The organism is Aestuariivirga sp., from assembly GCF_020252405.1.
Taxonomy (GTDB): domain Bacteria; phylum Pseudomonadota; class Alphaproteobacteria; order Rhizobiales; family Aestuariivirgaceae; genus Aestuariivirga.
The window spans coordinates 1-44,128 of sequence record NZ_JADCDA010000004.1; the positions used below are offsets into that span (position 1 = coordinate 1).

At 65.2% G+C, this 44,128-nt stretch carries 43 protein-coding genes; 15 read left to right on the forward strand and 28 right to left on the reverse strand.

Annotated elements, in window-relative coordinates:
• Positions 1 to 430: 430 nt before the first annotated feature.
• Both acnA and IOC69_RS00775 read left to right on the forward strand, forming a co-directional pair.
• Positions 431 to 3,130: an aconitate hydratase AcnA gene (gene acnA, locus IOC69_RS00770; protein WP_290541616.1), complete on the forward strand. Its 2,700-nt coding sequence runs from the start codon at positions 431 to 433 to the stop codon at positions 3,128 to 3,130.
• Between the two features lie 75 nt (positions 3,131 to 3,205).
• Positions 3,206 to 3,949 (forward strand): thioredoxin family protein, encoded by a 744-nt coding sequence (locus tag IOC69_RS00775; RefSeq protein WP_290541617.1) that lies wholly within the window; start codon positions 3,206 to 3,208, stop codon positions 3,947 to 3,949.
• A 66-nt stretch (positions 3,950 to 4,015) separates the two neighbouring features.
• Here IOC69_RS00775 and IOC69_RS00780 read toward each other — a convergent pair whose 3' ends face one another.
• The 6 genes from IOC69_RS00780 to IOC69_RS00805 form a co-directional block, all read right to left on the reverse strand.
• Positions 4,016 to 5,053, reverse strand: a complete 1,038-nt coding sequence (locus tag IOC69_RS00780; protein ID WP_290541618.1) for an aspartate-semialdehyde dehydrogenase — start codon at positions 5,051 to 5,053, stop codon at positions 4,016 to 4,018.
• Positions 5,054 to 5,652: 599 nt separating this feature from the next.
• Positions 5,653 to 7,107 (reverse strand): dihydropyrimidinase, encoded by a 1,455-nt coding sequence (gene hydA / locus IOC69_RS00785; RefSeq protein ID WP_290541619.1) that lies wholly within the window; start codon positions 7,105 to 7,107, stop codon positions 5,653 to 5,655.
• A gap of 67 nt (positions 7,108 to 7,174) precedes the next feature.
• The gene (locus IOC69_RS00790) at positions 7,175 to 8,170 is read right to left on the reverse strand and encodes an ABC transporter substrate-binding protein (protein ID WP_290541655.1); all 996 of its coding nucleotides are present in this window, start codon (positions 8,168 to 8,170) and stop codon (positions 7,175 to 7,177) included.
• 32 nt (positions 8,171 to 8,202) lie between these two features.
• Positions 8,203 to 8,973: an ABC transporter permease gene (locus IOC69_RS00795; protein WP_290541620.1), complete on the reverse strand. Its 771-nt coding sequence runs from the start codon at positions 8,971 to 8,973 to the stop codon at positions 8,203 to 8,205.
• Positions 8,970 to 9,872, reverse strand: a complete 903-nt coding sequence (locus IOC69_RS00800) for an ABC transporter permease (protein ID WP_290541621.1) — start codon at positions 9,870 to 9,872, stop codon at positions 8,970 to 8,972. Before IOC69_RS00800 ends, IOC69_RS00795 begins: the two co-directional genes overlap by 4 nt.
• Positions 9,873 to 10,649: an ABC transporter ATP-binding protein gene (locus IOC69_RS00805; protein ID WP_290541622.1), complete on the reverse strand. Its 777-nt coding sequence runs from the start codon at positions 10,647 to 10,649 to the stop codon at positions 9,873 to 9,875.
• Positions 10,650 to 10,734: 85 nt separating this feature from the next.
• On the opposite strand from IOC69_RS00805, the gene IOC69_RS00810 reads away from it, so the two are divergent.
• The 6 genes from IOC69_RS00810 to gmk all read left to right on the forward strand — a co-directional run bounded on the left by IOC69_RS00810 (position 10,735) and on the right by gmk (position 16,213).
• Entirely contained in the window at positions 10,735 to 11,358 is a 624-nt protein-coding gene (locus tag IOC69_RS00810) for a TetR family transcriptional regulator C-terminal domain-containing protein (RefSeq protein ID WP_290541623.1), read from the forward strand.
• Positions 11,359 to 11,545: 187 nt separating this feature from the next.
• Complete coding sequence (locus IOC69_RS00815) at positions 11,546 to 11,782, forward strand: acyl carrier protein (RefSeq protein ID WP_290541624.1); 237 nt, start codon at positions 11,546 to 11,548, stop codon at positions 11,780 to 11,782.
• Positions 11,783 to 11,888: 106 nt separating this feature from the next.
• Positions 11,889 to 13,154: a beta-ketoacyl-ACP synthase II gene (fabF, locus tag IOC69_RS00820; protein ID WP_290541625.1), complete on the forward strand. Its 1,266-nt coding sequence runs from the start codon at positions 11,889 to 11,891 to the stop codon at positions 13,152 to 13,154.
• Positions 13,155 to 13,192: 38 nt separating this feature from the next.
• Entirely contained in the window at positions 13,193 to 14,617 is a 1,425-nt protein-coding gene (mltG, locus tag IOC69_RS00825; RefSeq protein ID WP_290541626.1) for an endolytic transglycosylase MltG, read from the forward strand.
• A 65-nt stretch (positions 14,618 to 14,682) separates the two neighbouring features.
• Complete coding sequence (locus IOC69_RS00830; protein WP_290541627.1) at positions 14,683 to 15,570, forward strand: YicC/YloC family endoribonuclease; 888 nt, start codon at positions 14,683 to 14,685, stop codon at positions 15,568 to 15,570.
• Between the two features lie 10 nt (positions 15,571 to 15,580).
• Positions 15,581 to 16,213: a guanylate kinase gene (gene gmk, locus IOC69_RS00835; RefSeq protein WP_290541628.1), complete on the forward strand. Its 633-nt coding sequence runs from the start codon at positions 15,581 to 15,583 to the stop codon at positions 16,211 to 16,213.
• Between the two features lie 46 nt (positions 16,214 to 16,259).
• Here gmk and rsmA read toward each other — a convergent pair whose 3' ends face one another.
• Genes rsmA through lptD form a run of 4 tightly spaced genes read right to left on the reverse strand, consistent with a single transcriptional unit; the run spans position 16,260 to position 21,326 of the window.
• Positions 16,260 to 17,096, reverse strand: coding sequence for a 16S rRNA (adenine(1518)-N(6)/adenine(1519)-N(6))-dimethyltransferase RsmA (rsmA, locus tag IOC69_RS00840; RefSeq protein ID WP_290541629.1), 837 nt, complete (start codon positions 17,094 to 17,096; stop codon positions 16,260 to 16,262).
• Positions 17,093 to 18,085 carry a 4-hydroxythreonine-4-phosphate dehydrogenase PdxA gene (gene pdxA, locus IOC69_RS00845; protein WP_290541630.1) on the reverse strand — a complete coding sequence of 331 codons (993 nt, stop codon included), beginning with the start codon at positions 18,083 to 18,085 and terminating at the stop codon, positions 17,093 to 17,095. Before pdxA ends, rsmA begins: the two co-directional genes overlap by 4 nt.
• 8 nt (positions 18,086 to 18,093) lie before the next feature.
• Entirely contained in the window at positions 18,094 to 19,089 is a 996-nt protein-coding gene (locus IOC69_RS00850; protein WP_290541631.1) for a SurA N-terminal domain-containing protein, read from the reverse strand.
• Positions 19,089 to 21,326, reverse strand: coding sequence for an LPS assembly protein LptD (lptD, locus tag IOC69_RS00855; RefSeq protein WP_290541632.1), 2,238 nt, complete (start codon positions 21,324 to 21,326; stop codon positions 19,089 to 19,091). Before lptD ends, IOC69_RS00850 begins: the two co-directional genes overlap by 1 nt.
• Before the next feature lie 377 nt (positions 21,327 to 21,703).
• Between lptD and IOC69_RS00860 the strand changes: the two genes are divergently transcribed.
• Positions 21,704 to 23,182, forward strand: a complete 1,479-nt coding sequence (locus IOC69_RS00860; RefSeq protein ID WP_290541633.1) for a leucyl aminopeptidase — start codon at positions 21,704 to 21,706, stop codon at positions 23,180 to 23,182.
• Between the two features lie 114 nt (positions 23,183 to 23,296).
• Here IOC69_RS00860 and IOC69_RS00865 read toward each other — a convergent pair whose 3' ends face one another.
• The 15 genes from IOC69_RS00865 to dhaL all read right to left on the reverse strand — a co-directional run bounded on the left by IOC69_RS00865 (position 23,297) and on the right by dhaL (position 36,034).
• On the reverse strand, positions 23,297 to 24,310 hold the full coding sequence (locus tag IOC69_RS00865; RefSeq protein WP_290541634.1) for a LacI family DNA-binding transcriptional regulator: 1,014 nt from the start codon (positions 24,308 to 24,310) through the stop codon (positions 23,297 to 23,299).
• 431 nt (positions 24,311 to 24,741) lie between these two features.
• Positions 24,742 to 24,915, reverse strand: a complete 174-nt coding sequence (yacG, locus tag IOC69_RS00870) for a DNA gyrase inhibitor YacG (protein WP_290541635.1) — start codon at positions 24,913 to 24,915, stop codon at positions 24,742 to 24,744.
• 1 nt (position 24,916) lies between these two features.
• Positions 24,917 to 25,531, reverse strand: coding sequence for a Maf family nucleotide pyrophosphatase (locus tag IOC69_RS00875; RefSeq protein WP_290541636.1), 615 nt, complete (start codon positions 25,529 to 25,531; stop codon positions 24,917 to 24,919).
• A gap of 43 nt (positions 25,532 to 25,574) precedes the next feature.
• The gene (gene infA, locus IOC69_RS00880) at positions 25,575 to 25,793 is read right to left on the reverse strand and encodes a translation initiation factor IF-1 (RefSeq protein WP_111197504.1); all 219 of its coding nucleotides are present in this window, start codon (positions 25,791 to 25,793) and stop codon (positions 25,575 to 25,577) included.
• Between the two features lie 75 nt (positions 25,794 to 25,868).
• Complete coding sequence (locus IOC69_RS00885; RefSeq protein ID WP_290541637.1) at positions 25,869 to 26,816, reverse strand: AEC family transporter; 948 nt, start codon at positions 26,814 to 26,816, stop codon at positions 25,869 to 25,871.
• Between the two features lie 76 nt (positions 26,817 to 26,892).
• Positions 26,893 to 27,498, reverse strand: a complete 606-nt coding sequence (leuD, locus tag IOC69_RS00890) for a 3-isopropylmalate dehydratase small subunit (RefSeq protein ID WP_290541638.1) — start codon at positions 27,496 to 27,498, stop codon at positions 26,893 to 26,895.
• Between the two features lie 10 nt (positions 27,499 to 27,508).
• Positions 27,509 to 28,465, reverse strand: coding sequence for an N-acetyl-gamma-glutamyl-phosphate reductase (gene argC / locus IOC69_RS00895; protein ID WP_290541639.1), 957 nt, complete (start codon positions 28,463 to 28,465; stop codon positions 27,509 to 27,511).
• A gap of 123 nt (positions 28,466 to 28,588) precedes the next feature.
• Positions 28,589 to 28,999 carry a metallopeptidase family protein gene (locus IOC69_RS00900; protein ID WP_290541640.1) on the reverse strand — a complete coding sequence of 137 codons (411 nt, stop codon included), beginning with the start codon at positions 28,997 to 28,999 and terminating at the stop codon, positions 28,589 to 28,591.
• A gap of 619 nt (positions 29,000 to 29,618) precedes the next feature.
• The gene (locus IOC69_RS00905) at positions 29,619 to 31,592 is read right to left on the reverse strand and encodes a protein meaA (RefSeq protein WP_290541641.1); all 1,974 of its coding nucleotides are present in this window, start codon (positions 31,590 to 31,592) and stop codon (positions 29,619 to 29,621) included.
• A 179-nt stretch (positions 31,593 to 31,771) separates the two neighbouring features.
• The gene (gene dhaK, locus IOC69_RS00910) at positions 31,772 to 32,755 is read right to left on the reverse strand and encodes a dihydroxyacetone kinase subunit DhaK (RefSeq protein WP_290541642.1); all 984 of its coding nucleotides are present in this window, start codon (positions 32,753 to 32,755) and stop codon (positions 31,772 to 31,774) included.
• Positions 32,752 to 33,186: a hypothetical protein gene (locus tag IOC69_RS00915; RefSeq protein ID WP_290541643.1), complete on the reverse strand. Its 435-nt coding sequence runs from the start codon at positions 33,184 to 33,186 to the stop codon at positions 32,752 to 32,754. Before IOC69_RS00915 ends, dhaK begins: the two co-directional genes overlap by 4 nt.
• 2 nt (positions 33,187 to 33,188) lie before the next feature.
• On the reverse strand, positions 33,189 to 34,769 hold the full coding sequence (locus IOC69_RS00920) for a putative PEP-binding protein (protein WP_290541644.1): 1,581 nt from the start codon (positions 34,767 to 34,769) through the stop codon (positions 33,189 to 33,191).
• Entirely contained in the window at positions 34,759 to 35,052 is a 294-nt protein-coding gene (locus IOC69_RS00925) for an HPr family phosphocarrier protein (protein WP_290541645.1), read from the reverse strand. The genes IOC69_RS00920 and IOC69_RS00925 overlap by 11 nt, the downstream gene beginning before the upstream one ends.
• Complete coding sequence (dhaM, locus tag IOC69_RS00930; protein ID WP_290541646.1) at positions 35,049 to 35,435, reverse strand: dihydroxyacetone kinase phosphoryl donor subunit DhaM; 387 nt, start codon at positions 35,433 to 35,435, stop codon at positions 35,049 to 35,051. The genes IOC69_RS00925 and dhaM overlap by 4 nt, the downstream gene beginning before the upstream one ends.
• Entirely contained in the window at positions 35,432 to 36,034 is a 603-nt protein-coding gene (dhaL, locus tag IOC69_RS00935; protein ID WP_290541647.1) for a dihydroxyacetone kinase subunit DhaL, read from the reverse strand. Before dhaL ends, dhaM begins: the two co-directional genes overlap by 4 nt.
• A gap of 172 nt (positions 36,035 to 36,206) precedes the next feature.
• Between dhaL and IOC69_RS00940 the strand changes: the two genes are divergently transcribed.
• Entirely contained in the window at positions 36,207 to 36,779 is a 573-nt protein-coding gene (locus IOC69_RS00940) for a tetratricopeptide repeat protein (RefSeq protein WP_290541648.1), read from the forward strand.
• 120 nt (positions 36,780 to 36,899) lie between these two features.
• Here IOC69_RS00940 and IOC69_RS00945 read toward each other — a convergent pair whose 3' ends face one another.
• Positions 36,900 to 38,297: an aspartate ammonia-lyase gene (locus tag IOC69_RS00945; protein ID WP_290541656.1), complete on the reverse strand. Its 1,398-nt coding sequence runs from the start codon at positions 38,295 to 38,297 to the stop codon at positions 36,900 to 36,902.
• A gap of 126 nt (positions 38,298 to 38,423) precedes the next feature.
• Here IOC69_RS00945 and IOC69_RS00950 point away from each other — a divergent pair, with 126 nt between their 5' ends.
• Positions 38,424 to 38,894 carry an MmcB family DNA repair protein gene (locus tag IOC69_RS00950; protein WP_290541649.1) on the forward strand — a complete coding sequence of 157 codons (471 nt, stop codon included), beginning with the start codon at positions 38,424 to 38,426 and terminating at the stop codon, positions 38,892 to 38,894.
• On the opposite strand, the gene IOC69_RS00955 is transcribed toward IOC69_RS00950, so the two are convergent.
• Positions 38,895 to 39,440: an ActR/PrrA/RegA family redox response regulator transcription factor gene (locus IOC69_RS00955; protein ID WP_290541650.1), complete on the reverse strand. Its 546-nt coding sequence runs from the start codon at positions 39,438 to 39,440 to the stop codon at positions 38,895 to 38,897.
• Between the two features lie 83 nt (positions 39,441 to 39,523).
• Positions 39,524 to 40,888 carry an ActS/PrrB/RegB family redox-sensitive histidine kinase gene (locus tag IOC69_RS00960; RefSeq protein ID WP_290541651.1) on the reverse strand — a complete coding sequence of 455 codons (1,365 nt, stop codon included), beginning with the start codon at positions 40,886 to 40,888 and terminating at the stop codon, positions 39,524 to 39,526.
• Between the two features lie 172 nt (positions 40,889 to 41,060).
• Here IOC69_RS00960 and IOC69_RS00965 point away from each other — a divergent pair, with 172 nt between their 5' ends.
• The 4 genes from IOC69_RS00965 to IOC69_RS00980 all read left to right on the forward strand — a co-directional run.
• The gene (locus IOC69_RS00965; RefSeq protein ID WP_290541652.1) at positions 41,061 to 41,669 is read left to right on the forward strand and encodes an SCO family protein; all 609 of its coding nucleotides are present in this window, start codon (positions 41,061 to 41,063) and stop codon (positions 41,667 to 41,669) included.
• 73 nt (positions 41,670 to 41,742) lie between these two features.
• A complete protein-coding gene (gene phaZ / locus IOC69_RS00970) occupies positions 41,743 to 43,017 on the forward strand; it encodes a polyhydroxyalkanoate depolymerase (RefSeq protein WP_290541653.1) in 1,275 nt (424 codons plus the stop codon).
• Positions 42,965 to 43,714, forward strand: a complete 750-nt coding sequence (locus IOC69_RS00975; protein ID WP_290541654.1) for a SprT family zinc-dependent metalloprotease — start codon at positions 42,965 to 42,967, stop codon at positions 43,712 to 43,714. The genes phaZ and IOC69_RS00975 overlap by 53 nt, the downstream gene beginning before the upstream one ends.
• 263 nt (positions 43,715 to 43,977) lie before the next feature.
• The coding region (locus IOC69_RS00980) for a transposase (protein ID WP_290541657.1) at positions 43,978 to 44,128 on the forward strand (151 nt) is incomplete at its 3' end.

Genomic DNA, 44,128 nt, shown 5'->3' on the forward strand with positions numbered 1-44,128 from the left:
CCCTTGTGGGGAGGGATTAAGGGTGGGGGTCCCCGGGCTCAGGTCTTTGAGAATTGGACTCGTGGGCCCCCCACCCCTACCCCTCCCCACGAGGGGGAGGGAAATCCTAATGGAGTCAATTGACCGCCCGCCGCTCTAATTATATGATGTAATGTATGTTTTTCTGATCAGGCGATCCTATGTGATCGGAACATTCGCAATGGGTGAAGCCGCCACACAATCCTGGCAAATGCCATTGAACCAATTTATGGCTTCTGCCCCTGGTTCAACTGGCGCTGCGGCGTCAAAGCGATTTAAGCAGTTTCAGGTCAATTGAACACCGGTTGACCGTCGAAAATGCGACCGGGCAAAGAGATAGAGCAGGTTTCGATTCCACTGAACCGAAACCTGCTCTAGAAGGGCGGCATCCCATTCCCGATGGAGGCCTCCCATGTCGCTCGACAGCTTCAATTGCCGCAAGACCCTCAAGGCCGGCGGCAAGACCTTCACCTATTTCAGCCTCAAGGCCGCCGAGAAGAACGGCCTCGCCGGCATTTCGCGGCTGCCCTACTCGCTGAAGGTGCTGCTCGAGAACCTGCTGCGCTTCGAGGACGGCCGGTCGGTGACGAAGGAGGACATCGAGGCGATCGCCAGCTGGGTGAAGAACCGGGGCAAGGACGAGAAGGAAATCGCCTTCCGCCCGGCCCGCGTGCTGATGCAGGACTTCACCGGCGTGCCCGCCGTCGTCGATCTGGCCGCCATGCGCGACGCGATGAAGGGGCTGGGCAAGTCGCCTGAAAAGATCAACCCGCTCGCCCCCGTTGACCTCGTCATCGACCACTCGGTGATGGTCGACTTCTTCGCCAGCTCCAAGGCGTTCAGGAACAACGTCAACCTTGAGTATGACCGCAATGGCGAGCGCTACACCTTCCTGAAATGGGGGCAGGAGGCGTTTGACAATTTCCGCGTGGTGCCGCCCGGCACCGGCATCTGCCACCAGGTGAATCTCGAATATCTCGCCAGGACGGTGTGGACCAAGACCGGAAAGGTGAAGGGCAAGACCGTCACTTATGCCTACCCTGACACGCTGGTCGGCACCGACTCGCACACCACCATGGTGAACGGCCTTGCGGTTCTGGGCTGGGGTGTCGGCGGCATCGAGGCCGAGGCCGCGATGCTGGGCCAGCCCATTTCCATGCTGATCCCCGAAGTGATCGGCTTCCGCCTCGACGGCAGGCTGCCCGAGGGCACGACGGCCACCGACCTTGTCCTCACCGTTACCCAGATGCTGCGCAAGAAGGGCGTGGTCGGCAAGTTCGTGGAATTCCATGGCACCGGCCTTGCTCACCTCTCGCTTGAGGACATGGCGACGATCGCCAACATGGCGCCGGAATATGGCGCGACCTGCGGCTTCTTCCCCGTCAATGCCGAGACCATCAGCTATCTCAAGGGCACGGCGCGCGCCTCCGCGCAAGTTGCCCTCGTCGAGAAATATGCCAGGGCGCAGGACATGTTCTGGACGCCGAAGGCGGCCGAGCCGGTGTTCTCCGACACGCTCGAACTGAACCTCGCCACGGTCGTTCCCTCCTTGGCCGGCCCCAAGCGCCCGCAGGACCGCGTGGAGCTGGGCGACGCCGCGGCGGGTTTCGCCAGGGCGATGGCCGAGGAGTTCAAGAAGGCGGAGGAACTGGGCAAGCGCTTCAAGGTCGAGAATGCCAACCATGACCTGGGCCACGGCGACGTGGTGATCGCCGCCATCACCTCCTGCACCAACACCTCGAATCCCTCCGTGATGATCGGCGCAGGGCTCCTGGCGCGCAATGCCGTGAAGGCGGGGATCACGGTGAAGCCCTGGGTGAAGACGTCTCTGGCGCCCGGCAGCCAGGTCGTCACCGAATATCTCGACAGCTCGGGGCTCCAGAAGGACCTCGACAAGATCGGCTTCAACCTGGTGGGCTATGGCTGCACCACCTGCATCGGCAATTCCGGCCCGCTTCCCGAAAACATCTCGGACTCGATCAGGAAGAATGACCTGGTGGCCGCCGCGGTGCTGTCCGGCAACCGCAACTTCGAAGGCCGCGTGAACCCGGACGTGCGCGCCAACTACCTGGCCTCGCCGCCGCTGGTGGTGGCTTACGCTCTGGCGGGCTCCCTGAACGTGGACCTGACGAAGGACGCGCTCGGCCACAACAAGAAGGGCAAGCCTGTCTACCTGAAGGATATCTGGCCCAGCGCCAGGGACATTGCAGCCGTGGTGCGCAAGAACGTGACGCGCAAGGCCTATGCCTCGCGCTACAAGGACGTGTTCAAGGGCGACAAGCACTGGCGCGCCATCAAGGTGACCAAGGGCATGAACTATGCCTGGGACCAGAAGAGCACCTATGTGGCCAACCCGCCCTATTTCGAGGGGCTGTCGATGACGCCGGCGCCGGTGAAGGATGTCGGGAACGCCCGCATCCTCGGGCTGTTCCTCGACTCGATCACGACCGACCACATCTCGCCCGCCGGTGACATCAAGGCGGCATCGCCCGCCGGCCAGTACCTCAACTCGCGCGGCGTGGAGAAGGCGGACTTCAACTCTTATGGCGCGCGCCGCGGCCACCATGAGGTGATGATGCGCGGCACCTTCGCCAACATCCGCATCAAGAACCAGATGGTTCCGGGTGTGGAAGGCGGCGTCACCAAGTTCTATCCGGGCGGCGAGACCATGCCGATCTATGACGCCGCGATGAAATATGCCGCGGCCGGCACGCCGCTTGTGATCTTCGCCGGCAAGGAATACGGCACCGGCTCATCGCGCGACTGGGCGGCCAAGGGCACCAGGCTTCTCGGCGTGCGTGCCGTGATCGCCCAGAGCTTCGAGCGCATTCACCGCTCGAACCTGATCGGCATGGGCGTGGTCCCGCTGCAGTTCAGCGAGGGCGAAAGCTGGCAGACCCTCGGCCTCAAGGGTGACGAGACCGTCACCATCAAGGGCCTTGCTGAAGGCCTGAAGCCGCGCGCCGCGATCACGGTCGAGATCACCCGTGCGGATGGCTCCAGGGCCTCGGCCGAAGCGCTCTGCCGAATCGATACGCTGGACGAACTCGACTACTACAAGAACGGCGGCATCATGCCCTATGTGCTGCGCAACCTTGCCAGGGCGGGCTGAACACCCGCACGCATTCGTGAACGGCCCGAACGGCTCGTGAGTGGCGCCCGCGGGCCTCCCGCGGCATAAGGGGGCATGAAAAAAGTGCCTCACATCAACCGCCGCCGCTGCCTTGCCCTTGGGGCCGGCGTTGGCGTTTCGCTGATGGCGGGGCGGGCCGCGGCGGCTTGGCCCATCGATGTGGTGGTGGAGCTGTTCTCGAGCCAGGGCTGCAATTCCTGTCCGCCGGCCGACAAGCTGCTCGCCGAGCTGCACGGCAAGCCGGGCGTGCTGGCGCTGACCTTTCATGTCGACTACTGGGACTATCTCGGCTGGAAGGACACGCTGGCCGGGCCTGACTTCTCGCGGCGCCAGTATGACTATGCCAAGGCGCGCGGCGACATGGATGTCTATACCCCGCAGATGATCGTCAATGGCCAGAAGCAGATGGTGGGCAGCCAGCGCTCCGAGGTCTTCGCGGTGCTGGAGCAGTCGCGCATCAGGCCGTGGCCGGTGGCGCTGAGCATCGCCGACAAGGGCAAAGAGCTGGTTTTCGAGGCGGGAGCAGGCCAGGGCGAGGCAACACTCTGGGTGATGCCCATTCTCGACCGGATCTCGGTGAAGATCGAGAAGGGCGAAATGGCGGGGCGCGAGGTGAGCTACACCAATGTGGTGCGCAAGCTGGCGCCCGCCGCGATGTGGTCGGGTTCCGCCACGCGGCTGTCACTGCCCAAGGACGGGTTGCTGACGCCCGATGCCACGGGATGCGTGGCGCTGCTGCAGACGGGCAAGGTGGGCCCGGTGCTGGGTGCGGCCGCCTGGGGCCGCGTGGTCAGCTGATCGCCGCGGAAAGGCGCTGCGGCGTCAACCCATCCGCAACGTCACGCCGCGCCCGTGCGCAACGGCTCAGGCGGCTTTCTTGATCAGCCCGCGGTTGATCAGGCTCTCCGCGATCTGCACCGCGTTGAGCGCCGCGCCCTTGCGCAGATTGTCGGAAACCACCCACAGGTTAAGGCCGTTCTCGACCGTCGCATCCTCGCGGATGCGCGAGATGAAGGTGGCGAAATCGCCCACGCATTCGACCGGCGTGATGTAGCCGCCGTTTTCGCGCTTGTCGATCACCATGCAGCCCGGCGCCTCGCGCAGGATGTCGCGCGCCTCATCGGCCGAGATCGGCGTTTCGAACTCAATGTTGACGGCTTCCGAATGGCCCACGAAGACGGGCACGCGCACGCAGGTTGCGGTGAGCCTGATCTTGGGGTCGACAATTTTCTTGGTCTCGGCCACCATCTTCCACTCTTCCTTGGTGTCGCCCGAATCCATGAAGACGTCGATATGCGGAATGACGTTGAAGGCGATCTGCTTGGTGAACTTCCTCGGCGTGGGCTGATCAGTGACGAAGATGCCCTTGGTCTGGTTCCACAGCTCGTCCAGGCCCTCCTTGCCGGCGCCCGACACCGACTGGTAGGTGGCCACCACCACGCGCCTGATCCTCGCCACGTCATGCAACGGCTTCAGCACCACGACGAGCTGGGCGGTGGAGCAGTTGGGATTGGCGATGATGTTGCGGCGGTTGGGGCGGGCCATGTAGTCGGCCAGCACATGGGCGTTCACTTCCGGAACGACGAGCGGCACGTCCGGCTCGTAACGCCAGCAGGAGGAGTTGTCGATCACAATGCAGCCAGTGGCGCCGATCCTTGGCGACCAGTCCTTCGACACGGCGGAGCCCGCCGACATGAGGCAGAAATCGGCCCTGGAGAAATCGAACTGCTCAAGGTCCTGGCACTTCAGCGTCCTGTCGCCGAAGGAGACCTCCACCCCCATCGACTTGCGCGAGGCGATGGCGTGCACCTCATCCACCGGAAACTGTCGCTCCTCGAGGATCGACAGCATTTCCCGGCCCACATTGCCCGTGGCGCCGACGACCGCAACCTTGTAACCCATTTTCTGTCTCCTGATAGCCGTCCAGCCCGCCCCCCGCGAGCGCGCCCGCTCCGCTTTCGGGCAAAAAGGGGGTTACACCTTCCTCCCCCTCAGGGCGGAAGGCCGGGGGAGAAGGCTCACGCCGTTTTTATCGTTTTCGTGCGTTTCACGGCCAAGGCAAAGCGCTGATGCCCCGCGGAAGCGGCGCAGCTGAAACCAGCGATGGCGGCAAAAAGGGCCATGGCCCGCCTGATGTCCTGCCTGTTTGTATCCAAACGGGCTTTAGCCGCCGGGGGAGCGATAGTCAACCTGGAGCATGATCCGCAAAAGTGGAACCACTTTTGCAATAAGATCATGCTCAATCTTTTGATCTGGGGCATGTTCTTACCGATCAGGTGATTCCACCTGATCGGACCATGCGCTAACAACTTCCGCGGCAGCGGGTAGCTTCAGTCGCAGGTCAAATTGCAAGCAAACCACAGCCGCCGCCCCGCTTTCCTGCAAAAGCGAAGACTTCACACGACGTGGTCGGAGCCCGAAATCAATGGCTGGAAAATTGTTCACGGGGTGCGGCTTATCCAATCAATGAGGGCGCCCACGCCGGCCTCCCTTGAGATTTCTTACGGCACGATATCGGGGCGCGGCACCGGCTTTGGCTGCGTCAGGCCCTTCCAGATGGCGTTGGCGACGTTCACCGGCGCATTGGGTTCGCGGCGGACGAATTCGCCGTCGCCGGGCCTGGCGCGCATGTCGCCCTCGGTCCAGGCGATCCGCCCGCGCGAGAACACGGTGCGCGGCACGCCGGTGCAGGTGTAGCCTTCGAAGACGTTATACTCGATGCGCGACACCTGATTCCCGGCGCGGATGGTCTTGGTGGCTTTGGGGTCCCAGATCACGAGGTCGGCATCGGAGCCCACGCGCACCGCACCCTTCCTCGGATACATGTTGAGGATGCGCGCGATGTTGGTGGAGGTCGCGGCGACAAACTCCTCCCTGGTGAGGCGGCCGGTGTTGACGCCGGCATTCCACAAGACCGGCAGCCGGTCCTCGAGGCCGCCCGTGCCGTTGGGAATCTTGGTGAAGTCGCCCAGCCCATTGCGCTTCTGTTCGATGGTGAAGGAGCAGTGATCGGTGGCCACCACCGACAGCGTGCCGGACTGGAGCCCCGCCCACAGCGAATCCTGGTGCTTCTTGTTGCGGAAGGGCGGGCTCATCACGCGGCCCGCGGCATAATCCCAGTCCTTGTTCTGATATTCGGAATCGTCGAGCACAAGATACTGAACCAGCGGCTCGCCGAACACGCGCTGGCCGGCCTGTTTGGCGCGGCGGATGGCATCATGCGTCTGCTCGCAGGAAACATGCACGATATAGAGCGGGCAGCCCGCCATGTCGGCGATCATGATGGCGCGGTTCGCCGCCTCGCCCTCGACTTCCGGCGGGCGCGAATAGCTGTGGCCCTCGGGCCCCGTCACACCGCGCGCCAGAAGGTCGGCCTGCATGCGCGCCACCACATCGCCGTTCTCGGCATGGACCAGCGGCAGGGCGCCCAGCTGCGCGCAGCGGCGGAAGGAATTATAGAGCTCGTCGTCATTCACCATCAGCGCACCCTTGTAGGCCATGAAGTGCTTGAAGGTGTTGATGCCATAGGTCCTGACCACGGTTTCCATCTCGTCGTGGATCTGGGCCGACCACTGCGTCACCGCCATGTGGAAGGAATAATCCGCGCAGGCCTTCTCGGCCTTGTGGCGCCAGGCCTGATAGGCGGCGAGCATCGATTCGCCCGGAGCCGGAATGCAGAAGTCGACGATCATCGTGGTGCCGCCGGAGAGGCCTGCCTTGGTGCCCCACTCGAAATCATCGGCGGAGACCTTGCCCATGAACATCAGTTCCATGTGGGTGTGCGGGTCGATGCCGCCCGGCATGACATAGCAGCCGCCGGCATCCACGATCCCGGCCCCCGTGGGCGCGTCCAGTTTCTCTCCGATGGCGGCGATCTTGCCGCCGTCGATCAGCACGTCGGCGCGCTGCGAGAGGTCATGGTTCACGACGGTGCCGCCGCGGATCAACGTGCTCATGGCTGCTGTCTCCTTGAACGAAGGGAAAGAAAAGGGCCCCCTCCACGGTGGAGGAGGCCCCCGCCGATTACTGCAGGGTCTTGGCCTTGTCGGTCACGGCCGAGGTCCACGCGCCTTCCGGCTTCTTGGTGATGACCGGGTCGGAGCCGCCCTTCATCAGGGTCTCGACCGTGCGCCCGGCGGCGGCCGCGTCCAGCGTGCCGTCGGAGCCTTCGGTGAGCTTGTTCACCTCTCCCATCATGCGCTTTTGGTGATCGATGGTCTGGGCGCCGGACGCGTCGTTGTCGAGAACGATCTGGGCTGCCTCGTCGCCATTGGCGCAGGCATAGTCCCAGCCCTTCATCGAGGCCTTGACGAACTTGGCCATGGTCTCGACGAAGGCCGCGTCCTTCAGCTTGTCCTCGAGCACGTAGAGGCCGTCCTCCAGTGTCGCCACACCCTGGTCCTCATACTTGAAGGTGATGAGCTCCTCGGGCTTCATGCCCGCCTCGATGAGCTGCCAGTATTCGTTATAGGTCATGGTCGAGATGCAGTCCGCCTGCTTCTGCAGGAGCGGGTCGACGTTGAAGCCCTGCTTGATGACGGTGACGCCATCCGGCCCGCCATTGGTGGAGAGGCCGAGCTGGCTCATCCACGACAGGAAGGGATATTCGTTGCCGAAGAACCACACGCCCAGCGTCTTGCCCTTGAAGTCAGCAGGCGTCTTGATGCCGGTGTCGACGCGGCAGGTGAGCATCATGCCTGAGCGCTTGAAGGGCTGGGCGATGTTGACCACGGGCGAGCCCCTTTCGCGGGTGGCGAGCGCGGAGGGCATCCAGTCGACGACGACATCAGCGCCGCCGCCCGCCAGCACCTGCTGGGGGTTGATGTCCGGGCCGCCCGGCAGGATGGTCACCTCAAGGCCTGCGTCCTTGTAATAGCCCTTGGCGGCGGCCACGTAGTAGCCGGCGAACTGCGCCTGCGTCACCCACTTCAGCTGCAGCTTCACGGCTTCGGCCATGGCGGCCGGGCCGCTCGCCAGCAGCACGCCCGCGGCGGCTGCGGCCATCAGAAGTTTCCTCATCATCCCTGTCTCCTCCAGTTTTGAGTTGCCGCCTACTGTCTGTAGGACGGATGCCAGAAGGTCACCCGGCGTTCGAGGAACACCAGAAGACCGTAGAAGGCCGAACCCGTGATGGCAGCCACCGCGATCCCGGCCCAGACCATGTCCAGCCCCAGTCTGCCAACTTCCGTCGAGATGCGAAAGCCCATGCCGACAATGGGCGTGCCGAAGAATTCGGCAACGATGGCGCCGATCATGGCCAGGGTGGAATTGATTTTGAGCGCATTGAAGATGAAGGGCATGGCGGCGGGAAGCCTGAGCTTCACCAGCGTCCGCCACCACGAAGCGCCATAGCTGCGCATGAGGTCGCGCTCCAGATGGCCCGAGGCCTGAAGCCCCGCCACGGCGTTGATGAGCATGGGGAAGAATGTCATGACCACGACCATCGCCGCCTTGGAGGGCCAGTCAAAGCCGAACCACATGACGAGAATGGGCGCCACGCCCACGATGGGAAGGGCCGCCACCAAATTGCCGAGCGGCAGCAGCCCGCGCTTGAGGAAGGGAATGCGGTCGCACAGCAGCGCCACGAGGAAGCCCGCCGCCGAGCCGATGATCCAGCCGGGGATCACCGCGCGAACCACCGTCTGCCAGAAGTCGATCCACAGGATGGGGAGCGAGGTGATGAATTTGGCCCAGATCGCCGAAGGTGCGGGCAGCAGCACGGCGGGCACGCCGAAGCCCCTCACCACCGCCTCCCACAGGATCAGCACGCCGATGCCGAACAGCACGGGGTAGAGAATGTCGGAGATCCGCCACGTGCTCACGGACGCACCCCCATGCGCTTCAGCGTGACGCGCTCAAGCACGCCGACGAGCCAGACCAGCGCCGCGGCAAGGAAGGACCCCATGAACAGCGCGGCCCAGATCTGCACCGTCTGCCCATAGTAGGAGCCCTGCAGCAGGCGCGCGCCGATGCCGGCAATGGCGCCCGTCGGCAATTCGCCCACAATGGCGCCGGTGAGCGCAATGGCCACCGCCACCTTGAGAGACGCGAACAGGAACGGCACGGAGGCCGGGAAGCGCAGCTTCCACAGCACCTGGGATGTGGATGCATGATAGGTGCGCATCAGGTCAAGCTGCATCGCCTCCGGCGAGGTGAGGCCCTTCACCATGCCGATGGTGACGGGAAAGAAGCACAGATACATCGAGATCAGCGATTTCGGCACCAGCCCGGTGAAGCCGACCGATCCCAGCACCACGATCACCATGGGCGCGATGGCGAGGATGGGGATGGTCTGTGACGCGATGATCCACGGCATCAGGCTCTTCGACAGGAACTTCGAATGCACGATGGCAATGGCCAGAGCGATGCCCAGCAGCGAGCCCAGCACGAAACCCAGCAGCGTGGAGGAGAGCGTCACCCAGCCGTGATAGATCAGCGATTTCGGCATCCACGGCGCCACGGTGAAGATGCTCTTCCACAGCTCCCGCGCGATCTGGTGCGGGGCGGGGATGACTGGCCGCGCCTCGTTCCAGGAGAAGGCGAGGACATTGGCGAGCCCGCCACCCGCCGCTTCGATCTTCGGCCCGGCGATCACCCAGTTCATGGGGATGGCGGCGATGTACCAGGCAAGCAGGATGCACAGGCACACGACCGTCACGGGGAAGGCATTTCCCTTCTCGCGGTCCACGGGCTTCGCCGCGATGGCGGGTGCGGCGCTCACTCAGTCCTCATAGCTGTGCCCGGCTTTCAGCCCCTCGCGCACGCGGTGAGCGAGGCTCAGGAACTCAGGCGTCTCGCGAATGTCGAGGGTGCGGTTCTTCGGCAGGTTGGTCTCGATCACGTCGATGATGCGGCCGGGCCGCGGGCTCATCACCACGATCCTGGTGGAGAGGAACACCGCTTCCGGAATCGAATGGGTGACGAACACCACCGTTTTCCCGGTGCGGTCCCACAGTTCCAGCAATTGCTGGTTCAGCTTGTCGCGCACGATCTCGTCCAGCGCGCCAAAGGGCTCGTCCATCAGCAGGAGCTTGGGGTCGAAGGCCAAGGCGCGGGCGATCGACACGCGCTGCTGCATGCCGCCCGACAGTTGCCAGGGATATTTCTTCTCGAAGCCGTTGAGGTTCACGAGCTCGAGGTTCTTGGCGATCCGCTCAGCCGCATGATCGAGGCCCATGATTTCGAGCGGCAGCCCCACGTTGCGCTCCACCGTGCGCCACGGATAAAGTGCCGGCGCCTGGAAAACATAGCCATAGGCGCGCTTGAGGCGGGCCTCCCGCGGGGTCATGCCATTGACGGTGATCGAACCGGAGGTGGCCTGCTCGAGATCCGCGATGACGCGCAGCAGCGTGGTCTTGCCGCAGCCAGAGGGGCCGATGAAGGACACGAAGCCGCCGTCCTCGACCTCCAGATTGACCTTGGACAGCGCATAAACGGGCGCATCCGCCGTCTGGAATACAAGGCTCAGCTCGCGCGCCGAAATGACCGGGCCCGCCAACTCCGCTCCTCCCTCAGGTCCGTTGTTGCTTATGCGAAGGCTATCCGCTCTTGACCAGACGATCAAGAATTAACAAGGTGGCCACATGGTGGAGGCCACGACAATCCCCCGGAAAACCCGCATCCAGGCCCAGAACGAGGAGCTGATCCTCAAGGCCGCGCTGGAGGTGTTTTCGGCCTATGGCTTCCGCGGCGCCACGGTGGACCAGATCGCCACACGCTGCGGCCTGTCCAAGCCCAACCTGCTCTATTATTTCCGCCGCAAGGAGGACATCTACGTCGCGGTGCTGGAGCACACGCTGCATGACTGGCTGGAGCCCCTGCGGAACCTCGATCCCGGGGGCGAGCCGATCGAGGAGATCACCCGCTACATCCGCACCAAGATACGCCTGTCGCGCGACAACCCCAAGGCCTCGCGCCTCTTCGCCAACGAGATCCTGCACGGGGCGACCGCCATCGGCGCCTATCTCAAGGGCCCGCTGAAGGCGCTGGTGGACGAAAAGGCCGCCATTATCCGCGGCTGGACCGCGGAGGGGCGTCTGAACGCGCTGGATCCCCACCACCTGATCTTCGCCATCTGGGCCACGACCCAGCACTACGCCGATTTCGAACCCCAGGTGCAGGCCGTGGCGGGGCATGCGCCGGACGTGATGCGCAGGGCCGAGGAGACGCTGACGAAACTGTTCGTGGAAGGTCTGCGGCCGCGGTGACGGCGCTGTTCCGTGTTTTCTCCTGCCGCGGCGGGCGCAACCCTTGGCTGGGCCGCTGACGCGCGGTTTCGCGAACCCCCCTTTTGACGTGCCCGCGAATTGTGCTAGGGAAACCGACGGCGCGGGGGGCTGCAGGGGGTTCTGCTGTCCTGCCGGACAGGACAAATCAACCAAGGACGAAATGACAATGAGTGATGTTGCTGAGCGGGTGAAGAAGATCGTCGTCGAGCATCTTGGCGTTGACGCCGACAAGGTGAAGGCGGAAGCGAGCTTCATCGACGACCTCGGCGCCGACAGCCTCGACAACGTCGAGCTGGTCATGGCCTTCGAGGAAGAGTTCGGCATCGAGATTCCCGATGACGCCGCCGAGTCGATCCAGACCGTGGGCGATGCCGTCAAGTTCATCGAAAAAAGCGCCGCCTGATCGCTGCGCCGGGCCGCGCCACAGGGCGCGGCCAACTGAAGTTTCCGCGCGGAGGCAGGCTGAGAGACAGGCCTGCCGCCGCGCTTTCGTCTAGAAAGGGCATTGCATGAGGCGTGTCGTCGTCACCGGACTCGGTATGGTTTCCCCCCTCGCCTGCGGCGTCGATGAGACCTGGACCCGGCTCCTCGCGGGCCACTCGGCCGGCGGCATGATCACCCGTTTCGACGCCTCCGGCATGGCCTGCCAGATCGCCTGCGAACTGCCGCGCGGCGACGGCTCGAATGGCACCTTCAATCCCGAACAGTGGATGGACCCCAAGGAGATCCGCCGCTACGACGACTTCCTTGTCTACGCCATGGCTGCCGCCAAACAGGCGATGCGGGATTCGGGCGTCGAACTCAAGACCGAGGACGCAAAGCATCGCGCCGGCGCGCTGATCGGCTCCGGCATCGGCGGTCTTTCCAACATCGCGGACACGACAACGCTGATGAACGAGAAGGGGCCGCGCCGCATCAGCCCGTTCTTCATTCCGGGTTCGCTGATCAACCTTGCGTCCGGCCTCGTCTCCATCGAATTCGGCCTCAAGGGCCCAAACCATGCGGTGGTCACCGCCTGTTCGACAGGCTCTCATGCCATCGGCGATGCGTCGCGGCTCATCGCGCTTGACGATGCCGACATCATGGTGGCAGGCGGCGCGGAATCGGCGATTTGCCGCATCGGGATCGGCGGATTCATCGCCTGCAAGGCGCTTGCCACCAGGTTCAACGATGCGCCCGGCAAGGCCTCCCGCCCCTACGACAAGGACCGCGACGGTTTCGTGATGGGCGAAGGCGCGGGCGTCGTGGTTCTCGAGGAGCTCGAGCATGCCAGGGCGCGCGGCGCCAAAATCTATGCCGAGGTCGTGGGCTATGGCATGTCGGGCGATGCCTATCACGTGACCGCGCCCTCCTCCGACGGCGACGGCGCCTTCCGCTGCATGACCAATGCGCTGAAGCGCGCCGGACTGCAGGCGCATGAGATCGATTATGTGAACGCCCATGGCACCTCGACGCCCCTGGGCGACGAGATCGAGCTGCGCGCCGTCGAACGCCTGATGGGCAGCCGCGCGGCGGAGCTCACCATGTCATCCACCAAGTCGTCGACCGGGCATCTTCTCGGCGCGGCGGGCGCGGTGGAGGCGATCTTCTCGATCCTCGCGATCCGCGACAATGTCGCGCCGCCCACCATCAACCTCGACAATCCCTCCGTCGAGACGCGCATCGACCTCGTGCCCAATGCTGCGAGGAAGAAAGAGATCAACACAGTTCTGTCGAATTCCTTTGGTTTTGGTGGTACGAATGCGTCACTGATCATGCGCCGCTTCGCGGCCTGACGCGCGGAGGGAACGGGTTGCCGGGACTGCAGCGAGGCATGAAACTTCCACAGCCGCGCCCCGTCAGGCAGCGGCGTTCGGCGATTTCGCGCGTGCTTGGCTGGACCTTCCTGCTGCTGTTCGCCGGGGCGGCGGTGTCCGCCTTTGCAGGATTTTACGCCTATAGCGAATTCACCGCCCCCGGGCCACTCGCCGCGGACAAGGTGGTCATCGTGGAGCCCGGACAGTCGGTTACCCAGATCGGCGAAGCGCTGCAGCGGAGCGGCGTGGTGTCCAACGGCCGCCTGTTCGCACTGATGGCCCAGATCACCGGACAGCGGGCGCGGCTCAAGGCCGGGGAATATGCCTTCGCCAAGGGAGCGACGATGGCCGAGGCGATGGCGCTCATCGCCAGCGGCAAGGCCATCACCTACAAATTATCAATCCCCGAGGGCTTCACCAGCCGGATGGCGGCGGACCGCGTCAACGCCAGCGAGGTGCTGACGGGCGAACCGGTGGCGGAGCCGGCGGAAGGCTCGATCCTGCCCGACACCTATGTGTTCCGCCGCGGCATGACGCGCCAGAAGCTCGTGCAGGACATGCAGGACGCGCAGGCCAAGCTGCTCGCGGAGCTCTGGGCCAAGCGCAAGCCCGTGCCGGTCATCGCCACGCCGGAACAGGCGGTGACGCTGGCCTCGATCGTGGAAAAGGAAACGGCCCGGGCGGATGAGCGGCCGGTGATCGCCTCGGTGTTCATCAACCGGCTCGGGAAGGGCATGCGGCTGCAGTCCGACCCGACGATCATTTATGGCATCGCAGGCGGCAAGGGACGGCTCGACCGGGCGCTGTCCAAGGCCGACATCGACGGCGATACGCCCTACAACACCTACCGCATCGAGGGGCTGCCACCTGGCCCCATCGCCAATCCCGGCCGCGCAGCACTGGAGGCTGTGCTGAACCCCGAGGAGACGGACAAGCTCTATTTCGTGGCGGACGGCAGCGGTGGTCATGCCTTTGCGGCAACACTGGAAGAACACAACCGCAACGTGAAGGCCTGGCGGCAGATCGCCAGCGCGCCCGCTGCCGCGGCGGATACCGGCGAGCCGGACGCCCCCGCGCGCCCGGCGGCGGATGCCACTGCGCCCGCAACGGTTCCGGCGGCGGATGCCCCATCCACACCGGCAACACCGGCAACCCCGGCCACCCAGGCGCCGCTGGCGGACGTGGTGCCCGGGCCTGAGGCGACCGTCGGCGGCATGCCCGGCACGCCCTCCGCAGCAGCCGAAGCCTCCGCCCCTGAAACCGCTGCGCCAAAGGCTCAGCCCGCCGCCCCGGCAGCCCAGGTCCCGAAGCCGCAGGCAAAATCGCTGCAGGCCGCCGCGTCCAAGCCTGCGGCGCGGGCCACGCCGGGGGTGGCGCCGAAGCCGGGCACCGTTCTGGTGGTGGACGGGCAAAAGACGGTCATCCCCCGGCTCCGCCCCTGATGCATTTCGCCTCCGCCGGAAACGTTCTAATGGTTCCTCACTGATTCACGTTCAGGGATGGATCAATGCCCGTTTCCAGCATGACCGGATTTGCCCGCGCCTCGGGCGAGCGCCAGGGACTGTTCTGGCAATGGGAAATCAAGAGCGTGAACGGCAAAGCGCTGGACGTGCGCCTGAAGCTGCCGCCGGGCTGCGAGGCGCTGGAAACGCCGGTTCGCGCGGCGCTGGCCTCAGCCTTCAGGCGCGGCAATTTGCAGGTGTCGCTCACGGTCAGCGGCCAGATGGGCCGCGATACGGTGCGCCTCAACCGGAACATTCTCGACCGTCTGGTGGAAGCCGGAGAGTCGCTGCGCGACCGGATCGGCGGCGAGCCGCTGCGCGCCGACGTGCTGCTTGCCATCAAGGGCGTGGTGGAGGTGACTGCCGAGCCGGAAACCGAGGGCGAGGCGGAGGCGCGCAACGCCGACATGCTTGCAAGCTTCGATGATGCGCTCAAGGCCCTCGCCGCCGCAAGGCGTGAGGAGGGTGACCGCCTCATGGCCGTGGTTTCCGCCCAGGTGCAGCGCATCGCGGAGCTGGCCGATGCGGCGCGGCGCAACCCGTCGCGCACGCCCGAAGCGATCCGCGCGCGGCTTGCCTCGCAGGTCAACCGCCTGATGGAGACGGGCGCCGCGCTCGACCCTGACCGGCTGCACCAGGAGGCGGCGATCGCCGCGGCGCGCGCCGACATCGAGGAGGAGCTGGACCGTCTCGCCTCGCATGTGGAAGCAGCGCGGGCGCTGCTCGCGTCGCATGACGCCGTGGGCCGCAAGTTCGATTTTCTGGCGCAGGAGTTCAACCGCGAGGCCAACACCCTGTGCTCCAAGGCCTCCGACCGCTCGCTCACCGCGATCGGCCTTGACCTCAAGACCGTCATCGACCAGCTGCGCGAGCAGGTCCAGAACATCGAGTGACGAACCCATCATGACCGTTATTCCCCGCCGCGGCCTGCTGGTCGTCATGTCGTCGCCCTCGGGGGCCGGCAAGACCACGCTGTCCCGCCGCCTGCTGGCTGCCGATGCCAACATCACCATGTCGGTCTCCGTCACGACGCGCGCCCCGCGGCCGGGCGAGGTCGATGGCAAGGACTATCATTTCATCAGCCATGAGGAGTTCGGGCAGCTGCGCGACCGTGGCGAGCTTCTCGAATATGCCGAGGTCTTCGGAAATTTCTACGGCACGCCGAAACGCCCCGTTGTGGAGGCGCTGCAGGCGGGCCGCGACGTTCTGTTCGACATCGACTGGCAGGGCACCCAGCAGCTGGGCGCCACGATGGAGGAGGACCTGGTGCGCATCTTCATCCTGCCGCCCTCGGCGGAGGAACTGCGCGACAGGCTGATCGGCCGTGCCCAGGATTCGGCCTCCACCGTCGCCAAGCGCATGGCCAGGGCGGCGGACGAGATCAGCCACTGGCCGGAATACGACTATGTCATCGTCAACGAGGACATCGGCGTGGCCCATGCCGAAATCGAGGCGATCCTCAAGGCCGAACGCCTGAAGCGGAGGCGGCGTGTGGGACTGACCGATTTTGTGCGGGAGCTGACAAAGAAGCTGTGAGGAGCCCTTCTCGCGTTGCCTCGCAACGGGAGAAGGTCTCGCTTGGTCAGCCCAGGCGCGCCGCCAGCCTTGCAAAGGCCTCCACCGGCAATTGTTCGGCCCGGAGTTCCGGGTCGATCCCGAGTTCTCGCAACATGGTTTCCGGGTCGGGAACCAGGTTCTTCAGGCTTGACCGCAGCATTTTGCGGCGCTGGCCGAAGGCGGCGGCGGTGACGCGCTCGAGCAGGTCGGGGCGGCATTGGGGCTCGGGCCCAGGCTTTGGAATGAGCTGCACGACCGAGGAGGTCACCTTGGGCGGCGGGGTGAAGGCGGAGCGGTTGACGTCGAAGAGCTTCTTCGCCGTTGTGCAGTGCTGGCAGAGCACCGAGAGCCGGCCGAAGTCCGTGCCGCCGGGCCTGGCCACGATGCGCTCGGCCACTTCTTTCTGGAACATCAGCGTGAGCGAGGCGTAGAAGGGAGGCCACCGGTCTCCGCTGAGCCAGCCGACGAGCAGCGGCGTCGCAATGTTATAGGGCAGGTTGGCGACGATCTTGGTGGGCTTGCCGTCCGCGAGCCTTGCGTAGTCCGTCTCCAGCGCATCGCCGGGGATGACGGTGAGCCGGTCCGGCCAGGCAGCCGAGATTTCGGCAAGTGCTGCCAGTGGACGTTCATCGCGCTCGATAGCGATTATCTTTGTGGCGCCCTCCGTCAGCAGCGCGCGGGTGAGGCCGCCGGGGCCGGGGCCGATCTCGATCACGGTGAAACCTTCGAGAGGGCCCGCGGCGCGCGCGATGCGGCGCGTGAGGTTGAGATCGAACAGAAAATTCTGGCCCAGCGCTTTCCTGGCGGCAAGGCCGTGGCGCGCGATCACCTCGCGCAGGGGCGGCAGCCCGTCCCCGCTCACGCCGCGGCCTTGCGCATCCTGGCGGCGAGGCGGATCGCGGCGATGAGGCTCCCCGGATTTGCGGTGTGCGTGCCGGCGATGCCCAGAGCCGTTCCATGGTCCGGCGAGGTGCGGATGAAGGGCAACCCCAGGCTCACATTGATGCCGCCGTGGAAGTCCAGCGTCTTGACCGGGATCAGCGCCTGATCGTGATACATGCAGAGGATCGCGTCATAACCGGCACGCGCCTCCGCGTGGAAGGCGGTATCGGCGGAGAGCGGGCCCAGCACATGGAACCCCTCCGCGCGCAGCGTGTCGATCGCGGGGCGAATCACCTCGATCTCCTCGCGGCCCATGGCGCCGTTCTCCCCGGCGTGGGGGTTGAGCCCGGTGACGGCCAGCCGTGGCTTCGCGATGCCGAAATAGCGTGCAAGGCCATGCGCCGCCACGCGGGCCTGGCCGAGAATCGCCTCCCGCGTGAGCCGAGCGGGCACGTCCTTCAGCGGGATGTGCACTGTCACCGGAATTGCGCGCAGGCCGTCCGCCACCAGCATCATTGCTTCCTGCGCCGGTTGTCCGTGGTGGGCGGAGAGGTGCGCGAGGTAATCCGTGTGGCCCTGGTGCCGGAAGCCCGCGCCATAAAGCGCGTCCTTCTGGATCGGGTTCGTCACGATCCCCCCGGCCGCGCCACGGAAGGCCATGTCCACCGCCTCATCGATGGCGGCAATCACCTGCGGCGCCGTGCCGGACGCGATGACACCGGGCGCGGGGTGTATGGCGAGGGGACGGTGCAGCACCGGCAGGGCGGCGGCGAACACCGCCCCGGCCTCCGCCGGAGTTGCAATCTCGGCGATTGCGAGGCCCGGATTGCGGCTCCGCCAATAGGCGGCGTCGCCCAGCAGGGCGAAGGTGCAGGCGGGTTCGTGCCGCAGGGCCACCCAGGCGGCGGCGGTGATCTCCGGCCCGACGCCCGCCGGTTCGCCACAGGTGAGGATGAGCGGGCCTGTCATCGCGGGCCCTATTGGGCGTAGCTCTGGTCGCGGTACTCGACATAGACCTTGTCGCGCGCCGTGCTGAGATATTGCTCTTCCAGCTTGTCGTATTTCTCGTTGATCACGACGCGCTCCACCTGATCGCGCGTCGGAACGGCGAAGTTGGGCTTGGGTGGGGTGATCTTGCGCACGCCGCACAATGCAATGAGCTGGATGCCGTCCTTGCCGCGCATCGGCCCGATGGCGCGGCCCACCCCGCCCTTTTCCAGGGCTGCCTTCATCGGCGGCGGCAGCTTGGCTGCGTCGGCCTCGAAGGTCTTGCCCTTCTTGACGTCGAAGACGCCCTCCGAGGCCGCCTTCAGGCCGTCGCAGCTCTTCAGGCGCTGCATCACCTGCGTTGCCTCGATGGCACGCGACTGCATGAGCATCGGGTCATTGCCGTCAACCGGCAAGACGACCTCCATCAGCGTGAAGACGGTGACCGGCCTCATGCGCGGATCATTCATGATCTTCGCGGTTTCCGCGCTGATGTTGTTCTTCAGCTCGGCCATCTTGGCATCGATCTCGGCGTCGCTTGCCTTGACCTGCTGGCCGTATTTGCCCTGCATGATGCGGTTGAAGCCCATGCCGGCTTTCACATATTCGATGAAGGCCGTCCGGCTCACGCCCTTTTCCTCCAGCTTGGCATAAAGCTGATCGACGGTGAGCTTCATGTTCTTGGCCAGGGCCTTGATCCGGTCGTTGAGCTCGGTGTCGCTGGGCAGCAGGCTGTAGCGTTTGGCTTCCTGGATCTTCACGGCCTGGTCGATGAGCTGCTTCAGCGCCTTCCTGTCGTCCATGCCGCCGCGCGGCACGTCGTCCATGATCTCGAGCAGGGCCACTCGCTGCTTGAGGTCAATCCCGGTGATCGGCTGGTCGTTGACGATGGCAATGATTGCGGCCGCATGGGCGGGCAGAATGGCGGGGCCACAGACGAGAAGAGCCGCCAGAAGCGCGGCGAAAGCGGGCCGGCGCAGGTTCATCAGAGCACGAACCCGCCTGCCAATATGCCGATCGTCCTCAGCTCGACGCTGAGGTCGATGCGGTATTCGGTGCCATTGTCGCTGACGCCAAACTGATCGGTATGGGACATGGAGTAAACGAGTTCCGCCTTCATGCAGTCGCAGTCGAAGGTAACACCCAGGCTCTCGCCCATCGGCTTGCCGTTGCGCGCGTCATAACGGGCGCTCCCGAAGACGCTCCAGGCATCGCTGAGATAATAGCGGCCGTTGCCCCACACCTGCTCTTCGTCATCAGGCCGACCGTAATTGGCGGCCTTCGAAATATTTGCGTAGCTGATAGAACCCGCAAACTTGCTGAAATTGAGGCCGAGCGAGGCCTCCTGAACATTGATACGGGAGAAGTCCTCCTCCCAGCGGGCCTGGTAGCCCAGTGTGATGTTGGGATTGAACTGCAGCGCGATGGCGCCAACCATGTCCGATGACGTGCCGTCGAGGCCGGAGCCCACGAGATAGCTGTTTTCGCCGGCGATGTGGAAGCTTTCGCCCAGACTCGCTCGCACGAAGCCGCCCGAGGGCGCAAGCAGCGTGTAGTTCACGCCGGCATTGGCGCGAATGCCGCCCTCCCAGCGGTCATAGCCGGTGAACTTGTCGCTTAAGAACAGGTTCGAGGTGTCGAAGTTCAGCGTGATCGCATCTTCATTGCCATTGTTGCGCTGGTCGGGTTCGGAGGGCGAGGCGATCAACTGCACCACGGGCGTGAGAACGCTGTCGTAGTCGCCCAGCGAGGTGATGAAAGGCATGCGCGTGTCGATGCCGGCGGTCGGAAGGACGTAGAAGTCCGCGGTGCTGTCTTCTTCCGCGGAAGGCACGTTCCGCGACAGGAAGCCGTCGCCGCGGACCGATGCGAAGGGCGTCACCAGCACGCCCTGCCCGGAAATCAACTGCCGCTGCCAGTCGGCATAGGCCATCATGTGCGTCTGGTTGGTGCCGAGGTCGAGGTTGAGCGTGTTGTTGCCAGACGAATATCCGCTCTGGTTGTAGACGACGGTGTCAATAGCGTTCTGGCGCTCCAGAGTGTAGTAATTGAAGCCATAAGAAAACTCTCCGCCAAGCACCTCCTCCGGCAGCACGTAGTCGCCGGAGATGAACGGCGTGGCCACGGGCATGTCGCCCTGGTCCTCGCCATCGACCAGGGAGCGCCAGCCGATGACTTGCGCCTTGGTGTAGTTGCGGTCGTCGAGGCCGGTGGCCTGCACGTAACTGGCCAGCATATTGCGTGGATCGATGTCGTAGTCGGACATGAACCTTCTGTCGCTGACCACGGTTCCGTCCCAGCCCCACGTCCATTTATCGTTGATGCGGAAGTCGGACTGCGCGCGCGCCGCGCCGCGCCATGGCGTATCTTGCGCATTGGTGTCGAGTTCGGAGAACTCGTAGATGCCCCAGCCGTCGAAGCTCATGGCGCCGGCCGCCAGCGCCTTGCGGACCTGCAGGGCGGCCAGGGGTCCGCTGCGCGTGGTCCACATGGGCGCGAAGGTCATGTCGGTGCTGCGGTCGATCGCCCAGAAATAGGGAGTCGTCACGCCGAAGCCGTACTCGCCCCAGTGAACCGATGGCAGCAGAAAGCCGGTGCGCCGCTCCACCGTGGGGTCGGGGTATTCGAAATAGGGCGTGAAGAACACCGGAACGGACCCGAACTTCAGCGTCGCATCCTTGTAGTAGATCGTCTGTCCCAAGCTGTCGTGCTTGGCCTCGCGCGCCGCGATCTGCCATACCGGCGTGCCGTCCGCCGTCACGCAGGTCTTGCAGGCCGTGTAGCTCGCATGCTGGAAGATGGTGATGCCGTTGACGTAGCGGCGGGCATATTGCGCGGTGATGGTGACGTTGTTGGTGAGCAGCGCCGTCACGTGCCTGGCAAAGCCCTCCGCGAAGGTGTCTCTCAATTCGGCGGAATCGGCCTGCATCACATTGCCGTTCGGCTCCTTCAGGACAACCGAGCCGTTGGCCGAGAAGGTCCTGGTCATCATGTTGTAGACCACCCTGGTGGCGGTCAGCACATAGGGGCCATAGGTCAGCCGCACCGTGCCGGTGGCAGTGGCGATTTTGGTCTTCTCATCAAATGTCAGAGTGTCGGCAATGACGTTGACACGGGTGCCCTTTGGAATTGGCTTGTCCACGGGCGCCACGAAGGCAGGCTGGTCGGTGACGCCGGCAAGGCTGACGCCAATGGACAGTGCGAGGCCCGCAGCCGCCATCATTCCGAGGACGCAGACATGCAGTCCCCGCACCCGTGCACAGAGCTGGTTATAACGGTGTTTTCGCACCTGACCCCGACAACTCACTTCACCGGGCGAATATTAACGGCTTTCTGGAGGTGCGGGAAGCCCTGGCGTGGGCCTCGGGCAGGGAAAAGGTCTGAAGTGTGATGGCTCATGGTTTATACAGCTTAAAATAGCAGGGCGCGTCACATAATTCCCAGGCTGTTGACAACGCGCCGGAGCATGACCCGCAATAGTGGGACCGGTTTTGCGACAAGATCATGCCCAAGCCATTGACCTGGCGCATGATCCGATCGGGTGTTCCCCCTGATCGGATCATGCGCTAAGAGCAGGCTTCCCCAGCCGGAAGGAATCGCATGAAAATCAGCTTCTCGCCCGCCAGCCTGCCAAAGTCCGGCGTGTTGATCCTGCTTGTGACCGAGGGAGAGGCGCTCTCGGGGCTTGCCGCCGAGGCCGACGGCCGCACCGGGGGCCAGATCCGCCGGGCCATCACGGCAGCCGGCTTCACCGGACGGCGGGATTCGACGCTCGACATTGTCGCTCCCGGCGGAAGCTTCAGCCGGGCCGTGCTGTTTGGCCTTGGCAAGCCCGCAGCGCTGCGCCCGCTCGACCTGGAGTTGCTGGGCGGGGCCACGGCCGGCATTGCGCAGGCGCTCAAGACCGATGTGATGACGATTGCGGCCGATCTGGCGGCAGGAGGCCTCACGCCGGTCGAGACGGCGGCGCTGATCGCCTCCGGCATCAGGCTCCGCGTCTACAGCTTCAACCATTACAAGTCGAAGAAGCCGGAGGCGAAGGAGCTGCGGGAGGTTACGGTCCTCACCGCGGATGCGAGGGGCGCCAGGCAGCGCTTTGCCGCCCTGGATGCGGTGGCCGATGGCGTGCACCTGGCGCGCGACCTGGTCAACGAGCCACCGAATCACCTCCACCCGGTTGCCTTCGCCGAGCGCATGAAGCCGCTCGCCAGGCTCGGCCTCAAAATTTCGGTCATGAGTCCGGCGCAGATGAGGAAGCTGGGCATGAACGCGCTGCTCGGCGTCGCCCAGGGATCGGCGCACGAGGCGCGCATGGTGGTGATGGAGTGGAAGGGCGGCAAGACCAATGAGGCGCCGCTGGCCTTCATCGGCAAGGGGGTCACCTTCGACACCGGCGGCATCTCGATCAAGCCCGCCGCCGGCATGGAGGACATGAAGGGCGACATGGGTGGCGCTGCCTGCGTGGCCGGGCTGATGATGGCTTTGGCCAGGCGCAAGGCCAGGGTCAATGCGGTGGGCGCCATCGGCCTTGTCGAGAACATGCCGGACGGCAAGGCGCAGCGGCCGGGTGACGTGGTCACCTCCATGTCGGGCCAGACCATTGCCGTGCTCAACACCGACGCCGAGGGCCGGCTCGTGCTGGCGGATGTGCTGTGGTATGTCCAGGACCGCTTCAAGCCGCGCTTCATGATCGACCTCGCCACGCTCACCGGCGCCATTCTGGTGGCGCTCGGGAAGGAACATGCGGGCCTGTTCTCCAACAACGACGAATTGGCCCAGCGCCTGTCCGAGGCGGGTTATGCCACGGGCGAGAAGGTGTGGCGCATGCCGCTGGCGCCCGAATACGACAAGATCATCGACCATGACGTGGCCGACGTGAAGAACACCGGCGGTCGCCATGCCGGCTCGATCACCGCGGCGCAGTTCCTGCAACGTTTTGTGAACAATGTGCCCTGGGCTCACCTCGACGTGGCGGGCACGGCCATGGACGGCCCGCGCAGCTCCATCAACCAGAGCTGGGGTCCGGGCTGGGGCGTGCGTCTGCTGGACCGGCTGGTGAACCGGTTTTACGAGCAGTAGCGCATATTCCGGTCAGGCGGGATAGCCTGACTATGAAGGACGCGGGCCAGATCAAAAGCTCGAGCATGATCCGCAAAAGCGGGTTCCACTTTTGCGGATCATGCTTGAGGAGCCTCAGGCGGCGACGGCGGTGCGCGTCGGCGCGCAGCTGCCGCGCAGCTTGAGCTCCACCGGCAGCACCGTGTCAGGCGCCACCGTCTGGCCGCGGATCAGCCCGACGAGTTTTTCCACGGCCAGCGTGCCGGCCTCGGCGCGCGGCGCCTCCACCGTGGTGAGCGAGGGGAAGGCAAACAGCCCGTCCGCGGTGCCATCAGCGCCGATGAAGGAGATGTCGCCCGGCACATGGATGCCGCGGTCGCGGCACAGGTCCATGGCGGCGCAGGCCATGGTGTCGGTTGCGCAGAACACGGCGGTGGGGCCCTGCGGCAGCTCGATCAGTTGCTTCATCGCCTCGGCCCCGCCCTCGCGCGTGCCGTGGCCGGCCTTGATCAGCTGGTCGTCCACGGGAAGGCCCAGCCTCGCCATGGCGGCGCGGTAGCCGTCCCGGCGTTCGCGCGCCGATTGCTGGTCGGCGGCGCCCGCGATGTGGGCAATGCGGCGGTGGCCCATGGAGGCGAGCTGGCGCACGGCGATGTCCGCCACCTGCTGTTCGTCCACCCGAACCATCGGCACGGGCGGGCTGTAGACCCTGTCGAACATCTGCACCACGGGAAGGTCAGGCTGCGGCCCGGTCAAACGATCCACCCCGGCGCCGCCATCCACCACCACCATGCCGTCCACCCGGCCGGCGCTGATCAGTTCGGCATAGGCTTCGCGGTGCTTTTCCGGCTTCCGGGTGAAGCCCAGAATCATGGCATAGCCCATGGCCAGCGCCCTGTCCTCAATGCTGCGGATCAAGTCGGGGTATAAGCCGTTGTCGATGCAGGGGACCAGCACCAGCAGCGTGTCGGTGCGCTGAATCCGCAGCGAGCGGGCCACGAGATTGATCTTATAACCACAGGAGGCGGCGGCATCGCGGACGGCGCGGCGGGTGCGATCGGCAACAAGGTCCGGATTGGACAGGGCCCGCGAGGCCGTGGCCACGGACACTCCTGCGAGCTTGGCAACGTCGGATAAGGTTGGTCGCATGGTTCAACCCGAAATGGATTACGCGGTCACGGTAACTGACAAGCTAAGCGTTTCAAACTGACAAAAACATAGAGCGCTAACTGGACCAGCGGATTTATAAGAACTGGAGCCTTTCGCAAGGGTGTTCGGATCGGTCGTGCGGTTTGGTCTTTGCATTTAACTATATGAAATATAAAGCTTAATAATTAACAACTAAGAGTTGTAGCATGCGATGCACCTCCGCTCTTATTGACTGCGTAGAAATGTCGCATAGCAGAAGCTGTTCTTGTTCTGCGCGCAGGAGTTGTGCGCCACCTTCAGGAATCCTTGCGCAGGCCCCGGATGCATGGGGACGGAGCAGGTTTCGACTCCACTGAACCGAAACCTGCTCTGTCTCTTTGTTTGGCCGCATTTTCGACGGTCAACCGGTCTCCACTTGACCTGAAAATGCTTTAGTCCTCGCCCGGCCCGTCCTCTTCCGCCGGGATGGCATAGTTCCCGCCGAGCCAGCGGTTCAAATCCACCTGCGCGCAGCGCGCCGAGCAGAAGGGGTGATATCTCTGCTGCGAGGGTTCTTTGCAGATGGGGCAGCGGCGGCGGGGGCGGAGCCGGACGGGCTCGGTCATCTCAGACCTCCGATTGCGGCGCCGATACCCAGCTTTGGAACACGGGATAGCCCGCCCCTTCGAGCAGATGCACCGTTTCGTAGAGCGGCAGCCCGATCACGCCCGAATGGGATCCGGCAAGGAGGCGCACGAAGACTTCGGCCCTGCCCTGAATGGCATAGCCCCCCGCCTTGCCGCGCCATTCGTTTGACGCGATGTAGCTGCCCAGGTCCTCGCGCGACAGGCGCTTGAAGCGCAGCTTGGTTTCCACACAGCGGGTGGACATGCGCTTTCCCGGCGCGATCAGGCACACGGTGGAATAGACCCAGTGCGAACGGCCGGAGAGGAGCGACAGGCAGTCCAGCGCCTGGTCCACCGTTTCGGCCTTGGGCAGGATGCGGCGGCCGAGTGCGACGACGGTATCCGCCGCCAGTATGAAGGCATTGGGGCCCAGTTCCCTGACCAGAGGCATCTCCAGCGCGCGTTCGGCCTTCTCCCCGGCGAGGCGGATGGAGAGGGCGCGCGGCGTTTCGCGCCGGCGCGGGGTCTCGTCGATGTCGGTGGGGTTGAGCAGGTCGGGCGTCAGCCCGGCGCGTTCGAGCAGCTGCAGGCGGCGCGGCGAGGCGCTGGCCAGCACCAGCTTGACGCCTGCCTTCGTTGGGGCCTTCGCGCCCCTGGCTTTACTTAAAGCGATAATTGATGCGGCCCTTCGTGAGGTCATAGGGCGTCATTTCGACCATCACGCGGTCGCCCGCGAGCACGCGGATGCGGTTCTTGCGCATCTTGCCGGCGGTGTGGGCGATGATCTCATGATTGTTGTCGAGCTTCACGCGGAAGGTTGCGTTGGGCAGAAGTTCAGTCACGGTGCCTTCGAATTCGAGCAGTTCTTCCTTTGCCATGTGGCTCCTTGGATGGGGTTCTGAAAGTGGCGCGGAAAATGGACCTGTTCACCCGCAAAAGCAAGCCTGACGGGCCTAAATCAAACTGGCATCCATGAGATAAAGCAGGACCGAAGCGCTGACCGCCGCCAGCGCTGTTCCGAGCGTAATGGCGCCCGACACCGCCGCCGTCGCCTCATTGTTCCGCTGCGAGAAGAGGAAGGCATTGGCCCCTGTGGGCATGGCGGCGAAGAGAATCGCCACATGGCCCCACAAGGGCGGGATAGAGACGGCGTAACGCACGAGAACGAACACCAGGAGCGGCATCAGCAGCATCTTGAGGCCGATGAGGCTGAACATGCCGCTCCACGAGCCTTTCAGCGAATAGCCCGCCAGCGAGACGCCCAACGCGAAGAGGGCGGTTGGAACCGAGGCATCCGCCAGCATGCCGAGCATGGCGCCGAAGACAGGGTGCAAGCCCCAGCCGGTGAGGCGCCACAGCGTGCCGGCGAGGAGGCCCAGCACGATCGCATTGGTGGCCAGATGCCGGAACAGCTCCGAGGCCGTCCCGCCGATCGAAAAGTTCCCCGCCGTCTGGAACAGGGCCCGGTGCAGCATGGCGGTGAACCACAGGATGGGCGCGTGGATCGACAGGATCATGCCGAGCGGAATAGCCACCTGCTGGCCGAAGTGGGAGAGGGCGAGCGGCGTTCCAAGCAGCGCCAGGTTGCCGAAGCCCGCCGCCATGGAGGCCGCAGCCCCGCCGGAAACATTCAAGGAAGGGATCACCCGCGAGACCAGTGCGGCCGTCACCCAGGTGATGCCGAGGCCGCCGAAGAAGGCGATCCACAATTCCCAGGGTGCGCCCTGCTGGGCGCCCATGGTGGCCACCGTCTTGAACAGCAGCGCCGGAATGGCGAGGTTGAAGACGAAAAGCGACAGACCGCGGCCCGCCGCGGCATCGAAGACCTTCGCCTTCGTGAAGCCGTAGCCCAGCACGATCATGCCGAAGACCGGCAGGACGGTGTTGAGGATCGAGTCCACTAATGTGTCATCCGAATGGCGCAGGACGTGCGTGACGGCGCTCTCTGTTGCCTCCGCCTGCCCACGCGGTGATGGATCAAAGCCAGGGCTGGCGCTCCGCCTGCTTCTTCTCGAAGGCGTCTATGGAAGAGGCCTTCTCGAGGCTCAAGCCAATGTCGTCGAGACCGTTCAGCAGGCAGTGTTTGCGGAAGGGGTCGATATCGAAGCTGATCTTGCCGCCGTCGGGCCCGCGGATTTCCTGGTTCGGCAGGTCGATGGTCATGGTGGCATTGGCGCCGCGCCCGGCGTCGTCCATCAGCTTCCTGAGATCGTCGGCCGAGACCTTGATCGGCAGGATGCCGTTCTTGAAGCAGTTGTTGTGGAAGATGTCGGCGAAGCTGGTGGAGATCACGCAGCGGATGCCGAAGTCGAGCAGCGCCCACGGCGCATGCTCACGCGAGGAGCCGCAGCCAAAATTGTCGCCCGCAATCAGGATCTCGGCCTTGCGATAGGAAGGCCTGTTCAGCACGAAATCCGCGATCTCCTGGCCGTCCTGCGTATAGCGCATCTCGAAGAACAGCGACTTGCCCAGCCCCGTGCGCTTGATGGTCTTCAGGAACTGCTTCGGGATAATCATGTCCGTGTCGATGTTGACGATGTTCAGCGGAGCGGCGACGCCGGTGAGCGTTTCGAACTTCTGCATGGTTTTGTCCTCAGGCAGCTTCAGGGAGATCGGCGCCGAGGGTTTCCTCCGCGCCGATCATGATGTTGAGATTCTGCACAGCGGCGCCCGAGGCGCCCTTGCCGAGATTGTCGTAGACCGCCATCAGCAGCAGCTGGCCGCGCGCATCATTGGCGAAGACGTGGAGGCGCATGCGGTTGGTGTTGTTGAGCGCTTCCGGGTTGATTTGGGGCGCGCGCTCCACGGCCTCGAAGGGGGCAACCGAGATGAAGGGCTGGTTTGCATAGGCGAGGGAGAGGCAGTCGCGGATGTCCTGTCCCGTCACCTTTCTGAGCAGCAGCTCGGAGAAAACGGGAACGCAGCCCATCATGCCCTGGGCATAGTTGCCCACCGCCGGCTGGAAGATCGGCGCATGGGCGATCTCGCTGTAGACCTGCATTTCGGGCAGGTGCTTGTGCGAAAAGCCGAGGCTGTAGGGGTAATAGGGAATGGCGTCAGCGCCCTTCGCCTCATAATCCTCGATCATCTTCTTGCCGCCGCCGGAATAGCCCGAGATGGCGTTGTAGGTGACGGGATAATCGGCCGACATGATGCCGGCGTTGACGAGGGGCCGCACCAGCGCGATCAGCCCCTGCGGATAGCAGCCGGGATTGGCGACGCGCGCGGCGCCCGCGATCTTCTGGCGGTGCAGAGCGGAGATTTCCGGCATGCCATAGGCCCAGCCTTCCGCCACGCGGAAGGCGGAGGAGGCATCGATGACGCGGGTCCTGGAGGCGGGATCGATCATCGCAACGGCTTGCCTCGCCGCCTCGTCGGGCAGGCAGAGGATGGCGACATCGACGGAGTTCAGCAGCTCGCTCCGGGCGTCCGCATCCTTGCGGCGCTCAGGTTCGATGGACACGAGCGTCAGGTCGGAGCGATTCTGCAACCGCTCGCGGATCAGGAGCCCGGTGGTGCCGGCCTCGCCATCGATGAAGATGCTGGTCATGTCGCGCTCCTATAAAGGGGATGAGCAGGGGCTGCAACATGGCCTGGCGCATGGCGCCCGCTCAGCGCATGTGCTGGAGCATGATCTTGCCGCAAAAGCGGTTCCACTTTTGCGGATCATGCTTCAAGGGGTGCGGTTCTCGATCCCGTACATGTCGTCGTCGGAGAGGCCGAAATGGTGGCCGATCTCGTGCACCAGCACATGGGTGACGACGGCGCCCAGGGTCTCCTCATGCTCGGCCCAGTAGTCGAGGATGGCGCGGCGGTAAAGAAAGACCATGTTGGGCATGCGCCCCGTTTCCGGGACCGCCGCGTCATGGGCGAGGCCTACGCCCTGGAACAGGCCGAGAAGATCGAAAGGTCCGGCGTCCATGTCCCTCTGCACCTCTTCCGTGGGGAAGTCGGTGACGGAAATGACCACCTCGCCGGAAAGCGCGCGAAAATCGGCGGGCAGACCGCCCAAGGCCTCCGCCGCCAATTCTTCGATGTCGCTGATGGACGGAGCGGAGAGTCCGGACAGCCGGTGTTCCGCCATGGAGACAGCGTTACTGGCAGCTGCCGAAGCAGCTGCTGGCCGTGCCGGTCATGGCCTGTACGGTGGTGAGACCGGCGAGTGCGCCGGAGACGAGGGTCAGCAGCACAAGACCGAATAAAATACGACGCAGAAACTTCGCGTCAGCCTGAACAGAAGAACCAGCCACCTAAAACCCCCACTCAAATGTTGATGCCGATTTTAACCCCGGAATCACCCTATCGCCACACCGGTGACGTAAGAATTAACGAAAGGTTCAGCAACAGTTAACGGTCTGCATCATAACCGCGCCGCGGCCATCGATTTTCTCTGGCGCATGTTCCGTTCAGGCGGAATCGCCTGGTCAGAACATGCGCCAGATATATTCTTGAGCATGATCCTGTCGCGAAAGCGGTTCCACTCTTGCGGATCATGTTCCATGAGTTTCCCTCTCTCTTGTGAGGGGATTAGGGGTGGGGGTCCCCGGGCTCAGTCTTCGAGATTTGGACACGTGGCCCCCCACTCCTACTCGTACCCCTGCCCACTGTACACCCACGAAGCGCAGGGGAGCCCTCATGGAGTGAATTGACCCGCACGATGCTCCAGGCTTCGTTGAGCAGTTGCAACTGACCGCACTCGCCATTCACGCTGCCTTCTCGTCCGCCTTTTGCTCGATCAGCGTCACGAGGTCGGCCATGATGCGGTTCATGTCGAAGTCCTTGGGCGTATAGACGGCGGCGATGCCCAGTTGTTTCAGCACATTCACGTCATCCTGCGGAATGATGCCGCCCGCGACGACGGGAAGATTGGCGAGGCCCGCCGCGCGCAGGCGCTGCATCACCTCGCGGATCAGCGGCACGTGCGAGCCCGAGAGGATGGAGAGGCCGAGGATGTGCGCCTGCCGTTCCTGCGCCGTCTTCACCAGCTGCTCCGGCGTCAGCCGGATGCCGTCATAGATCACCTCGAGCCCGGTATCCGCCGCGCGCTCCGCGATCTGTTCCGCGCCATTCGAATGGCCGTCGAGACCCGGCTTGCCGACGAGGAAGCGGGGCGTTTCGCCCAGGCGCCCGGTGAGAAGCCTCACGCGCTTGCGCAAGTCTTCAAGCTGCGCGCCGCCTTCGGCGCGCATGGCGAGCGCCACGCCCGTCGGCGCGCGGTATTCGCCAAAGACCTCGCGCAGCGTTCCGCCCCATTCGCCGGTGGTGACGCCGGCCCTGGCGCAGGCGATGGAGGGTTCCATGATGTTGCGGCCGTCGGCGGCGGCGGCGCGCAGCCCGTCGAGGGCGGCGGCCACGGCCCTGGCATCGCGGCTGCCGCGCCAGGCCTTCAGCCGCTCGATCTGCTCAAACTCCACATCGTCCTTCACCGTCATGATGGCGTCCGTGCCGGCGGAGAGCGGCGAGGCCTCGGTCGTGGTGAAGGCGTTGACGCCGACGACTTTAGTCTCGCCGGTCTCGATGGCGTGAAGCCGCGCCGTGTTGCTCGTCACCAGCTGGCGCTTCATATAGGCGATCGCCTCTTCCGAGCCGCCGCCGCCCATGGCGAGCACGCGGGCAAGCTCTGCCCGCGCCTCCTCCTTCAGCGCCTCCACCTTCCTCGTGATCTCGGCTGAGCCGTCGAAAATGTCGCCATAGTCGAGAAGGTCGGTCTCATAGGCCACGATCTGCTGCATGCGCAGCGACCATTGCTGGTCCCATGGCCGGGGCAGGCCGAGTGCTTCGTTCCACGCCGGCAGCTGCACGGCGCGGGCGCGGGCGTTTTTCGACAGCACCACCGCCAGCATCTCGAGCAGGATGCGGGTGACGTTGTTTTCCGGCTGCTGCTCGGTGAGGCCCAGCGAATTCACCTGCACGCCATAGCGAAAGCGGCGGTGCTTTTCTTCCGCGATGCCATAGCGCCCGCGGCCAATCTCGTCCCACAGCTCGGTGAAGGCGCGCATCTTGCAGAGTTCGGTGACGAAGCGGATGCCGGCATTGACGAAAAACGAGATGCGCCCGAACACCCCGGGAAAGTCCCCGTCCGCCACCGCGCCGCCCGCCTTCACGCCGTCCAGCACGGCAATCGCGGTGGCCAGCGCATAGGAAAGCTCCTGCACCGGCGTGGCGCCTGCTTCCTGCAAATGATAGGAGCAGACATTCACCGGGTTCCACTTCGGCAGTTCCCGCGTGGAAAAGGCGATGGTGTCGGTGATCAGCCGCAGCGACGGGCCGGGCGGGAACACATAGGCGCCGCGCGAGAGATATTCCTTGATGATGTCGTTCTGTGTCGTGCCGGAAAGGCCCGCCCGCGCAGCACCCTGTTCCTCGGCCACCGCCACATAGAGCGCCAGCAGCCAGGCCGCCGTGGCATTGATGGTCATCGAGGTGTTCATGGTGGCGAGCGGGATCTGGTCGAACAGCGTGCGCATGTCGCCGATGTGGGAGATCGGCACCCCCACCTTGCCCACCTCGCCGCGGGCCAGCATATGGTCAGAATCATAGCCCGTCTGGGTCGGCAGGTCGAAGGCCACTGACAGGCCGGTTTGCCCCTTGGACAGATTGGTCCGGAACAGCGTGTTGGACTGAGCCGCCGTGGAATGGCCGGCATAGGTTCGGAAGAGCCAGGGTTTGTCGCGCATGGTGGCGTATGCTGGCATGGGCCATATTGCACCACAACCTCAACCTTTGGACAGGCACGCGCCCCTGCCGCCCAATGAGAGCATGATCCGCGAGAGTGGAACCGCTTTTGCGGATCATGCTCAAGCTATTGACCTGGCGCATGTTCCGACGAGGCGGTTCCGCCTGACCGGAACAGGCGCTAAAGACCCCAGCGCAGCGCCGGTGTGTGCACCGGCGCATCCCAGCCCCTGGCGATCTCGTCGTCGAGCAGGGTGACGGTGATGGAGCAGCCGGCCATGTCGAGCGAGGTGACGTAGCTGCCGACGAGCGAGCGCACCGGGGTGATGCCGTGCCTCGCGAGATGCGCCCTGGCGGCGTTGTACATAAGGTAGAGCTCCATCGCCGGCGTGCCGCCGAAGCCGTTGACGAAGAGCAATGCGTTGCCCTTCGACCCAAGGTCGCCGGCGATGGCGGCAACCATCTCCCCGGCAATCTCGTCGGCGGAGCGCAGCGCCACGCGGCGGCGGCCCGGCTCGCCATGGATGCCCACGCCCATCTCCATTTCGGCGGGGCCGATGTCGAAGGTCGGCTTGCCGGCGGCGGGCACGGTGCAGCTCGTCAGCGCCACGCCCATTGAACGCGTCGCCCTGTTCACCTTGTCGCCCAGCCGCTTCAGGGCTTTAAGGTCCGCGCCCTGCTCGGCGGCCGCACCCACCACCTTCTCGACAACCAGCGTGCCGGCAACGCCGCGCCGGCCGGTGGTGTAGAGCGAGTTCTCGACGGCGACGTCATCATCCGTGATGACGGTCTCGATGTCGCGCCCCGCCATTTCGCGCGCCATGTCGAAGTTCATGACATCGCCTTCGTAGTTCTTGACGATGAAGAGCACGCCTCCACCCGTGTCGACGGCCCCGACCGCGGCGATCATCTGGTCGGGCGTGGGGGAGGTGAAAACCTGGCCGGGGCAGGCGGCATCGAGCATGCCATGGCCGACGAAACCGGCATGCAGCGGTTCATGGCCGGAGCCGCCGCCCGAGAGCAGTGCGGTCTTGCCAGGCTTCAGCACCTTGCGCCGCACGAACATGTGCCCGTCACCGAGCGCGATGATGTCGCCGTGCGCCGCCACGAAGCCGTCAAGGCTTTCAGTCAGTATATTTGACACGTCGTTGATGAGCTTCTTCATGGCCGTTTCCCTTTCTCCCGTTCGTCCCCGATCAGCCTTGCAAGGTCCCGCACGAAGGCGCTGACCAGCCCGTGCAGCGTCCTGTTCTTCGCATCATCGCCCAGATCCGGCAGCGCCACCACGGGCTGCATGCGGGCGGTTTTCTCCGCCAGCATCTTCTTGGGATGCGCGCGCGCATAAAGCCTCGTGAATTCCTGCCGCTCGGCCGCCGAGAAGCGGCAAACCTCGAAGATCTGCGCCAGATGGCTCGCGGGGATCGGCGTCGGATAGGCGGGATTGGCGATCTGGCTGACGAAGCTGCGGTTCTTGGCAAGCGCGGACGCCAGCCGCTGGCGCGTGCCGGAGGGGCGGCGGTCGATGATCTCCGCCAGCAGCCGCTTATAGGCGGCGACGGCGTCCTGGGGTGTGGGGCTGGCGGCGGGAAAGGCCATGCTCAGAGCTCCGCGATGGCCGCCTTGAGGCGGGCGATGCGCGCGGGCGCCACCGAAAGCGAGGTGAGGCCCGCGTCCAGCAGCGCCGGAAGATGCCTGGGCTCGCTTGCCATGTCGCCGCACAGGCTGACCGGAATGCCGGCCTCGCGGCCAAAGCGCGCCACCCTGGCGATGAGGGCGGTCACGGCGGGATGCGATGGATCGTTGAGCGCGGCGACCCGCGCATCATCGCGCGAGGACGCCGTGACATATTGCGTGAGGTCGTTGGAGCCGATGGAGAAGAAGGCCGCGCCGCGGAAGAGTTCCGGCATCACCGCGGCGGCGGGCACCTCCACCATGATGCCGAGCGGCGGCCTGTGGCAGGCAACGCCCTGCGCCCCGAGCTCCGCGACGCAGGCGTCAAGCAGCGCGGCGCTGCGGGCGAGCTCGTCAGGCGCCGTCACCATGGGCAGCATGACCTTGAGATTGCCATGCACGGCGGCCCGCGCCAGGGCGCGCAGCTGGGTGCGGAACACATCCTCGCGCGCCAGTGTGAGGCGCACGCCGCGCAAGCCCAGGAAGGGATTGGATTCGCCTTCCGGCGTCAGCCCGCGCACCGGCTTGTCGCCGCCGATGTCAAGCGTGCGGATGGTGACGGGCCGGCCTTGCGCCCATTCCGCAAAGCGGCGGTAGGCGCGGTATTGCGTCTCTTCGCCGGGCAGCGGCGCCCCATCGCGAAACAGGAACTCGGAGCGCATGAGGCCAATGCCGTCGCAGGCGGCATGGTCGATGCGGTCGAGTTCCCCGACGCCCGCGACGTTGATCAGGATATCGATACGCTCGCCGCTGCGCCGCACCGCCGGACGGAGGCGGAAACGCTCCTCACGGGCGCGCGCCCGCGTGTCGGCCTCCAGCGCGGCATCGAACTGCGCGCGCTGCGCGGAGTCGGGATCGGCCAGAACGGCGCCGCGCCCGCCGTCGACGGCCAGGACTGCCGTCCGCGCCGGCAGTTCACCGAGACCGGTCACCATCGGAACGCCGCGGGCGCGGGCCAGCATGGCGACATGGCTGGTGGCGCTGCCCCGCAGAAGGGCGATGGCGCCACCCGCAGTCCAGTCGGTTTCCAGAAAGGCAGTTGGCGCGATGTCGTCTCCGAGCAGAACCGCGCCCGTCGCTTCGCCTGCCGCGTCCCCGCCTGCAAGATGCCGCAGCACGCGGTCGCGAATGTCCCTGAGGTCGGCGGCGCGGGCGCGGAAATAATCATCGTCCGAGGCCTCGTAGCCCGAGATCTCGCCATCGAGCGCCGCGCTCCATGCGACGTGCGCCGGCGTTCCGGTGTCGATGGTGGAAAGGGCGGGGGCGGAGAGCGCATCATCCTCCAGCATCGCCACCTGGAAGCCGAGAATGTCCTGTGCCTCGCCGTCCACGCGCGCCATCAGGGCCGTGACACCGGCCACGGCATGGGCGATGGCCTGCTGCAGCGCCTGGCGTTCCGTGGCCGCATCGCCGGTGCCCCGCCGTTCCCGCCGCGCGCTTCCAAGCCGCCGCACCGGGCCGCGGAACAGCCCGTCCGACGCGGCGATGCCCTGGTGGCTAGTGCCCATCGCCCGTGTCATCGAAGTCGCGGCGCACGAGGCCGATCACCGCCTCGACGGCAGCCCGTGCATCGGCTCCGGCAGCGCGCACGAAGAGCGTCGAGTCCTGCTTTGCCCTCATCGCCATGACCTTGACGATGCTCTTGGCGTCAATCCACGGACCTTGGGCCGCGCCGGCGATCTCGAGCGTGGACGCGAAGCCCTTGGCGAGCTTCGTCAGCTTCACCGAGGGGCGGGCGTGGAGGCCCACGTCATGGGTGATGACCACCGATCCTTCCGCCGTCTCGCTCATTGCGGGGACAACTCCTCCGCCGTGCGCTTGACGTCGGCGAGCGAGCCGCCACCCCAGGCTTCTGTCGCGGCCATGACGGCGCCCTCGACAACGGGGGCATTGCAGATGACGATCTTCCTCCGCCGCTCCTCGGGCAGCATCTCGACCGCCATCTCGCTGTTGGTCTCAGCACCCCCGAGATCGACGAGAATGGCGATGCCGTCCTCCGACCAGGCGTCATCGATGGCGGCGAGAATCTTCTCCACACTGGTGCCGAGCCCGCCGCCGGGGTCGCCGCCGCAGAAGCCGAGCGGCACGCCGTTGCCGACCATCTGGCGCACCATGTCGGCGGCGCCCTTGGCCACATCGGGCGAATGCGAGACGATGACGATGCCGACGGTCATGACTTGCCCTCCAGCACATCGCAGACGGCGGCAATCATGATCTCGCTCGAGCGCGCGCCGGGGTCCATGTGGCCAATTGAGCGCTCGCCGAGGAAGGAGGCGCGGCCGCGGATCGCCTTCATGGGCACGGTCGCCCTGGCGCTCCCGGATGCCAGCGCCCGCACGCTGTCGAAGCTGGCCGTGCCGGATTCGAGATGGGTGGCGACGGGGCCCAGAACATCAAGCATGGTCTTGTTGCCCAGCTCCGCCTTGCCGCGCGCCTTGAGCGCCGTGACGGAGGCCTGCAGAGCGCGGCCGATGCCGGCAAATGTCGGGTTCCCGGGCAACTCCTTGCCGAGCGTCATGAACAGGGTGCCGTAGAGCGGGCCGGAGGCGCCACCCACCTTCATCACCAGGGTCATTCCCACCGTCTTCAGCGCCTCGCCCGCGGGCTTGGCGAGAATGTTCGCCTTTTCCGCCTGCACCGCCTCGAAGCCGCGCTTCAAGTTGACGCCATGGTCGGCATCGCCGATGGCGGAGTCGAGTGCGGTCAGCTCGTCTGCCGCCGCGATGACGCGCGCCGAGACCGTGTCGAGCAGGATTTCGAGGGGAAGCGCCACGACGGGTCCTTTGTTTAGCGATAATGTTCACTGAACACCGAATCGCTAAACAAAGCAAGCCGCCCGTCTCGCGCCTGCGAAAAGGCGGCATGGATGACGTGGTGCAGCGGCCTCTCACCTTTTCCGCGAAATCGCGGTAGGCTGAGAGGACTGTGATTCTCCCGGATGCCGGATGAAAAAGTTCATCGCCGCGATTGCCCTGATCCTGTGGTTCCAGCCGGCCGCGGCGGGGGAGCTGTGGCGGGGTGTCAACGCCTATAACGCCCGCAACTACGCGGTGGCGGTGGCGATCATGCAACAGCTGGCCGGGCGCGGCGACCCCTATGCGGAATTCACCCTGGGCGCCATGTATGACAATGGCGTCGGCGTGCCGCGCAATCTGACCATGGCGCTGGCGCTCTACAAGCGGGCGGGCGCCCAGGGCCTGGCCGACGGGCAGTATATGGCGGGCCGTTTCTACGGCGGCGGGCGCGGTGTGAAGCAGGATATTGCCAAGGCGCTGTTCTGGTTCGAGCTTGCGGCGGCCGGCGGCCACCCCCTGGCGCCGCTGTTGCGCGACCAGCACTTTAACCAGCTGAGCGCCAGCGTGCGCCAGAAGGTGATGGAAGACGCCACCGACTGGCAGTCACGCCACCCGGCACAGCTGCGCTGCGGCGTGACCCGCTGCATCTACCCCAGCTGGACCAGGCGGCCGGGCTGGACGCCCTTCGACCAGCAGTTTTTCTACCCGGGCCAAAATCAGTAGATGCCGGTGCCGGAGCAGCGTGATCCGCGAAAGTGGAACCGCTTTTGCGATAGGATCATGCTCGAGCCTTTGATCTGGCGCATGTTCCGTCCAGGCGGTTCCGCCTGAACGGAACATGCCTCAGCGCTGGCCGAGCAGCGTTGCGGTGGAGAAGGCCTGCCGCAGCTGCTCCTCGGTCATCAAGCCTTCGGCGAGCACCACGTCGCGGATCGAGCGGCGTGACTTCAGCGCTTCCTTGGCCACCCGGCTGGCCGCGGCATAGCCCATATAGGGGTTGAGCGCCGTCACGGTGACGAGCGAGCCTTCCAGCAGTTCCCGGCAGCGCTCGCGGTCGGCCTCGATACCGGCGACGCATTTCTCGCGCAGCACCGCCATGCCCTTCAGCAGCATGCGCATGGACTGCATGATGTTGAGCACGATCACGGGCTCCATGGCATTGAGCTGCAGCTGGCCGGCCTCGGCGGCCATGGTGACCGTCAGGTCGTTGCCGATCACCTGATAGGCGATCTGGTTGACGACCTCCGGGATGACCGGGTTCACCTTGCCCGGCATGATAGAGGAGCCCGCCTGCACCGCCGGAAGCCGGATTTCGCCCAGCCCGGCGCGCGGGCCGGAGTTGAGGAGGCGGAGGTCGTTGCAGATTTTTGACAGTTTCACCGCGATGCGCTTCAGCATGCCCGAGAAGGTGACGAAGGCGCCGAGGTCCGAGGTGGCCTCGATCAGGTCCGCCGCCGGCACCATGGGCACGCCGGAAATCCCGGCGAGATTGCGGATGACGCGTTCGGAATAGCCCTCCGGCGTGTTGATGCCGGTGCCGATCGCCGTGCCGCCCAGATTCACCTCGCGCAGCAGGCTGGCGAATTCCTTCAGCCGCTCGATATCCTCCGCAACGGTCACCGCGAAGGCGCGGAACTCGGAACCGAGACGCATCGGCACGGCGTCCATCAGCTGCGTGCGGCCGACCTTGATGACATCGTCAAATTCCTTCGCCTTGGCCATGAAGGCGCCGACCAGCAGCTTCTGTTCCTCGATCAGCGCCGGGCAGGCGCGCAGCACGGTGAGCCGCACCGCGGTCGGGTAGACGTCATTGGTCGACTGCGACAGGTTCACATGGTCATTGGGGTTGATGACGGCATAGTCGCCGCGCGGCTTGCCCAGCAGCTTCAGCGCCAGGTTGGCGATCACCTCATTGGCGTTCATGTTGGTGGAGGTGCCGGCCCCGCCCTGCAGCATGTCGACCACGAAGTCGTGGCGCTCGTCGCCGGCGATGACGAGATCGCAGGCGGAGACAATGGCCTGGGCGATCTCCGGCGTCAGCCGTCCGAAGTCGCGGTTGGCCAGCGCCGCCGCCTTCTTGACCATGGCGAGCGACTCGATCAGCTCCGGGAAATGCGCAAGCGTGATGCCGGTGATGGGGAAGTTTTCCACCGCCCGGGCGGTGTGAATGCCGTAGTCGGCCTCGGCCGGGATCTCCATTTCGCCGATCGAATCGCGCTCGGTGCGCATGCGCCGCGTCATCATCAAAGCTCCCATTTCGCCGTTGAACGTTGCCGGAACGTTTTTCATCCTTATAATTCCAGCATAGGATGGAACAAAGCTTGCCGCCCCTGAAATCGGCGCAATGCCCTGTCTGGTGGGAAATTCATGGATCGAACGCTTCCGGCCCCCCGGCCCGACGGCCGCCAGTCCGCCACCGCGCTGACGATCCAGCGCGGGGTGGCCCGCCTGTTGCGCGCCCTGAGCTTCGCGGTGCTCCCCGAATTCACGCTGGCCTCCGGCCGGCGCGCCGACATCATGGCGATTTCCGGCTCGGGCGAAATCTGGATCGTCGAGATCAAGTCCTCGCCCCAGGACTTCCACAGCGATGCAAAATGGCCCGAATACCGGGGCTGGTGCGACCGGCTGTTCTTCGCGATCCCGGCCGGCATGGCGCCGGAGATCATGCCAGCCGAGGCGGGCCTCATCATCGCCGACAGCTGGGGGGCTGACATTCTGCGCCACACGGAGGCAACGAGCCTCCACGCCGCGCGCCGCAAGGCCTTGACACTGGCCTTCGCGCGGGCGGCGGCGCTGCGGCTGCACGGGCTTCATGACCCGCTGGCCCAGTCCCTCTGACTATTTCGGGGCGCGTTTCGCCAGGATGCGCTGCAGCGTGCGGCGGTGCATGTTGAGCCGGCGCGCCGTTTCGGAGACATTGCGGCTGCACAGCTCATAGACGCGCTGGATGTGCTCCCAGCGCACCCGGTCGGCCGACATCGGATTGTCAGGCAGGGCGGCGCGCGAATCGGTGTCGCCCACCAGCGCGGCATGCACGGCGTCGGCATCCGCGGGCTTGGCCAGATAGTCGATGGCGCCGAGCTTCACGGCGGTGACGGCCGTTGCGATATTGCCATAGCCTGTCAGCACCACGGCGCGCGCCTCGGGCCGTGCCTGGTGCAGCGCCTCGATCACGTCGAGGCCGTTGCCATCGGCCAGCCGCAGGTCAACCACCGCGAAGGAGGGGGAGGAGCGCTTCACATGCGCCACGCCGTCGGTGACCGATTCCGCCGTCAGCACCTCGAAACCGCGGGTTTCCATGGCGCGCGCAAGGCGCGACAGGAAGGGTTTGTCGTCATCGACGAGCAGCAGGGTCTTTTCGGCAGGGATCACGGCATGGGTCATTCGGGCGCCGCCTGTGTGAGTTGCATGGGTTGATGAGCGCTCTCCGGCTTCTGGAGGGCGCGGGTTCAGCTTACACTACGCAATCAGGCGCGTCCGAGATCAACCAGGCTCCGCGGCCAGACAACCTGCACCACCGCACCGTGTTCCGGGCTGGGCCGGTTGGCCAGCGACACGGTGGCGCCGGAGCGTTCCAGCAGCGTCTTGGCGATGAAGAAGCCAAGCCCCATTCCTTCATGCCCCATTCCCTCGTGCTGCCCGGCCTCGCCTGTCTCCTCGCCATAGCCGGGCCTTGTCGTCACGAAGGGGTCGCCCAGACGGTCGAAGATGTTCTCGTGAAAGCCCGGCCCGTCGTCGCGGACGGTGATCGACACCTGGTTGGGCGTCCAGCGGGCATCGACCTCGACGCGCGCCGCGGCGAAATCGACGGCATTCTCCAGCAGGTTGCCAAGCCCGTATGTGATGGCGGGGTTGCGCCGGAACACCGGCTCGCTGCCCAGCGCCTTGTCGTCGAGGTCGGCCGAGCTCGTCACCGCGATCACCGCGTCGGAGCCGCGCAGCGGCGCCACCAGGTCCTCGATCATGGCGAGAATGGCGGTGCGCTGATACATTTCGTCCGTCTGCGCCTCGCGGTTGGCGAGCCTCGCCAGAATTTCGCGGCAGCGCGCGGTCTGGCTGATGAGGAGGTCGATGTCCTCCGTATGCGGAGCATCCGGCGGCATCTCGCGCTTCAGCTCCTTGGCGACCAGCGCGATGGTGGCAAGCGGCGTTCCCAGCTCGTGGGCCGCCGCCGCGGCCATGCCGTCGAGCGCCGAGAGCCGCTGCTCGCGCGCCAGAACGAGCTCGGTGGCGGACAGGGCCGCCGACATCTGCCGCGCCTCGTCGGCAATGCGGCGGGCATAGATTGCCGAGAACACCACGCCGCACATGATGGCCGTCCACATGCCGCCGATATAGACGCCGGGAAGCTCGAGCCTCTCGCCCGGCAGCCAGGGCAGCGGAAAGTGGCGGAAAGCAAGGAAGCTGGCGCAGGCGAAGGTCAGCAGCCCCAGCCACAGGGTCCAACGGTTGGGGAGCGACGTGGCCGAAATGGTGACGGGCACGAGGAACAGGAAGGAAAAGGGATTCTCCAGCCCGCCGGTGAGAAACAGCAGCACGGCCAGCTGCGCCACGTCATAGACCAGCAGCAGGCCGGCATGGCGCTCATGCAGCCTCACGCTCTTGCGCCAGCGGATGGTGAGGAAGATGTTGAGACAGGCGCTGAAGGCGATCGCGGCAAGGCAGGGGCCCAGCGGCAGCGGAAAACCGAGGGCGAAATGCACGCCCAGCACGGCGCCCGCCTGCCCCACGATGGCGAGCCAGCGCAGCCGCACCAGCGTTCTCAGCCGCAGCATGCCGATCTCGGCGCCGGCCGAAGCAGGCCTCGGGTCGATGGCGGGATCCTGGGGCATTGCGCTCCTGCGTTACGGGGGTTCGGGTTGAGACCCGGCCAGTCTAAAGCATTTTCAGGTCAAGTGGACACCGGTTGACCGTCGAAAATGCGGCCATACAAAGAGATGGAGCAAAAGCTTGAGCAAGATCATGCTCCAGCATATGTGCAGGTGGATTGAAGGAAGAACGCCGATGCCGCGCCGCCCCGTCCTCATCTTCGCCGCCCTGGTGCTGCTTGCGGCCCTGGGGCTTGGCAGCTTTGCCTTGATGAGCGGCAGGCTGCATGGCCCGCAAAGCTCCGGCGCGGCCCTTGTCGGCGGCCCCTTCTCGCTCCTCGACCAGGATGGCAGGCGCGTCACCGAGAAGGACTTCCGCGGCAAGTACATGCTGGTGTTCTTCGGCTACACCTATTGCCCGGACGTCTGCCCCACCGAACTCCAGGTGATGACGGCGGCGCTGGACCAGCTGGGGCGGGATGCGGACCGCATCCAGCCGGTTTTCGTGTCGATCGACCCGGCGCGCGACACGCCGGAGGTGCTGAAGGCCTATGTGGCCAGTTTCAGCCCCCGCCTCATGGGCCTCACCGGCACGCCCGGGGAGATTGCCGTCATCGCCAGGGCTTACCGCGTCTTCTATGCCAAGGCCTCCAACAGCAGTTCGTCCACGGACTATCTGATGGACCACTCCAGCATCATCTACCTGATGGGGCCCGACGGCAGCTTCGTCAGGCACATGGCCTACACCACCGACGCCACGAAGCTCGCGGCGGACCTGAAGGACGCTCTCGGAACTTCGCCCTAAAGTCCAGGATTGACGGGTTGCCTGCACAGGCGGGAGTTGCTAGCGTCAGGCGTTCACGAGGTGTTGACCGGTAGTGCTGTATTATTTATTTGAGATGAACCACGCGGCCCTTGCGCCCTGGCGCGCGGCGGCGGATGCGGGACTGAATTTCTGGCGCAGCCCCGCCAATCCTCTCACCGAAACCCAGTTCGGCCGGTCGCTGGCGGCCTCGCTCGAACTCTTCGAGCGCACCACCCGCCGCTACGGCAAACCGCCTTTCCAAATCCATGACGTCATCATCGATGACGACATCGTGGCGGTGGAGGAGCGCATTGCCCTCGCCAAGCCCTTCTGCACCCTGCTCAATTTCCGAAAGGACTGGGCCTGTCGGAAGCCGCAGCACAAGATGCTGATCGTCGCCCCCATGTCGGGCCACTATGCCACGCTGCTGCGCGGCACGGTGGAGACGATGCTTCCCCATTATGACGTTTACATCACGGACTGGGTGGATGCGCGCAGCGTGCCCATGTCGAGGGGCGGTTTCGACCTCGACGATTATGTTGACTATGTCACGGAGTTCCTGCGGTTCCTGGGTCCCGATACGAGTGTGATGGCGGTGTGCCAGCCCTCCGTTCCGGTGATGGCCGCGGTTTCGCTGATGAACGCCGCAAATGATCCTTGCGCGCCGGGGACCATGATCCTCATGGGCGGCCCCATCAACACGCGGAGCAACCCCACGGCGGTCAACAACCTCGCCCAGCAGAAGGGCGTCGACTGGTTCCGCAAGAATGTGATCATGAAGGTGCCGGTCCCCCATGCCGGCATGATGCGCGACGTTTATCCGGGTTTCCTGCAGCTCGGCGGCTTCATGACCATGAACCTCGACCGCCACATCGACGCGCACCGCGAGCTGTTCTGGCACCTGGTCGACGGCGACGGGGATTCGGCCGAGAAACACCGCGAATTCTATGACGAATACATGTCGGTGATGGACCTTACGGCGGAGTTCTATCTCCAGACGGTTGAAAAGGTCTTCGTCAATCACGACCTGCCCAGGGGCACGCTGACGCATCGCAATGCGCGTGTCGATCCGTCGAGGATCACCCGCACCGCGCTGATGACCATTGAGGGCGAGCGCGACGACATTTCCGGCGTTGGCCAGACGGAAGCCGCGCAGGATCTGTGCTCCGGCCTTCCCCCGGAGAAGAAGCTCCACCACCTGCAGCCGGGCGTGGGGCACTATGGCGTGTTCAACGGCTCGCGGTTCCGCAAGGAAATCGTTCCGCGAATCGTCGCGTTCGTGAATAACAACGCCCATGACCGGACTGCTCAAAAGCCTGAAGCGGACGGCGGGGCCAGAACCGCTTGAACCCTCGCGGCTCCTCGCCGGCGGCCAGGTGCTGGACGTCACATTCCGCCGCCATGCCCGGGCGCGCCGCCTCGTGCTCCGGCTGAATGCCGCGGGCAACGGCGTGCTGGTCACCGTGCCGCGTGGCGTGTCGCGCGCGCGCGCACTGGAATTCGCCGAACGTTCGCGCAACTGGATCGAAGACCGCCTGAGGGGGTGCGGCGGCCTCATCCACCTCGCCGACGGCGCAGCACTTCCCTTGCGCGGCATCGAGCATGACGTGCGCCACGTGCCGGGCCGCCGCGGCGTGGTGACGGCGGACCGCGACCGCCGTTTTATCGACGTGCCCGGCGACCGCGCCCATCTGAAGCGCCGCCTTCTCGACTTTCTCAAGGCGGAGGCGCTGGCCGATCTGACGAAGGCCTCCGCGAAATACGCGGGCCTCATGGGCGTGAAGTTCCGGCGCATCGCCATCAGGGATCAGCGCAGCCGCTGGGGCTCCTGCTCGGCGGCGGGCGACCTTTCCTATTCCTGGCGCCTCATCCTCGCGCCGGCCTATGTGCTCGACTATGTCGCCGCGCATGAAGTGGCCCATCTCCGCCACCTCGACCACAGTCCCCGCTTCTGGCGTCTCGTCCTCACCCACTGCCCCGACGCGGCGCGCGCCCGGAACTGGCTGCGCCTCCACGGCCAGGAGGTCCACCGCGTGGTGGTGTGAGGGATCGTGTCTTTCTGAGCTGAGACGGTAGTCAGCTCCGCGTCCCTTGAATCACTCTCCAGCTGATTTGGGAACACCAACAGTTTCAGACTGACCACCCGATGCTCGAGACAAAAGTTTGTGCATGATCTTATCGCAAAACCGGTTCCACTTTTGCGGATCATGCTCTGATCGCCAGCGATCAGAGCCTGGCGGAGCGCTTTGCCAGCCTGAGCTCAATCCCCGGCATTGCCGCTGTCACCGCCGCGATGCTTGTCACCGAAATGCCCGAACCGGGGAGCCTCGATCCAAAACAAGCCGCAGCACTGGCAGGCCTCGCGCCCATCGCCCGCCAGTCCGGTCAATGGAAAGGCACGGCCTTCGTACACGGCGCGCGCCGCCAAGTCCGCCAGGCTCTCTACATGCCCGCACTCG

Bases quoted from the DNA above. Each gene is read 5' to 3' on its own strand.
- gmk (WP_290541628.1), top strand. From the start codon at position 15,581: ATGACCGTTATTCCCCGCCGCGGCCTGCTGGTCGTCATGTCGTCGCCC.
- leuD (WP_290541638.1), bottom strand. From the start codon at position 27,498: ATGCAGAAGTTCGAAACGCTCACCGGCGTCGCCGCTCCGCTGAACATC.
- IOC69_RS00915 (WP_290541643.1), bottom strand. From the start codon at position 33,186: ATGGCCTTTCCCGCCGCCAGCCCCACACCCCAGGACGCCGTCGCCGCC.
- fabF (WP_290541625.1), top strand. From the start codon at position 11,889: ATGAGGCGTGTCGTCGTCACCGGACTCGGTATGGTTTCCCCCCTCGCC.
- IOC69_RS00900 (WP_290541640.1), bottom strand. From the start codon at position 28,999: ATGGCGGAACACCGGCTGTCCGGACTCTCCGCTCCGTCCATCAGCGAC.
- IOC69_RS00850 (WP_290541631.1), bottom strand. From the start codon at position 19,089: ATGAACCTGCGCCGGCCCGCTTTCGCCGCGCTTCTGGCGGCTCTTCTC.
- IOC69_RS00865 (WP_290541634.1), bottom strand. From the start codon at position 24,310: ATGCGACCAACCTTATCCGACGTTGCCAAGCTCGCAGGAGTGTCCGTG.
- dhaK (WP_290541642.1), bottom strand. From the start codon at position 32,755: ATGAAGAAGCTCATCAACGACGTGTCAAATATACTGACTGAAAGCCTT.
- IOC69_RS00950 (WP_290541649.1), top strand. From the start codon at position 38,424: ATGGATCGAACGCTTCCGGCCCCCCGGCCCGACGGCCGCCAGTCCGCC.
- IOC69_RS00960 (WP_290541651.1), bottom strand. From the start codon at position 40,888: ATGCCCCAGGATCCCGCCATCGACCCGAGGCCTGCTTCGGCCGGCGCC.
- IOC69_RS00965 (WP_290541652.1), top strand. From the start codon at position 41,061: ATGCCGCGCCGCCCCGTCCTCATCTTCGCCGCCCTGGTGCTGCTTGCG.
- IOC69_RS00920 (WP_290541644.1), bottom strand. From the start codon at position 34,769: ATGGGCACTAGCCACCAGGGCATCGCCGCGTCGGACGGGCTGTTCCGC.
- IOC69_RS00860 (WP_290541633.1), top strand. From the start codon at position 21,704: ATGAAAATCAGCTTCTCGCCCGCCAGCCTGCCAAAGTCCGGCGTGTTG.
- argC (WP_290541639.1), bottom strand. From the start codon at position 28,465: ATGACCAGCATCTTCATCGATGGCGAGGCCGGCACCACCGGGCTCCTG.
- IOC69_RS00790 (WP_290541655.1), bottom strand. From the start codon at position 8,170: ATGAGGAAACTTCTGATGGCCGCAGCCGCCGCGGGCGTGCTGCTGGCG.
- infA (WP_111197504.1), bottom strand. From the start codon at position 25,793: ATGGCAAAGGAAGAACTGCTCGAATTCGAAGGCACCGTGACTGAACTT.
- acnA (WP_290541616.1), top strand. From the start codon at position 431: ATGTCGCTCGACAGCTTCAATTGCCGCAAGACCCTCAAGGCCGGCGGC.
- IOC69_RS00925 (WP_290541645.1), bottom strand. From the start codon at position 35,052: ATGAGCGAGACGGCGGAAGGATCGGTGGTCATCACCCATGACGTGGGC.
- IOC69_RS00780 (WP_290541618.1), bottom strand. From the start codon at position 5,053: ATGGGTTACAAGGTTGCGGTCGTCGGCGCCACGGGCAATGTGGGCCGG.
- IOC69_RS00810 (WP_290541623.1), top strand. From the start codon at position 10,735: ATGGTGGAGGCCACGACAATCCCCCGGAAAACCCGCATCCAGGCCCAG.
- pdxA (WP_290541630.1), bottom strand. From the start codon at position 18,085: ATGACAGGCCCGCTCATCCTCACCTGTGGCGAACCGGCGGGCGTCGGG.
- IOC69_RS00815 (WP_290541624.1), top strand. From the start codon at position 11,546: ATGAGTGATGTTGCTGAGCGGGTGAAGAAGATCGTCGTCGAGCATCTT.
- IOC69_RS00775 (WP_290541617.1), top strand. From the start codon at position 3,206: ATGAAAAAAGTGCCTCACATCAACCGCCGCCGCTGCCTTGCCCTTGGG.
- mltG (WP_290541626.1), top strand. From the start codon at position 13,193: ATGAAACTTCCACAGCCGCGCCCCGTCAGGCAGCGGCGTTCGGCGATT.
- hydA (WP_290541619.1), bottom strand. From the start codon at position 7,107: ATGAGCACGTTGATCCGCGGCGGCACCGTCGTGAACCATGACCTCTCG.
- IOC69_RS00975 (WP_290541654.1), top strand. From the start codon at position 42,965: ATGACCGGACTGCTCAAAAGCCTGAAGCGGACGGCGGGGCCAGAACCG.
- IOC69_RS00830 (WP_290541627.1), top strand. From the start codon at position 14,683: ATGCCCGTTTCCAGCATGACCGGATTTGCCCGCGCCTCGGGCGAGCGC.
- IOC69_RS00940 (WP_290541648.1), top strand. From the start codon at position 36,207: ATGAAAAAGTTCATCGCCGCGATTGCCCTGATCCTGTGGTTCCAGCCG.
- IOC69_RS00955 (WP_290541650.1), bottom strand. From the start codon at position 39,440: ATGACCCATGCCGTGATCCCTGCCGAAAAGACCCTGCTGCTCGTCGAT.
- dhaM (WP_290541646.1), bottom strand. From the start codon at position 35,435: ATGACCGTCGGCATCGTCATCGTCTCGCATTCGCCCGATGTGGCCAAG.
- yacG (WP_290541635.1), bottom strand. From the start codon at position 24,915: ATGACCGAGCCCGTCCGGCTCCGCCCCCGCCGCCGCTGCCCCATCTGC.
- lptD (WP_290541632.1), bottom strand. From the start codon at position 21,326: ATGATGGCGGCTGCGGGCCTCGCACTGTCCATTGGCGTCAGCCTTGCC.
- IOC69_RS00905 (WP_290541641.1), bottom strand. From the start codon at position 31,592: ATGCGCGACAAACCCTGGCTCTTCCGAACCTATGCCGGCCATTCCACG.
- IOC69_RS00945 (WP_290541656.1), bottom strand. From the start codon at position 38,297: ATGACGCGGCGCATGCGCACCGAGCGCGATTCGATCGGCGAAATGGAG.